The 55139-nt window shown below is 68.0% G+C and carries 60 protein-coding genes (1 of these 60 running past the window's edge); 38 read left to right on the forward strand and 22 right to left on the reverse strand.

Annotated features, from left to right (window positions below; all coding sequences use genetic code 11):
- Positions 1-99: 99 nt before the first annotated feature.
- The 8 genes from NS1_RS41865 (at position 100) to NS1_RS26515 (ending at position 7173) form a co-directional block, all read left to right on the forward strand.
- On the forward strand, positions 100-1389 hold the full coding sequence (locus NS1_RS41865) for an Rv0497 family membrane protein (protein ID WP_255284707.1): 1290 nt from the start codon (positions 100-102) through the stop codon (positions 1387-1389).
- Between the two features lie 16 nt (positions 1390-1405).
- The gene (locus NS1_RS26490) at positions 1406-2290 is read left to right on the forward strand and encodes a sugar phosphate isomerase/epimerase family protein (protein ID WP_235569394.1); all 885 of its coding nucleotides are present in this window, start codon (positions 1406-1408) and stop codon (positions 2288-2290) included.
- A gap of 168 nt (positions 2291-2458) precedes the next feature.
- Positions 2459-3325, forward strand: coding sequence for a thioesterase family protein (locus NS1_RS26495; RefSeq protein WP_062988960.1), 867 nt, complete (start codon positions 2459-2461; stop codon positions 3323-3325).
- Between the two features lie 28 nt (positions 3326-3353).
- Positions 3354-4172 carry a pyrroline-5-carboxylate reductase gene (gene proC / locus NS1_RS26500; RefSeq protein WP_062988780.1) on the forward strand — a complete coding sequence of 273 codons (819 nt, stop codon included), beginning with the start codon at positions 3354-3356 and terminating at the stop codon, positions 4170-4172.
- Between the two features lie 144 nt (positions 4173-4316).
- Complete coding sequence (locus NS1_RS26505) at positions 4317-4598, forward strand: helix-turn-helix domain-containing protein (protein WP_228537168.1); 282 nt, start codon at positions 4317-4319, stop codon at positions 4596-4598.
- Between the two features lie 188 nt (positions 4599-4786).
- The gene (locus tag NS1_RS39310; protein ID WP_003402602.1) at positions 4787-4888 is read left to right on the forward strand and encodes a 30S ribosomal protein bS22; all 102 of its coding nucleotides are present in this window, start codon (positions 4787-4789) and stop codon (positions 4886-4888) included.
- 237 nt (positions 4889-5125) lie between these two features.
- Positions 5126-6160, forward strand: a complete 1035-nt coding sequence (locus NS1_RS26510) for an NAD-dependent epimerase/dehydratase family protein (RefSeq protein ID WP_082843570.1) — start codon at positions 5126-5128, stop codon at positions 6158-6160.
- Positions 6157-7173, forward strand: coding sequence for a lysophospholipid acyltransferase family protein (locus NS1_RS26515; protein WP_062988782.1), 1017 nt, complete (start codon positions 6157-6159; stop codon positions 7171-7173). Before NS1_RS26510 ends, NS1_RS26515 begins: the two co-directional genes overlap by 4 nt.
- Here NS1_RS26515 and NS1_RS26520 read toward each other — a convergent pair.
- A complete protein-coding gene (locus NS1_RS26520) occupies positions 7170-8195 on the reverse strand; it encodes an HAD family hydrolase (protein ID WP_373864366.1) in 1026 nt (341 codons plus the stop codon). The two genes, NS1_RS26515 and NS1_RS26520, sit on opposite strands and share 4 nt — an antisense overlap.
- An 88-nt stretch (positions 8196-8283) precedes the next feature.
- On the opposite strand from NS1_RS26520, the gene NS1_RS26525 reads away from it, so the two are divergent.
- The 5 genes from NS1_RS26525 (at position 8284) to NS1_RS26545 (ending at position 13784) form a co-directional block, all read left to right on the forward strand.
- Positions 8284-8565, forward strand: coding sequence for a glutaredoxin family protein (locus NS1_RS26525; RefSeq protein ID WP_062988786.1), 282 nt, complete (start codon positions 8284-8286; stop codon positions 8563-8565).
- Between the two features lie 207 nt (positions 8566-8772).
- Complete coding sequence (locus tag NS1_RS26530; protein ID WP_056814479.1) at positions 8773-9636, forward strand: redox-sensing transcriptional repressor Rex; 864 nt, start codon at positions 8773-8775, stop codon at positions 9634-9636.
- A gap of 76 nt (positions 9637-9712) precedes the next feature.
- Positions 9713-11185 (forward strand): glutamyl-tRNA reductase, encoded by a 1473-nt coding sequence (locus NS1_RS26535; protein ID WP_174562682.1) that lies wholly within the window; start codon positions 9713-9715, stop codon positions 11183-11185.
- Positions 11182-12213 (forward strand): hydroxymethylbilane synthase, encoded by a 1032-nt coding sequence (gene hemC / locus NS1_RS26540; protein WP_056814475.1) that lies wholly within the window; start codon positions 11182-11184, stop codon positions 12211-12213. Before NS1_RS26535 ends, hemC begins: the two co-directional genes overlap by 4 nt.
- The gene (locus tag NS1_RS26545; protein WP_056814472.1) at positions 12210-13784 is read left to right on the forward strand and encodes a bifunctional uroporphyrinogen-III C-methyltransferase/uroporphyrinogen-III synthase; all 1575 of its coding nucleotides are present in this window, start codon (positions 12210-12212) and stop codon (positions 13782-13784) included. The genes hemC and NS1_RS26545 overlap by 4 nt, the downstream gene beginning before the upstream one ends.
- Positions 13785-13840: 56 nt before the next feature.
- Here NS1_RS26545 and NS1_RS26550 read toward each other — a convergent pair whose 3' ends face one another.
- A complete protein-coding gene (locus tag NS1_RS26550) occupies positions 13841-14119 on the reverse strand; it encodes a hypothetical protein (protein WP_062988789.1) in 279 nt (92 codons plus the stop codon).
- Between the two features lie 254 nt (positions 14120-14373).
- On the opposite strand from NS1_RS26550, the gene NS1_RS26555 reads away from it, so the two are divergent.
- The 5 genes from NS1_RS26555 to NS1_RS26575 all read left to right on the forward strand — a co-directional run bounded on the left by NS1_RS26555 (position 14374) and on the right by NS1_RS26575 (position 17858).
- Positions 14374-15552, forward strand: coding sequence for a serine hydrolase domain-containing protein (locus tag NS1_RS26555; protein ID WP_062988791.1), 1179 nt, complete (start codon positions 14374-14376; stop codon positions 15550-15552).
- 42 nt (positions 15553-15594) lie between these two features.
- Positions 15595-16572, forward strand: coding sequence for a porphobilinogen synthase (gene hemB, locus NS1_RS26560; protein ID WP_062988793.1), 978 nt, complete (start codon positions 15595-15597; stop codon positions 16570-16572).
- Entirely contained in the window at positions 16569-17081 is a 513-nt protein-coding gene (locus NS1_RS26565; RefSeq protein ID WP_062988796.1) for a hypothetical protein, read from the forward strand. Before hemB ends, NS1_RS26565 begins: the two co-directional genes overlap by 4 nt.
- A gap of 212 nt (positions 17082-17293) precedes the next feature.
- Complete coding sequence (locus NS1_RS26570; RefSeq protein WP_062988798.1) at positions 17294-17557, forward strand: hypothetical protein; 264 nt, start codon at positions 17294-17296, stop codon at positions 17555-17557.
- A 76-nt stretch (positions 17558-17633) separates the two neighbouring features.
- On the forward strand, positions 17634-17858 hold the full coding sequence (locus tag NS1_RS26575) for a hypothetical protein (RefSeq protein WP_131816986.1): 225 nt from the start codon (positions 17634-17636) through the stop codon (positions 17856-17858).
- On the opposite strand, the gene NS1_RS26580 is transcribed toward NS1_RS26575, so the two are convergent.
- Complete coding sequence (locus NS1_RS26580) at positions 17859-18245, reverse strand: hypothetical protein (RefSeq protein WP_062988802.1); 387 nt, start codon at positions 18243-18245, stop codon at positions 17859-17861.
- Between the two features lie 207 nt (positions 18246-18452).
- On the opposite strand from NS1_RS26580, the gene hemL reads away from it, so the two are divergent.
- The 7 genes from hemL to ccsB all read left to right on the forward strand — a co-directional run bounded on the left by hemL (position 18453) and on the right by ccsB (position 24808).
- Entirely contained in the window at positions 18453-19772 is a 1320-nt protein-coding gene (gene hemL / locus NS1_RS26585) for a glutamate-1-semialdehyde 2,1-aminomutase (protein ID WP_084504461.1), read from the forward strand.
- Between the two features lie 119 nt (positions 19773-19891).
- Positions 19892-20509, forward strand: coding sequence for a histidine phosphatase family protein (locus NS1_RS26590; RefSeq protein WP_062988962.1), 618 nt, complete (start codon positions 19892-19894; stop codon positions 20507-20509).
- Complete coding sequence (locus NS1_RS26595; RefSeq protein ID WP_062988805.1) at positions 20506-21147, forward strand: TlpA disulfide reductase family protein; 642 nt, start codon at positions 20506-20508, stop codon at positions 21145-21147. Before NS1_RS26590 ends, NS1_RS26595 begins: the two co-directional genes overlap by 4 nt.
- Positions 21144-21380: a hypothetical protein gene (locus tag NS1_RS40265; RefSeq protein WP_157125390.1), complete on the forward strand. Its 237-nt coding sequence runs from the start codon at positions 21144-21146 to the stop codon at positions 21378-21380. The genes NS1_RS26595 and NS1_RS40265 overlap by 4 nt, the downstream gene beginning before the upstream one ends.
- The gene (locus NS1_RS26600) at positions 21377-22192 is read left to right on the forward strand and encodes a cytochrome c biogenesis CcdA family protein (protein ID WP_131816567.1); all 816 of its coding nucleotides are present in this window, start codon (positions 21377-21379) and stop codon (positions 22190-22192) included. The genes NS1_RS40265 and NS1_RS26600 overlap by 4 nt, the downstream gene beginning before the upstream one ends.
- The gene (gene resB, locus NS1_RS26605; RefSeq protein WP_062988807.1) at positions 22192-23820 is read left to right on the forward strand and encodes a cytochrome c biogenesis protein ResB; all 1629 of its coding nucleotides are present in this window, start codon (positions 22192-22194) and stop codon (positions 23818-23820) included. The genes NS1_RS26600 and resB overlap by 1 nt, the downstream gene beginning before the upstream one ends.
- Before the next feature lie 31 nt (positions 23821-23851).
- Positions 23852-24808, forward strand: a complete 957-nt coding sequence (gene ccsB / locus NS1_RS26610) for a c-type cytochrome biogenesis protein CcsB (RefSeq protein ID WP_062988809.1) — start codon at positions 23852-23854, stop codon at positions 24806-24808.
- 79 nt (positions 24809-24887) lie between these two features.
- Here ccsB and NS1_RS26615 read toward each other — a convergent pair whose 3' ends face one another.
- The 3 genes from NS1_RS26615 to NS1_RS26620 all read right to left on the reverse strand — a co-directional run bounded on the left by NS1_RS26615 (position 24888) and on the right by NS1_RS26620 (position 26133).
- Positions 24888-25538, reverse strand: a complete 651-nt coding sequence (locus NS1_RS26615; RefSeq protein ID WP_056814444.1) for a hypothetical protein — start codon at positions 25536-25538, stop codon at positions 24888-24890.
- A gap of 79 nt (positions 25539-25617) precedes the next feature.
- On the reverse strand, positions 25618-25809 hold the full coding sequence (locus tag NS1_RS39315; protein WP_063054496.1) for a hypothetical protein: 192 nt from the start codon (positions 25807-25809) through the stop codon (positions 25618-25620).
- A gap of 114 nt (positions 25810-25923) precedes the next feature.
- Entirely contained in the window at positions 25924-26133 is a 210-nt protein-coding gene (locus NS1_RS26620) for a BldC family transcriptional regulator (protein WP_056814442.1), read from the reverse strand.
- 215 nt (positions 26134-26348) lie between these two features.
- On the opposite strand from NS1_RS26620, the gene NS1_RS26625 reads away from it, so the two are divergent.
- The 5 genes from NS1_RS26625 (at position 26349) to NS1_RS26645 (ending at position 29103) form a co-directional block, all read left to right on the forward strand.
- Positions 26349-26675 (forward strand): DUF4229 domain-containing protein, encoded by a 327-nt coding sequence (locus NS1_RS26625; RefSeq protein ID WP_062988812.1) that lies wholly within the window; start codon positions 26349-26351, stop codon positions 26673-26675.
- The gene (gene cds1 / locus NS1_RS26630) at positions 26672-27757 is read left to right on the forward strand and encodes an L-cysteine desulfhydrase Cds1 (RefSeq protein ID WP_062988814.1); all 1086 of its coding nucleotides are present in this window, start codon (positions 26672-26674) and stop codon (positions 27755-27757) included. Before NS1_RS26625 ends, cds1 begins: the two co-directional genes overlap by 4 nt.
- A gap of 90 nt (positions 27758-27847) precedes the next feature.
- Entirely contained in the window at positions 27848-28069 is a 222-nt protein-coding gene (locus NS1_RS26635; RefSeq protein ID WP_019049431.1) for a hypothetical protein, read from the forward strand.
- Entirely contained in the window at positions 28069-28644 is a 576-nt protein-coding gene (locus tag NS1_RS26640) for a Clp protease N-terminal domain-containing protein (RefSeq protein ID WP_062988816.1), read from the forward strand. Before NS1_RS26635 ends, NS1_RS26640 begins: the two co-directional genes overlap by 1 nt.
- 63 nt (positions 28645-28707) lie before the next feature.
- Positions 28708-29103, forward strand: coding sequence for a phage holin family protein (locus NS1_RS26645; RefSeq protein ID WP_056814429.1), 396 nt, complete (start codon positions 28708-28710; stop codon positions 29101-29103).
- On the opposite strand, the gene NS1_RS26650 is transcribed toward NS1_RS26645, so the two are convergent.
- Both NS1_RS26650 and NS1_RS26655 read right to left on the reverse strand, forming a co-directional pair.
- Positions 29100-29972 carry a 1,4-dihydroxy-2-naphthoate polyprenyltransferase gene (locus tag NS1_RS26650; protein ID WP_062988818.1) on the reverse strand — a complete coding sequence of 291 codons (873 nt, stop codon included), beginning with the start codon at positions 29970-29972 and terminating at the stop codon, positions 29100-29102. The two genes, NS1_RS26645 and NS1_RS26650, sit on opposite strands and share 4 nt — an antisense overlap.
- Before the next feature lie 56 nt (positions 29973-30028).
- On the reverse strand, positions 30029-30493 hold the full coding sequence (locus tag NS1_RS26655) for an SRPBCC family protein (RefSeq protein ID WP_062988831.1): 465 nt from the start codon (positions 30491-30493) through the stop codon (positions 30029-30031).
- A gap of 112 nt (positions 30494-30605) precedes the next feature.
- Between NS1_RS26655 and NS1_RS26660 the strand changes: the two genes are divergently transcribed.
- Positions 30606-34226, forward strand: coding sequence for an AfsR/SARP family transcriptional regulator (locus NS1_RS26660; protein ID WP_157125391.1), 3621 nt, complete (start codon positions 30606-30608; stop codon positions 34224-34226).
- A 54-nt stretch (positions 34227-34280) separates the two neighbouring features.
- Here NS1_RS26660 and NS1_RS26665 read toward each other — a convergent pair whose 3' ends face one another.
- The 5 genes from NS1_RS26665 to NS1_RS26685 all read right to left on the reverse strand — a co-directional run bounded on the left by NS1_RS26665 (position 34281) and on the right by NS1_RS26685 (position 38852).
- Positions 34281-35105, reverse strand: a complete 825-nt coding sequence (locus NS1_RS26665; protein WP_056814416.1) for an ABC transporter permease — start codon at positions 35103-35105, stop codon at positions 34281-34283.
- Entirely contained in the window at positions 35102-36088 is a 987-nt protein-coding gene (locus NS1_RS26670) for an ATP-binding cassette domain-containing protein (protein ID WP_062988835.1), read from the reverse strand. The genes NS1_RS26665 and NS1_RS26670 overlap by 4 nt, the downstream gene beginning before the upstream one ends.
- 59 nt (positions 36089-36147) lie before the next feature.
- Positions 36148-37272 carry an o-succinylbenzoate--CoA ligase gene (gene menE, locus NS1_RS26675; protein WP_062988837.1) on the reverse strand — a complete coding sequence of 375 codons (1125 nt, stop codon included), beginning with the start codon at positions 37270-37272 and terminating at the stop codon, positions 36148-36150.
- A 280-nt stretch (positions 37273-37552) separates the two neighbouring features.
- Complete coding sequence (locus tag NS1_RS26680) at positions 37553-37945, reverse strand: VOC family protein (RefSeq protein WP_062988839.1); 393 nt, start codon at positions 37943-37945, stop codon at positions 37553-37555.
- A gap of 13 nt (positions 37946-37958) precedes the next feature.
- Complete coding sequence (locus NS1_RS26685; protein WP_056816187.1) at positions 37959-38852, reverse strand: 1,4-dihydroxy-2-naphthoyl-CoA synthase; 894 nt, start codon at positions 38850-38852, stop codon at positions 37959-37961.
- 141 nt (positions 38853-38993) lie between these two features.
- On the opposite strand from NS1_RS26685, the gene NS1_RS26690 reads away from it, so the two are divergent.
- The 3 genes from NS1_RS26690 (at position 38994) to menD (ending at position 41966) form a co-directional block, all read left to right on the forward strand.
- A complete protein-coding gene (locus NS1_RS26690; protein ID WP_056814402.1) occupies positions 38994-39440 on the forward strand; it encodes a DUF6918 family protein in 447 nt (148 codons plus the stop codon).
- A 364-nt stretch (positions 39441-39804) separates the two neighbouring features.
- Entirely contained in the window at positions 39805-40065 is a 261-nt protein-coding gene (locus tag NS1_RS26695; RefSeq protein WP_056814399.1) for a hypothetical protein, read from the forward strand.
- Between the two features lie 269 nt (positions 40066-40334).
- Entirely contained in the window at positions 40335-41966 is a 1632-nt protein-coding gene (gene menD / locus NS1_RS26700) for a 2-succinyl-5-enolpyruvyl-6-hydroxy-3-cyclohexene-1-carboxylic-acid synthase (RefSeq protein WP_062988966.1), read from the forward strand.
- Here menD and NS1_RS26705 read toward each other — a convergent pair.
- Complete coding sequence (locus tag NS1_RS26705; protein ID WP_062988841.1) at positions 41963-42193, reverse strand: Rv3202a family protein; 231 nt, start codon at positions 42191-42193, stop codon at positions 41963-41965. The two genes, menD and NS1_RS26705, sit on opposite strands and share 4 nt — an antisense overlap.
- A gap of 181 nt (positions 42194-42374) precedes the next feature.
- On the opposite strand from NS1_RS26705, the gene NS1_RS26710 reads away from it, so the two are divergent.
- Positions 42375-42965: a TIGR03086 family metal-binding protein gene (locus NS1_RS26710; RefSeq protein ID WP_062988842.1), complete on the forward strand. Its 591-nt coding sequence runs from the start codon at positions 42375-42377 to the stop codon at positions 42963-42965.
- A 57-nt stretch (positions 42966-43022) separates the two neighbouring features.
- Here NS1_RS26710 and NS1_RS26715 read toward each other — a convergent pair whose 3' ends face one another.
- Complete coding sequence (locus NS1_RS26715; RefSeq protein ID WP_062988843.1) at positions 43023-43655, reverse strand: TetR/AcrR family transcriptional regulator; 633 nt, start codon at positions 43653-43655, stop codon at positions 43023-43025.
- Positions 43656-43737: 82 nt separating this feature from the next.
- Here NS1_RS26715 and NS1_RS26720 point away from each other — a divergent pair, with 82 nt between their 5' ends.
- Positions 43738-44781, forward strand: coding sequence for an aldo/keto reductase (locus tag NS1_RS26720; RefSeq protein ID WP_062988844.1), 1044 nt, complete (start codon positions 43738-43740; stop codon positions 44779-44781).
- A 9-nt stretch (positions 44782-44790) separates the two neighbouring features.
- Here the strand turns inward: NS1_RS26720 and NS1_RS26725 are convergent, their stop codons facing one another.
- The 4 genes from NS1_RS26725 to NS1_RS26740 all read right to left on the reverse strand — a co-directional run bounded on the left by NS1_RS26725 (position 44791) and on the right by NS1_RS26740 (position 51672).
- Positions 44791-49053: a bifunctional nitrate reductase/sulfite reductase flavoprotein subunit alpha gene (locus NS1_RS26725; protein ID WP_062988846.1), complete on the reverse strand. Its 4263-nt coding sequence runs from the start codon at positions 49051-49053 to the stop codon at positions 44791-44793.
- Positions 49054-49251: 198 nt separating this feature from the next.
- Positions 49252-49965, reverse strand: a complete 714-nt coding sequence (locus NS1_RS26730) for a demethylmenaquinone methyltransferase (RefSeq protein ID WP_056814380.1) — start codon at positions 49963-49965, stop codon at positions 49252-49254.
- 51 nt (positions 49966-50016) lie between these two features.
- Positions 50017-51159 carry a glycosyltransferase family 4 protein gene (locus tag NS1_RS26735; RefSeq protein WP_062988848.1) on the reverse strand — a complete coding sequence of 381 codons (1143 nt, stop codon included), beginning with the start codon at positions 51157-51159 and terminating at the stop codon, positions 50017-50019.
- Between the two features lie 72 nt (positions 51160-51231).
- On the reverse strand, positions 51232-51672 hold the full coding sequence (locus NS1_RS26740; RefSeq protein WP_056814374.1) for a DUF3592 domain-containing protein: 441 nt from the start codon (positions 51670-51672) through the stop codon (positions 51232-51234).
- A 113-nt stretch (positions 51673-51785) separates the two neighbouring features.
- On the opposite strand from NS1_RS26740, the gene NS1_RS26745 reads away from it, so the two are divergent.
- Positions 51786-52283 carry a DUF2505 domain-containing protein gene (locus NS1_RS26745; RefSeq protein WP_062988850.1) on the forward strand — a complete coding sequence of 166 codons (498 nt, stop codon included), beginning with the start codon at positions 51786-51788 and terminating at the stop codon, positions 52281-52283.
- Positions 52284-52325: 42 nt separating this feature from the next.
- Here NS1_RS26745 and NS1_RS26750 read toward each other — a convergent pair whose 3' ends face one another.
- Genes NS1_RS26750 through NS1_RS26760 form a run of 3 tightly spaced genes read right to left on the reverse strand, consistent with a single transcriptional unit; the run spans position 52326 to position 54501 of the window.
- A complete protein-coding gene (locus tag NS1_RS26750; RefSeq protein ID WP_062988852.1) occupies positions 52326-52742 on the reverse strand; it encodes a VOC family protein in 417 nt (138 codons plus the stop codon).
- 9 nt (positions 52743-52751) lie between these two features.
- Complete coding sequence (locus NS1_RS26755; protein ID WP_255284701.1) at positions 52752-53213, reverse strand: helix-turn-helix transcriptional regulator; 462 nt, start codon at positions 53211-53213, stop codon at positions 52752-52754.
- Positions 53214-53235: 22 nt separating this feature from the next.
- On the reverse strand, positions 53236-54501 hold the full coding sequence (locus NS1_RS26760) for a geranylgeranyl reductase family protein (RefSeq protein WP_056814360.1): 1266 nt from the start codon (positions 54499-54501) through the stop codon (positions 53236-53238).
- Between the two features lie 145 nt (positions 54502-54646).
- Between NS1_RS26760 and NS1_RS26765 the strand changes: the two genes are divergently transcribed.
- Positions 54647-55139 carry the 5' end (the start) of a polyprenyl synthetase family protein gene (locus NS1_RS26765; RefSeq protein ID WP_056814356.1) on the forward strand. The gene runs 530 nt beyond the window's last position, so only the first 493 of its 1023 coding nucleotides appear in the window; it begins with the start codon at positions 54647-54649; the stop codon falls past the right edge of the window.

Consider the following 55139-nt stretch of genomic DNA (forward strand, 5'->3'; position numbering starts at 1 on the left):
GCCGAAGCCGCGGAGGAGGCCAACGAGCCGAGCCCGGCCCCTCGCCCGTCGTTCGACGCGCCGCTGTACGAGGCGGGCATCGACGCGCCGCAGGCATTCATGGGTCGTCCGGGGCAGTCCCGCGGACTGGACGATCTCGCCGATCTCGGCCCGGGTTTCGACAGCCGCTCCGGATCGGGCTTCGACGAGCGTCGGGGCGCCGGATCCTTCGACGGCCGACCCGCGTCGGGGTTCAACGGCCGACCGGGCGAGTCGTTCGACGGCCGACCCGCGTCCGGGTTCAACGGTCGACCGGGCGAGTCGTTCGATCCGCAGCCTGGCGCCGATAGCTGGCCGGGTCCTGAGCCCGCCAGAGGTTTCAACGGGCCGGGCCGCAACGACCCGACGCCGGGTTTCAACGGGCAGCCCCCGGTACCCGGGTTCAACGGGTTTCCGCCGCCGAATGCCGAGGCCACGCAGGCTTACAACCTGGCGCCGGGCGTCGAGGCCCCCCCGGCACGCGGTGCGGATCAGCGCCCGTCGCTGGATCGCAGGCGGGGGGAGCCGAAGTCCGGTGGGCTGCCGTCGTGGTCGGCGCGCAGGCATCGTCCGGACAAGGCGGCGCCCGCCCCGGAGAGCGGTGGTTTCCCGACGGCCGCGTGGTCGCCGGTCAGCCAGGAGCAGCCGCTGGTGTCCGGGCAGTCGGTGGCCGGTGACCTGCTGCGGCAGCGGGCCGATCGTGGCGACGCCGACGCGCACACCGAGATCGTGTATCGGGTCGGCGCGGACCAGGCCGACGACGAGGACACCGACGACTACGCCGAGTCCGATTACGTCGATCGCGACTACGTCGACAACGACTATTCCGAATCCGATTACGACGACGCGCCTTTCGACGATGACGACGACTACGACGACGACTACGAACCGAAGCCGACCAGGGCGAGCAGGCGCGCCGCGACCAAAGCGGCCGCGGCGAAGGTGGCAGACCGGGCCAGGTCGAAGGTCGCGAGCCGAGCCAAATCGAAGACCACGGGCCGCGCCGACTCGCGGACCGCGAGCCGGATGGCGGGCAATCGCGCCGGCGGTGCGGTAGCCAGCCGAGCCGCCCGCGTCTCGGCGATGGCGCGCGGCAACGGCGACGACACCAACCGTCGCCAGTGGATGATCCTCGGCGCGCAGAGCGCGGGCGCGGCGGTCGCCGGAATGTTGCTGTTCAAGGGTTTCGAGACGATGTGGGAAACGCTGCCGTGGGTGGCGCTGGCCCTGGCGATGGTGGTGATCCTCGGTCTCGTGGCGCTGGTTCGTGTCCTGCGTCGCACCGACGACATCTTCAGCACGGTGATCGCCGTTGTCGTAGGCGTCTTCGTGACGCTGGGACCGCTAGCCTTTCTCCTCAGTACCAGCTGAATACAGGGAGTGGGCTGTGGGGAACGCACGAGCGGACATCGCGATCGGCCTGTCGACGGCCTCGGTATATCCGGAGAACACGCAGGCGGCGTTCCGTTATGCCGCCGAATTGGGTTACGACGGTGTGGAATTGATGGTGTGGGCCGAGCCGGCCAGCCAGGACATCGCTACCGTGCAGTCCTACGCCAAGCGCTACGGCGTGCCGGTGCTCGCCGTGCACGCGCCGTGTCTGCTGATCTCCCAACGGGTGTGGGGCGCCGACCCGGTCGCCAAGCTGGAACGCAGCGTGCGCACCGCGGAAGCGCTCGGCGCCGACACCGTGGTGGTGCACCCGCCGTTTCGCTGGCAGCGTCGCTACGCCAGGGGATTCGCCGATCAGGTCGGTGAGCTGGAGGCGCATCACCCGGTCAAGGTCGCGGTGGAGAACATGTTCCCGATGCGGGCCGACACCCTGTTCCGCGACGGCGCGGTGCGCAGGCTGGAACGGCGGGCGGGCCCCGGACGCGCGGTGAGCGCGTTCAGCCCCTCCTACGATCCGACCGATACCGGCTTCGACCACTACACCCTCGACCTCTCGCATACCGCCACCGCGGGCGCGGACGCGCTCGAGCTGGCGCGCCGGATGGGCGACGGCCTGATCCACCTGCACCTGGCCGACGGGCGCGGCGCCGCGCACGACGAACACCTGGTGCCCGGCGACGGCACCCAGCCGTGCGCGCAACTGTGTGAACACCTGATACACACCGGTTTCCGTGGTCACGCGGTCGCCGAGATCAACACCCAGAACGCGCGAACCACCGCCGAACGCTCCGTGCAACTGGCGCGCACTCTCGAGTTCGCCCGCCGTCACCTCACCGGCGCGACGCCGGACCCCCAGCCGCGCCACGCCGACCTGCCGTGATCGTGGTGCGGCGGGGACAACGTCTCACCGCCTGGACGCGGCCGTGATCGCGCGGAGCGGCCCGCCTGTACCGACATCGCCGTGTCCGCGTATGCAGCGCGGAATAGTTGCGGGCGCCGCGTGCTTGTACGCTGTACGAATTGTAGTGCCCCCCGACCAGGAGTGACGATGACGCGAGAACTCGCGACCGACGCGCCGTTCAGCCAGGTTCTCGACCTGACCGAGCTCACCACCACCGATGCCGAGACCGGTCGCTACGCCGGCGTCATCGCACCCACCTGGACCATCGGCCCCAAGGTGCACGGCGGCACCATGGTCGCGGCAACCGCCGCCGCGGCGACCCGTTGGCTGACCGAAGCCGACGAATCACTGGCCCAGATGGCGCCCATCGCGGGCAGCACCGACTTCCTCGGCGCCCCCGATCCCGGCGAGGTCGAATACGCGGTACACATCCGGAAGAAGGGCCGCCAGATCTGCCTGGCCGACGTCGACCTGAGCCAGAACGGCCGCACCCTCGTCCGGACCGCGTTCACCTTCGGCCACCTCGACTCCGCGCAGACTCGCTGGACGGGTCCCGACACCGACATGCCCGCCGAGCCGGGCGATCAGGCCTTCCAGTACACCCCCGATTCGCCGATGGGCAAGATCGTGCACGTGAGCCAGGGCGCCCACATGGTGATCGATCCGACCTGGGGCGAATTCCTGCGCGGCGAGACCGGCCCGCCTCGGTTGCGGCTGTGGATCCGTCCGTTCGACGGCGACGAAGCCGATCCGCGGGCGCGCGCCGCCTTCGCGATGATGGCCGCCGACATCAGCCCGCCCGTCCCGATGAACCTGGGCCACTTCGGCTGGTCGCCGACCGTCCAGATGACCACCTATCTGCGCCGCGTCCCCGCACCCGGTTGGCTGCGCGTCGTCGCGACCGCCCGTGAGGTCGGTGAGCGGATGTTCGACGAGGACCACCTGGTCATCGACTCCACCGGTGCCGTTGTCGCCCAGAGTCGTCAGCTGGCCCTGATCCCGGCGGCACGCTGAGGCCACCGGGCCAACTAACCTTGTTCTCATGACGAGAATTGCGGTGGTCGGTGGCGGTCGGATCGGTGAGGCGCTGGTGGCCGGATTGTTGGAATCCGGCAGGGCGATCAAGGATCTGGTCGTTGTCGAGCCGGTCGCCGCGCGCGCCGCGCAGCTGGCCGAGCGGTTCAAGGTGCGGGTGAGCGGTTCGGTCGCCGACGCCGTCGAGGGCGCCGACATCGTGGTCATCGCGGTGAAGCCCGGCGTGGTCGACTCGGTGCTCACCGACCTGTCCAAGGCCGATCTCGAAAACGGTCGCGATCAGGTGCTCGTCTCGCTGGCCGCCGGTATCTCCACCGCCCGGCTCGAGTCGAAACTGCCCGCCGGTTTCCCGGTGGTGCGGGTGATGTCGAACACCCCGATGCTGGTCGGGCAGGGGATGAGTGTGCAATCGCCCGGTCGCTACGCCAAGCCCGAGCAGCTCGAGCAGGTCGGCGAGATGCTCGAAGCCGTCGGCAAAGTGGTGACGGTGCCCGAGGCGCAGATGGACGCGGTCACCGCGGTATCCGGTTCGGGACCGGCGTATTTCTTCCTCGTCGTCGAGGCGATGATCGATGCCGGGGTCGGCCTCGGTCTCACCCGCGAGGTGTCCAGCGAACTGGTCGTGCAGACCATGATCGGCGCGGCGGCGCTGCTGGACGAAACCGGGCAGAGCGCGGCCGAACTGCGGGCCGCGGTCACCTCACCCGGTGGCACCACCGCCGCGGCGCTGCGCGAGCTGGAGCGTGGTGCCCTGCGCTCGACCTTCACCGAAGCACTGGACGCGGCCAAGCGGCGGTCGGCCGAACAGGGCGCAACGAACGAGTGACGATCGGGTACCCGGTTCGAGAACCGATTTCTCACACCCGTCGCAGTAATCCCACTGGTCCCGCTAAGCTCGTAGAAGCACGTGCGTGTCTGTTCCGCTGGTGGGGAAGCCGGCGGCGCGGGCGTGCCGGAGGTCAATGGTGCCATGATGTCTGCGAACAGAATGTCAAGTAATCCATCGGCGTCGGGCGGTGGTTCGGGTTCGCCCGCTCCACGGGTCGGCGCCACCCCGCAAACGGTGATCGGCGGTGGCACTCAGTTTCTCACCGTCGCCGAAGTCGCCGATCTCATGCGGGTGTCGAAAATGACGGTGTACCGGCTCGTGCACTCGGGTGAACTGCCCGCGGTGCGTGTCGGGCGCTCGTTCCGAGTGCACGCGAAGGCGGTGCACGACTACCTGGAGACGTCGTACTTCGACGCCGGATGACGTAGTTCGGCCAGGTACAAGGGCGGTTTCGTTGCTGCTCGGGTGCCCCGGTAGCATGGACAACTGGTTCGTGTCCGCCTGCCGGTGGCACCGTTCGTGGTGTCCGGTTGCCCCGGCGGCGCGGACGCCAAACGACGCACGTGAACACCGCGTGTGTATGCCGAGTAGAGAGAACGCGAGGAAACCCTATGGGTTCTGTGATCAAGAAGCGCCGCAAGCGTATGTCGAAGAAGAAGCACCGCAAGCTGCTTCGCCGCACGCGTGTTCAGCGGCGCAAACTCGGCAAGTAAGCCTGCGTGCCTGCGACGAGCCCGTCACCCTTCGAAGGTGGCGGGCTCTCGCTGTGAAAAGCCCGGGTTTGTGAATCTCGCTATGCGGGGACGGGTCGTCCTCGTTAAATGCTTGTAGATCGTGACGGTGAGTGGCGCGAATGCGGCTACTCTGGTACGCGAAACACGATGAGCAGGGGGCTTTGAGTGGGGTCAGGTACGAGTTCCGATACACGGGAACGACACGCGCCGAGAGTTGTGCTGGTCACTGGTGCCAGCCGCTTCTTCGGTGGCAATGTCGCGGCACGCCTAGCTGCCGAACCCGGCGTCGAACGTGTCATCGCCGTGGATACCGTCACTCCCAGCCGTGAGCTTCGTCGAAAAATGGGTAGTGCCGAGTTCGTGCGCGCCGATATCAGGAATCCGCTTATTCGCAAGGTCGTCGAGGGCAACGACGTCGACACTGTCGTGCACGCGGCCGTGCTCACTCGTCCGCCCGCCGGTGGCGGTCGCGCGGTGATGAAGGATCTCAATGTCCTCGGCGCGATGCAATTGCTCGCCGTGTGTCAAAAAGCGCCGTCGGTGCGGCGCGTGGTCGTGCGATCGTCCTCGGCGGTATATGGATGCAGTGCCAAGGATCCGGCGAAATTCACCGAGGAAATGGGCGCGCGCACTCCGCCAGCGGGGTGGTTCGCGCGCGACATGATCGATATCGAGGCGCTGGTGCGTGGAATGGCGCGGCGCAGGCCCGATATTTCCGCATCGATTCTGCGTTTCGCGCCGATCGTCGGGCCGCGCCTGGCCGATCGAGGCGTGCAATATCTGCGTTCGCCGATCACGCCGACTGTTCTCGGTCGCGAAGCCCGGCTGCAATTGCTGCACGAGGAAGACGCGGTCGCGGTGCTCGTGCACGCGGCGCAGCGTGCCCACGGTGGCACGGTCAATATCGCCGGTGACGGCGCGTTGGCCATGTCGCAGGCGATCCGGCGGGCCGGGCGCATTGTCGCGCCGGTGCCGTTCTTCGTCTTCCGCACGGTCGGTCGCTCGTTGATGGGCCCGATCATGCGCGGATTCAGTGGCGAACAACCCGACTATTTCTATTTCGGCTGCGGGCTCGACACCACCCGTATGCGAACCGAGCTCGGCTTCACCCCACGCTGGACCACGGTCCAGGCGTTCGATGACTTCATCGCGGGCGCAGCGTTGCGGCCAGTCTTCGATCCGGCATGGATCGACGCCGCGGAACACAAACTGCTCGGCCTCATCGGGGCCGGATCAGGAGCGCATAAATGAACGAGGGAGCGAAAGTCATTCGTCTCGACGTGAATGTCGAGGCCCGACAGCGACCGCAGACCCGGCGATGGCCGGATCAACCGATGCAGGCGATGCCGGTCACCTCTCTCAGCGAGCGTCGGCCGGGAATGCCCGCGCTGCCGCCGAAATCGCTCACCGACATCGTGCGCGATGCCGTCGGCGAGCAGATCGAACGGACCGCGGAATTCGCGCGCCGCAGGCTCACCGGGGACTACCAGGTGGACGAGTTCGGCTACGACAGGCACCTACTCGAATCGGTCATCCTGCCCACACTGCGACCGTTGTCGGAGTACTGGTTCCGCGCCGAGGTCACGGGCATCGAGAACGTTCCCGCCGTCGGTGGCGCGCTGCTGGTCGCCAATCACGCGGGCACTGTGCCGCTCGACGGTCTGATGCTGCAGCTGGCCGTGCACGACAAGCACCCGAATCAGCGGGCGCTGCGGCTGCTGGCCGCCGACCTCATCTTCGAGATGCCGCTGTTGGGTGCGCTCGCGCGCAAGGCCGGGCACACGATGGCCTGCCACCCCGATGCCGAGCGGCTGCTGCGCTCCGGGCACATCGCGGGAGTGTTCCCCGAAGGATTCAAGGGCGTCGGCAAGAAGTACGCCGACCGGTACAAGCTGCAGCGGTTCGGGCGCGGTGGTTTCGTGTCGGCGGCGGTGCGGGCCGGGGTGCCGATCATCCCCGTGTCGATCGTCGGCTCCGAGGAGATCTACCCGAAGCTCGCCGATATCAAGCCGCTGGCCCGCCTGCTCGGGCTGCCGTACTTCCCGGTGACGCCGCTGTTCCCGCATCTGGGGCTGCTCGGCGCGGTGCCGATGCCGTCGAAGTGGTACATCGAGTTCGGTGAGCCGATCGCGACCACGGCGTTCGAGCCGGAAGAGGCCGATGACCCGATGACGATGTTCGAGGTCACCGACCAGGTCCGCGAGACCATCCAGCAGACCCTCTACAAGCTGCTGGCCAAGCGCCGGAACGTGGTGCTGGGTTAGTTGTCGCGGTGGCGGGCTACGACAGCCGCTACCGCTCCGCCCGCCGCGCCGAGTGCCAGCGCGGTGGGCACACCGATCTTCGCCGCCTTGCGGCCGGTGCGGAAGTCGCGGATTTCCCAGCCGCGGTTCTTCGCGACCTCGCGCAGGTCGGAATCGGGGTTGATGGCCACCGCGGTACCGACCAGCGACAGCATGGGGACGTCGTTGTGGCTGTCGGAATAGGCGGTGCAGCGCTTGAGATTGAGACCTTCGCGAATCGCGAGGGTGCGCACCGCGTGTGCCTTGCCGAGGCCGTGCAGGATATCGCCCACCAGGCGGCCCGTGAATTTGCCGTCGACGCTTTCGGCGACCGTGCCGAGGGCGCCGGTCAGGCCGAGGCGTTTGGCGATCACATTCGCCAGCTCCACCGGGGTGGCCGTGACCAGCCAGACCTGCTGGCCGGCGTCGAGGTGCATCTGGGCGAGCGCGCGGGTGCCGGGCCAGATCTTGTCGGCGATGATCTCGTCGTAGATCTCCTCGCCGAGCGCCGCGAGCTCGGCGGTGGGGCGGCCCGCGATGAAGCTGAGCGCCTTCTCCCGGCCCGAGACCATGTCGGAGGAGTTCTCCTTGCCGGTGACCCGGAACTTCACCTGTTTCCAGGCGACGTCGACCAGGTCGGAGGTCTTGAAGTACTTGCGCGCGGCCAACCCTCGGGCGAAGTGGACGATCGAGGCACCCTGGACCAGGGTGTTGTCGACGTCGAAGAACGCCGCGGCGGTGAGGTCGCGAGGGACCTCGGGGCCCGCGTCGTCGCCCTGTTCGGCGAGATCGGCAACGTGTAGCTCGAGCGCCGCGTCGGCGCTTGCCTCACCGGCGAGGTTGGCGCGTAGCTCTTCCTCGCTCGGCCCGAACGGGCTGCGTGGCAGCCGTGCGAACTGTTCCTGTAGCTCCTGACCGAGGCGGCTGGGCTGCCACCGCGCAGGGAACTCCCCGAATCGCCCTGCGACGAATCCGGCCCTAGTCACCTTCGAACGTTCCGGCACCAGTACCCTCCGCTAGTCGCGCGAACCATGTCCACAGTAACCGGCTGCACCGACAACTCGCTGAGGGCTCGAGGATTAAATAGGGCTCATGACTAATCCCACACCGACGGTGACCCTGTTGACCCGCGCTGGTTGCGGCTTGTGCGGCACCGCGCTGGCGCAATTGCAGACGATCTGTGGTGATTTCGGTCTCCCGGTAGCCACCTTGGACGTCGACGAAGCCGCGGTCAAGGATCCGGAGCTGCGTGCTGAATACGGAGATCGCCTGCCAGTGGTCCTGTTGAACGGCCGTGAACACAGCTATTTCGACGTGGACGAGCCCCGTTTGCGGGCCGACCTGAGCCGGATCGCTGGTCGCGACGGAAAATGAGGCCGAATTCACCGACTTTGTGAACGCCTGCACAAGCGGTTACGGTGGTGACACGCAATCCGCACCGCCCCTGGCACGCAGCGGCGGTGGCCGGGTTTGTACCGCCCCTATGGCACCGGTCGCGCTCTCGTAATCGCAGCGACCCACACCGGTGAACGAAACAGAGGAACCGGACCGCGATCAGGCCCGGAACGAGGAGCCGACGACGTGACAGAGCAGCACGAGACGCCGAGTGGCGTCTCCGGCAAGGCTCTTGTGCGGGACATTCCGCAGGCCACGGTGACTCGTCTCGCTACCTATCTCCGGGTTCTCGCTGGGTTGGCCGACGAGGGTGTAGTCATCGTATCGAGTGAGGAACTCGCTGTCGCGGCGGGTGTCAATTCGGCGAAGCTGCGCAAGGATCTTTCCTTCCTCGGACCCAACGGTGTGCGGGGTGTCGGCTATGACGTAGCCAAGTTGCGCACCAGGATCGAAGATGTGCTCGGACTGTCACAGGGACATCGGGTAGTGCTGATCGGCGCGGGCAATCTGGGCCGCGCGCTGGTCGGTTACGGCGGATTCGGGGTACGAGGCTTCACCGTGGTCGGGATCTTCGACAACCACCCTTCGGTGATCGGCCAGTCGTACGCCGGTCTCGTCGTGCGCGATGTCGAGCAGCTGACCGCCCAGATTCCGGCGCTGACGCCGACGATCGCCGTGGTGGCCGTGCCCGACGAGGCCGCCCAGGACGTGTGTGACCGGCTCGTCGCCGCCGGACTGCCGTCGATATTGAGCTTCGCGCCGCTGGAACTGCGCGCGCCCGCCCATGTTCAGGTCCGCCGCGTCGACCTGGCGATGGAACTGCAGATGCTGTCCTTCGATGCCGCGCGCAACGACGCGCCCGCGCTGCCCGAGATCGCCGAGGTCGGCTCCAGCCGCGTCGCGCGCCGGGTAGCGCCGCCGAACCACCTCACACATGCCGCGCCGGTCGAACCGGCTCGCGGCAGGCCGTCGCGTCGCACCGCGCCGCGTTCGGTTACGCCCCACTCGGCAACGGAGCCAAGCACCAAGGGATCGGTGATCACGCCATGAGCGAGCGCCAGCGAGCTAAACAGCGACACGGCGTGGGGACGCGCATGACACGACACAGCGTCGGCGAGGTGCGGTCATGAGTGTTCTGCTGGTCGGGATTTCGCATCGGAGCGCCCCGGTATCGGTGCTGGAGAAAGTCGCCATCAGCGAGTCCGAACGGCCGAAACTGGTGGATCGGCTGCTCTCCTCGAGCCATGTGTCCGAGGCCATGATCGTCTCCACCTGCAACCGGGTCGAGGTCTACGCGGTCGTCGACGCCTTCCACGGCGGGCTCGGTGAGGTGAGTGAGCTGCTCACCAAGCATTCCGGACTGCCGCTGGGCGATCTCACCAAGCACGCCTATGTGCGCTACAGCGAGGCCGCGGCCGAGCATCTGTTCGCGGTCGCCAGCGGCCTCGACTCGATGGTCGTCGGCGAGCAGCAGGTGCTCAGCCAGATTCGCAGCGCCTACGCCAGCGCCGACGGTCAGCAGGCGGTCGGACGCACACTGCACGAGTTGGCCCAGCACGGGTTGCGGGTCGGCAAGCGCGTGCATTCGGAGACCGGGATCGACCGGGCCGGCGCCTCGGTGGTGTCGGTGGCGCTGGATCGGGCACGTGGTGTCGTCGGCGATCTCGCCGGGCGCACCGCGGTGGTGGTCGGTGCGGGCGCGATGGGCGGGCTGGCCGTGGCGCATCTGTCGCGGGCCGGGATAGGGCGCATCATCGTCGTCAACCGGACCCTCGAACGCGCACAGCGTCTCGCCGAGACCGGGCGCACCATGCACGGTGTCGATGCCGAGGCGGTCGAGATGTCACGACTCACCGAGGCCATGGCCGGCGCCGATGTCGTGATCACCTGTACCGGCGCGGTCGGGTCCGTGGTCACCCTGGCCGACACCCACCGCGCACTCGCAGGCCGGGCCCGCACCGACGTCGCCGAGCGGCCGCTGGTCTTCTGCGATCTCGGTCTGCCCCGCGATGTGGAGCACGCGGTGGCCGGCCTGCCCGGCGTCGGCGTCATCGACATCGAATCGCTGCAGCGCGATCCGGCCGCGGGCGCCGCGGCCGACGACACCGCCGCCGCGCGCCTCATCGTCGCCGACGAACTCGCCAAGTACCTTGCCGGGCAACGCATGGCGGAGGTCACCCCCACGGTGGCCGCACTCCGCCAGCGTGCCGCCGATGTGGTGGAGGCCGAACTGCTCCGCCTCGATTCGCGGCTGCCCGACCTGGCCGACCCGGCCCGCGACGAGGTGGCGCGCACGGTGCGCCGCGTCGTCGACAAGCTGCTGCACGCGCCGACCGTGCGGGTGAAGCAGTTGGCATCGACGCCGGGCGGCGACAGCTACGCCGAAGCGTTGCGTGAGCTGTTCGAACTGAAACCCGGTGCGGTACAAGCGGTTGCCGCGCCGATGGAGGTCGCCGCGGGCGAGTCCGCGCTGGCCGACGACTTCACCGCAGGCCACCTCGGCGATGGGCCGTCACGCTTGACCGAGTCAAGACCCGACACAGGCAGCATGCGAAACCACGCAGCGCCGCTCGGGCATGCGCAGGAGGAAACCGCATGACCACGACAGTGCAGGAAGAGGACACCGTGACCGCAGGCAGCGCCAGTGCGCCGTGGCGGATCGGCACGCGCGGCAGCCTGCTCGCGCTGACACAGGCGGGCACCATCCGTGATGCGCTGATCGCGGCGGGGCAGCCCGCCGAACTGGTGGTCATCAAGACGCCGGGCGATCTGTCGTCGGATCCGGTGCAGAAGATCGGTGTCGGGGTGTTCACCTCCGCGCTGCGCGACGAGCTCGCCGCGGGCGGCATCGACATCGCGGTGCATTCCTATAAAGACCTCCCCACCGCGCAGGACCCGCGCTTCACCATCGCCGCGATCCCGCCCCGCGAGGACCCGCGCGACGCGCTGGTGGCTCGCGACGGCATGGTTCTCGGCGAATTGCCCGCCGGTGCCCGCGTGGGGACCTCGGCCCCGCGCCGTGCCGCGCAGCTGCGCGCCCTGGGGCTCGGCCTCGATATCCTCCCGCTGCGCGGCAATATCGACTCCCGCCTGCGCAAGGTGAGCGAGGGTGAGCTCGATGCCATCGTCATCGCCCGCGCCGGCCTGTGCCGGATCGGGCGCACCGACGAGATCACCGAATCGCTCGAACCGGTGCAGATGTTGCCCGCCCCCTCGCAGGGCGCCCTCGCGGTCGAATGCCGCAGTGACGACCCGCAATTGATCGAGGTACTCGCCGGTCTGGACGATGCTGCGACCAGAGCCGCGGTGCTCGCCGAGCGTTCGCTGCTCGGTGAGCTCGAAGCAGGCTGCACCGCACCGATCGGAGCACTCGCCGAGATCGTCGAGTCGATCGACGAGGACGGCCGGATCTTCGACGAACTCTCGCTGCGCGCCTGTGCCGCCGCGATCGACGGCTCCGACGTCTTGCGCGCCTCGATCGTCGGCGCGCCGAAAGACGCGGCCGAACTCGGTCGCACGTTGGCGCGCGAACTGCTGGACCTGGGTGCTCGCGCATTGCTGAGCGTCACAGACGAACCGGCGCCCACCGACTTCACTAATTCCAGCCCGATGGAGAACAACCGATGAGCAGCAGCCGAGCTACCAAGAAGCAACCAGGGCGGATCCTTTTCGTCGGATCCGGCCCCGGCGACCCGGCCCTGCTGACCGTGCGCGCCCGTGAGGTGCTCGAGCGGGCGATGCTGGCGTTCACCGACCCCGATGTCGACAAGGGCGTACTCGCCCTGATCGGCATCGCGCACGAGGTGGGCGAAAACGGCGAGAGCCCGGTCGACGTGCGGCCCGCTCTCGGCGAACCCGCCGAGGTGGCCAAAACGCTGATCGCCGAGGCGCGCAACGGTCACGACGTGGTCCGCATCGTCACCGGCGACCCGCTGACCACCGATTCGGTGATCAACGAGGTCAACGCCGTCACCCGTTCGCACATGGTGTTCGAGGTGCTGCCCGGCCTGCCCAACGGCTCGGCCGTACCCAGCTACGCGGGCATCGCGCTGGGCTCCGGGCACACCGAGGCCGATGTGCGCGGCGAGGTCGACTGGTCGGCGCTGGCCGCCGCCCCCGGCCCGCTGGTCCTGCACGCCACCTCCGGGCACCTGGCCGAGACCGCGAGCGCGCTGGTGGAACACGGTCTGGCGCCGCAGACTCCGGTCGCGGTGACCGTGCGTGGCACCACCCGTCAGCAGCGCACGATCGAGGCCACGCTGGCCTCGCTGAACAACGCCGCTTCCGAGCTGGTCGGCCCGCTGGTCGTGACGGTCGGCAAGGAAGTCGACAAGCGCGCCAAGATGTCGTGGTGGGAATCGCGTGCCCTCTACGGCTGGACCGTGCTGGTGCCGCGCACCAAGGATCAGGCGGGGGAGATGAGCGAGCGGCTCGTCACCCACGGCGCGATCCCGATCGAGGTGCCGACCATCGCGGTGGAGCCGCCGCGTAGCCCCGCCCAGATGGAACGGGCGGTCAAGGGTTTGGTCGATGGGCGCTACCAGTGGGTGGTGTTCACCTCCACCAACGCCGTGCGCGCGGTGTGGGAGAAGTTCGCCGAGTTCGGTCTCGACGCTCGTGCGTTCTCCGGGGTGAAGATCGCCTGCGTCGGTGAGGCCACCGCGGAGAAGGTGCGCTCCTTCGGTATCAACCCCGAACTGGTGCCCAGTGGCGAACAGTCCTCCGAGGGCCTGCTCGCCGACTTCCCGCCCTACGACGACGTGTTCGATCCGGTGAACCGGGTGCTGCTGCCCCGCGCCGACATCGCCACCGAGACCCTGGCCGAGGGCCTGCGTGAGCGCGGCTGGGAGATCGACGACGTCACCGCCTACCGCACGGTGCGCGCCTCGCCGCCGCCCGCGGAGACCCGCGAGATGATCAAGACCGGTGGTTTCGACGCGGTGCTGTTCACCTCGTCCTCCACGGTCCGCAACCTGGTCGGTATCGCGGGCAAGCCGCACGCGCGCACCATCGTGGCGTGCATCGGCCCGAAGACCGCCGAGACCGCGATCGAGTTCGGTCTGCGCGTGGACGTGCAGCCCGAGTCGGCACAGGTCGGCCCACTGGTGGAGGCGCTGGCCGAGCACGCGTCGCGCCTGCGCGCCGAGGGCTTGCTGCCCCCGCCGCGTAAGAAGAGTCGCCGCAGCAGCAGCCGCTGAACTCGGTAGATACGCCGAAAGCCCGCCCGCGACGGCGGGCTTTCGGCGTATCAGGATCATCGGCTGTAGCGCAGCAGCGTGCGCACGAGCCGGCAGGTGGCATCCGACGGCGGGCGGATGTCGATCTTCTCGGCGGTGCGTCGGATGGTCTCGTTGGTGGCCTGATTGGGTAGGTACACACCGGAATCCAGCAGTGCGATCGTCAACCGCATGGCCTTGAGCCGACGATTGTGCGCCACGTACCAGCGGCGCGGACGGCCCGCGGGCAGTCGCTTCTTCTCGAGCGGCACGTACGGCGCGGTGATGAAAGTGGTCTGAGCGGCAATGGCGTTCATTCGGCGTCCTCCCGTTGCGTTTGGGTCCCGCCCCCGATTGTCGGAACCCTCGAACACGCTTTCGATTATAGCGAGGGGCACCGACAGGTTTCGTCGATCTCGCGCGGAAGCCATTGAGCTCCAGTGTCTTTCGATGTTATCCACAGGTTCGCCGGGACAGGTCGGCGACCTCGGCGAAGCACTGCGGGTGGCGATTCGCCGGTAGCTGTCGGACCGCTGTGGTCTAGTAGCGCAACGCAACCCGAGGAGAGGCGATGACGGTGGACGAGATCGACAAGCGGCTCGGCGCGCACGTCGCGGCCGACGAGCTGCTCGGCCTGGCCTGGCTCGTCGCGGTCGGCGACGACGTAACAACCGGCGCCATCGGCCATCTCGACGCCGCGCGCAACGCACCGGTGCGCACCGACACGATCTTCCGGATCTCTTCGATGACCAAACCGCTCACCGCGGTCGCGGCCTCGATCCTGATCGACGACGGTGTCCTCGACCCGACCGAACCGGTCGATCGACTGCTACCCGAACTCGCCGACCTCCGGGTGCTCGCGAACCCCGCCGCCGAACTCGCCGACACGGTCGCGGCGAACCGCCCGATCACCGTCGAGGACCTCCTCACCTTCCGCCTCGGCTGGGGAATGGATTTCGCCGACTTCTCACCCAAACCACTCGACACCGCCTGGAGCGAACTGGGCCTCGGCTGGGGTCCGCCGACGCCCGCGCAGATGTTGCCGCCGGACACCTGGATGCGGCGACTCGGCACCTTGCCGCTGCAATATCAGCCCGGCGAACGCTGGCTCTATCACGTCGGCGCACCCGTCCTCGGCATCCTGATCGCCAGGGCAGCGGACGCGCCGTTCTCGGAATTCCTGGCCGACCGCGTCCTGCGTCCGCTCGGCATGACCGACACCGGCTTCTCCGTCTCGCCGGACGAGCTGGCCCGACTCGGCCCGCACTACGCGGACATCGACGGCGTCCGTACCGTCTTCGACCCTGCCCTCGGCCAATGGAGCACCCCACCCGCCTTCGAAGGCGGCGGCGACGGCCTGGTCTCCACCCTCGCCGACTACCACCGCTTCGCCCGCATGCTGCGCGACGGCGGCGAATTCGACGGCATCCGCATCCTGTCCGAACGAGCCGTCACCGCCATGACCACCAACCACCTCACCGCCGAGCAACTCGACCGTGGCGGGCCCGCCCCCGACGGCAGCGCGGGCTGGGGATACGGCGTCGGCATCCAGCTGCTCGACCAGCCCGACGGTCCCCGCGCAGGTGCCTACGGGTGGGACGGCGGCCTGGGATCCACCTGGTCCAACGACGGTGCGGTGACGGCGATCCTGCTCACCAACCAAGCCTGGAGTTCGGCGGGCCCCTCGCCGGTCTTCGCAACCTTCGAGCAGATTCTGGGCGAACTGGCCCGCGGTTCCGGCCCGCTGTAGGCGCTGCCACGACCGACCGGCGAGAGGCGTATTCTGCGGGCTATGACCGCTTTCGACCGCCCGCGGCGGTTGCGTAGGACACCCGCATTACGTCGACTCGTCGCCGAAACCACGCTGCAGCCGCGTCAGCTGGTGCTGCCGATGTTCGTCGCCGATGGTCTCGACGAGCCGCGGGCGATCAGCTCGATGCCCGGGGTGTACCAGCATTCGCTGGACTCCCTGCGCAAAGCCGCGGCGGAGTCGGTGGCCGCCGGGGTCGGCGGGCTGATGCTGTTCGGTGTGCCGCTGTCCGAGGACAAGGACGCGACCGGTTCACAGGCCAGTGATCCGAACGGAATCCTCAATCGTGGTCTGCGCGCGCTGGCCGAGGAAGTCGGGGACGCGACGGTCATCATGGCCGATACCTGCCTCGACGAATTCACCGATCACGGCCACTGCGGTGTGATCGGCACCGACGGCGCGGTCGACAACGACGCGACCCTGCACCGCTACGTGGAGATGGCGCTGTCGCAGGCCGAAGCCGGCGCCGATCTGCTCGGAACCAGCGGGATGATGGACGGCCAGGTCGGTGCGATCCGGCGCGGACTCGACGCGGTCGGCCGGACCGACACCGCCATCCTGGCCTACGCGGCCAAGTACGCCTCGGCCTTCTACGGCCCGTTCCGTGAGGCCGTCGGCTCGTCGCTGGAAGGCGATCGCCGCACCTACCAGCAGGATCCGGCCAACCGTCGCGAATCGCTGCGCGAACTCGATCTCGACCTCGCCGAGGGCGCCGACATCGTGATGGTGAAGCCCGCGATGTCCTACCTCGATATCCTGCGCGACGTCGCCGACCGCTCGACGGTCCCCGTTGCGGCCTATCAGATCTCCGGTGAGTACGCGATGATCACCGCCGCCGCCGAGCGTGGCTGGATCGACCGAAGGGCCTCGATCTTGGAATCGCTGATCGGCATCCGGCGGGCGGGCGCGGACATCGTGCTCACCTACTGGGCGACCGAGGCAGCACGCTGGCTGTCGTGATCGTTCCGCCGAACAAACCCGAAACCCTTCCCATACCGGAAGACGTCGGCACCGCCCGTCAATTGTGGTGGGCGATCGCCGGCCTCGGTGTGATCTACACCTTCGCCAGCGTCATCACCATGACCGGGGAGCGCGACGAGCTCAGCAAGCAGTTCCTCGACGAGATGCACAAGTCGGATCCGAACTTCCCGGCATCTACCGTCGACGCGATGGTGCTGGTGGCTTTCGCGCTGACCGCGCTGGTCGGCGTGCTGCTGGCCGGGGTCACCGTGGCCATCGCGCATCAGCTCGGCCGCGGCAAGTCCTGGGCGCGCACGGTGCTCACGGTCGTCGCGATCTGGCTCGGACTCGGCGCCGTCGCGACCATGTTCACCTTCTCCGCCGTCGCCAATGCGGCGACGATCGTGGCGGGTGGCTCGGCGATCGTGCAGGGCGTGCTGGCCGCGGGAGCGGCATTCCTCAGCTACCGGCCGGAGTCGACGAAGTACTTCCAGTCCCACCGGAAGTAACACTGCACAGTGTAGGGTGAGGATTATCACACCGGCGTGGCGCCGGGGGAGCGGAGGCAATGATGCGCGTGGTGATCGAGCAACCACACAGCCTGCGGCGCGACCTGTTGGTCATCGGGTTGATGGTTGTCCTCACCTTGGCCGTCATCGCGCTGTTGCTGGTACCGAGCCTGGTCAGCTGATTCGATCTCGCCCCTGGCAGGATCGCAGGAATGAGACGCTGGATCGCGCTGTTCGAACTCGGCTTCGCCGTGCTCTTCCTGGCCTGCGCGGTCGTCAGCTGGCAGGCGGCGCGGCGCACCACCGAGTTCGTTGGCACCGATGAACATCCCGGCTTCGTGGCCGTGCGCTACGTGCCGCCGTTGCTGTTGCTCGCTTGCGCGCTGGTGACGGTGGGTGGGCTGTTGGTGATCGACGGCCTCGCCAGGATCTACGCCAGATCTGTAGCACGTCGCGACGTCGAACCGATGATCTAGGGGAAGCCGAATTCCGATGTGCGCGTGGGTGTTCGGGACACGAGCCCGCACAGCGGGCTCCCTCGAGGAGGAATCGATGACCAGACTGACCGCAGGAATCTGTACCGTCGCCGCCGCTGTGGCGACGATCGCGCTGGCCGCCGCGCCCGCCCAGGCTGCCCCCGGCCTGCCGCTGACCCCGTTGACCGCCGAGCCGGCCGCCGATGGTTTCGCCCCGGAGACCGGCTCGAGCGGGATCTACAACGGCATCATGTGCCAGCTGCACACGATCTCCGCCGAAGTGCCCTGCATGTACACGTAATCAGTCGGTCCACTGCTGGAAGACGTCGACAACGCGCCCGCCCCGTGTGCCGGGCGCGTTCAGGAATACGGAGACGGTGCCGTCGGGATGGGCCGCCGCCTCCGTCACCACCTGGCGCAAGGTGGCACGGATGCCGCCGTCGGCGTCACGGTACAGATCGGTATCGGTGTGGAGACCCGCCCCGATCCGATTGGGGGGTACGAGCATCGCGGTGATCGCTGGAATCGGCCCCGCCCCGAGCGCCACGGTCTCCTCGTGGCTGAGTTGGGCGCCGATCCGATCGGGCTGGACCTGCGGTGCGAAGGCGGTGGCCGAACCCGCGCCCAGAAGCACTCCCGCCGCGACGAACCCTGTGCCAAGGGCAGTGCTGGTGACGCCGAAACGCATGAAATACCCTCTCGCTGATAGCTGATTTCTCTGCGGCTCAGGTGCTGAGCCGCACGGAGCGTAGTCGCAGGCCAATGGGCCTAGATCGAATTCTTTCGCCGATAGGGGCGGCGTGTCGGGCGTGTCGTCGGTGGGTCGCTGCGGTCTGGGTCACTGTGCTGCACCCTGTCGTCCGGCGTGCCGAGGCGAGCTGAGAGACTGGAATCCGTGAGTCCTACGCAGGTACCGGTTTCCGCCCAGCTCTTCGAGCGGGCAGCCTCGGTGATCCCGGGTGGCGTCAATTCCCCGGTTCGTGCGTTCAATTCGGTGGGCGGTACGCCGCGGTTCATCACCTCCGCGAGCGGCTACACGCTCATCGACGCCGACGGCAACGACTACGTCGATCTGGTGTGCTCGTGGGGTCCGATGATTCTCGGGCACGCCCACCCCGCCGTCGTCGAGGCCGTGCAGAAGGCCGCGACCAGCGGACTGTCGTTCGGTGCGCCGACCGAGGCCGAGATCGAGCTCGCCGAGGCCATCGCCGCGCGCGTCGACCCCGTCGAGCGGGTCCGCCTGGTGAACTCCGGGACCGAGGCCACGATGAGCGCGGTCCGCCTGGCCCGCGGCTTCACCGGCCGATCCAAGATCATCAAATTCTCCGGCTGCTACCACGGCCACGTCGACGCGCTGCTGGCCGACGCGGGCTCGGGCGTCGCGACGCTCGGCCTGCCGACCTCGCCCGGCGTCACCGGCGCGCAAGCCGCCGACACCATCGTGCTGCCCTACAACGACCTGGCCGCCGTCGCCGCTGCCTTCGCAGCGCACCCCGGCCTGATCGCCTGCGTCATCACGGAGGCCGCCGCGGGCAATATGGGCGCGGTCGCGCCGCTGCCCGGCTTCAACGAAGGCCTGCGTGCGCTGGCACATGACAACGGCGCGCTGCTGATCATGGACGAGGTGATGACCGGTTTCCGGGTCAGCGCGTCGGGTTGGTACGGGCGCGAAGGCGTCGCCGGTGACCTCTACACCTTCGGCAAGGTGATGAGCGGTGGCCTGCCCGCCGCCGCGTTCGGCGGCCGCGCCGAGATCATGAACAACCTCGCTCCGCTCGGCCCGGTCTATCAGGCGGGCACCCTGTCCGGTAACCCCGTCGCCGTCGCGGCGGGCCTGGCGACGCTGCGCGCGGCCGACGCCGAGGTGTACGCGGCGCTGGACCGCAATGCCGATCGTCTCGGCTCGCTGTTCGCGAAAGCCCTGACAGAGGCCGGTGTCGAGCATCAAGTCCAGTTCGCAGGCAATATGGTGAGCGTGTTCTTCGCCGAGCGCCCGGTGACCGACTACGCCGCCGCCAAAGCGAGCCAGACCTGGCGTTACCCTGCCTTCTTCCACGCCCTGCTCGACGCGGGCGTGTACGCGCCGCCCAGCGCGTTCGAGGCATGGTTCGTCTCCGCGGCACTCGACGAGGACGCGTTCGACCGTATCGCCGCCGCTCTGCCCGCCGCCGCCCTCGCGGCCGCGGCCGCAACCCCCGAAGGATCCCCAGCGTGAGCTCCGACCAGCCCGACGCAGAATTCGCCCCAGTCCCGGCGGATAGCGACGAGGCGCCTCATCCTGTCCCCGCCGCCGCGCCGCCCGCGCTCGACGACGACCCGTCGACCGTCGAAACCATCGTGCATGTGCTGCGCCACGGCGAGGTGCACAACCCGAACGGCATCCTCTACGGCCGCCTGCCCGGCTTCAGCCTCTCGGTGGCCGGTCGCTCGCAGGCCGGTGCCGTCGCGCGCTCGCTAACCGATCACGACATCGCGATGGTGATCGCCTCCCCGCTGCAGCGCGCCCAGGAGACCGCGGCGCCGATCGCGGCCGCCCACGACCTGATCGTGCGCGCCGACGAGAACCTGATCGAAGCGGGCAACACCTTCGAGGGCCTGCGCGTCTCCGTCGGCGACGGCGCCCTGCGCAAGCCGAGGCACTGGTGGAAGCTGCGCGACCCGTTCACTCCGTCCTGGGGCGAGCCGTACCTGCAGATCGCTCATCGCATGCTCGCCGCGGTGAACAAGGCCCGCGTCGAGGCCGCCGGTCACGAGGTGGTGCTGGTCTCGCATCAGCTGCCCGTGTGGACGCTGCGTCGCTTCCTGCAGGGCCAGCGGTTGTGGCATGACCCTCGCAACCGGCAGTGCTCGCTCGCGTCGCTGACCTCGCTGGTCTACCAGGGCGATACGCTCGTCGACATCGTCTATTCCGAGCCTGCAGGCGCGTCGGACCCGTCGGTACACGGCGCATGACACGCTGGTCCTCATCGGGATCCGCCCGTGGCCGTCGGCCGCGGGCGCTGACCGCCGTTCTGTCCGCCCTGCTGGTGATCATCACCGCGGCGGGCTGCTCGACGGGTACCGATGCGGTAGCCACCGGTGGTGGGACCTTCGAATTCGTCTCACCCGGTGGTAGAACGGATATCTACTACGATCCGCCCGCGACGCGCGGGACGATCGGCACGCTCTCGGGGCCCGATCTGATGAACGAGGGAAAGACCGTTTCGGTCGACGATTTCCCGAACCAGATCGTGGTCGTGAATCTGTGGGGACAGTGGTGTGGCCCGTGCCGCGCAGAGTCGCCCGCTCTCGAAAAAGTCTTCGCGGCGACCAGAGATCAAGGCGTCGCGTTCCTGGGGATCAACGTCCGTGATTATCAGCGCGACAAAGCCCAGGACTTCGTAGTGGACAACAAGATCGAATACCCGTCCATCTACGACCCGTCGATGCGGACCTTGCTCGCTCTCGGCGGAAACTTTCCCACCAGTGTTATTCCGACCACGTTGATCCTGGATCGTCAGCACCGGGTCGCCGCGGTCTTCCTTCGCTCGCTACTGGCCGAAGACCTTCAGCCCGTGGTCGAGCGCATCGCCGCCGAGGAGAAGCAGTGACCAGCCGTCGTCGTCCAGGAAATCTGACCGCGTGTCGTCCCCGTCAGGGCGCCCGCCGAATGGGTGCGGGCTGGACGGTCGACGACCGTTGGGCCGGCATCGCGACCGTGCCGCGCAGTGTCGCCGGTGCCGGTCTGTTCGATTTCGGCCCCGCTGAACCGGCCGAGACCGAGCGCACCCTGTCGTTGCCGCGCGACGAGCAGCAGGACATGGATACGGACACCGACGAGTGATACCGCTCGCCGCAGTCGGGGATTCCTTCCAGCAGACGGCGGCATCGGGTCCGCTTCTGCTGGCGCTGGGAGCCTGTCTGCTCGCGGGCCTGGTGTCGTTCGCTTCACCGTGTGTCGTGCCGCTCGTCCCCGGCTATCTGTCGTATCTGGCCGGGTTGGTCGGTGCCGAGGCGCCGCCTGCCACCAACGCGCAGGCGAGCACGCTCACCGCGCAGCGCCGTAGCGCGAAGATGCGGGTGGCCGGTGCCGCCGGGCTGTTCGTCGCCGGGTTCACAGTGGTGTTCGTGCTGGCCACGGCCACTGTTTTCGGCGTGATCCAGACCCTCAATGTGAATCGGGAACTGCTGCAGCGCATCGGCGGTGTGGTGACGATCCTGATGGGTCTGGTGTTCATCGGCTTGGTCCCCGCCCTGCAACGCGACACGCGGATGGAGCCGCGCAGGCTCACCAGCATCCTCGGCGCGCCGCTGCTCGGCGGGGTGTTCGCGCTCGGCTGGACGCCGTGTCTCGGGCCGACGCTGTCGGGTGTGATGGCGGTGTCCGCGGGTACCGAGGGCACCACCGCGGTACGCGGAGTGACGTTGATCGTCGCCTACTGCCTCGGCCTCGGACTGCCGTTCGTGGTGCTGGCCTTCGGGTCGGCCGGTGCATTGCGCGGGGTCGGCTGGCTGCGGCGCAATTCGCGCACCATTCAGGTAATCGGGGGTTTTCTGCTCGTCGCCGTCGGCGTCGCGCTGGTCACGGGGGCATGGGATCAGTTCGTCAGCTGGGTTCGTGACGGGTTCGTCTCCGAGGTGACTCTTCCGATCTGATGACTGACACGCTGACTACTCCGACCACCCCCATCCCGCCCGTCCGGCAATCGCTGCTGGGCCGGGCCTGGGCCCTGGTCCGCAATTCGTGGCGCGGCCTGACGAGCATGCGCACCGCGCTGGTGCTGCTGTTCCTGCTCGCGCTGGCCGCCATCCCCGGCGCACTGCTGCCACAACGCAGTCTCAACGCGCAAAAGGTCGACAAGTACATCGCCGACCGTCCGACGCTGGGTCCGTGGATGGACCGGTTCGAGCTGTTCGACGTGTTCGGCAGCTTCTGGTTCACCGCCATCTACGTGCTGCTGTTCATCTCGCTGGTCGGCTGCATCCTGCCGCGCTGCTGGGACCACTATCGGGCGTTGCGCACCCCGCCGGTGCCCGCGCCGCGCAACCTCAGCCGGTTGCCGCACCACTCCAGTGAGACCGACGACCGGACTCCCGACGAGGTGATCGAGGCCGCCAAGGCTTCCTTGCGCGGGTGGCGGACCGAGGTTCGCCCCGGTCAGCGCGACGGTGAGGTGACGCTGTCCGCGGAGAAGGGCTATCTGCGCGAGTTCGGCAACCTGGTGTTCCACCTGTCGCTGGTGGGGCTGCTCGTCGCGATCGCGCTGGGCAAGCTGCTCGGCTACGAGGGCAATGTCATCGTGATCGCCAACGACGGTCCCGGCTTCTGCACCACCTCGCCCGCGGTCTTCGACTCGTTCCGGGCGGGCAACACCAATGACGGCACCGGCATGACGCCGCTGTGTATCAAGGTGAAGGACTTCAAGGCCGACTACCTGCCCACCGGCCAGGCCGAGATGTTCCACTCGAACATCGAATATCAGGCGGGTGCCGACCTCAGCACCGACACCTGGCGCAGCACCGAGCTCCAGGTGAACCATCCGTTGCGCGTCGCCGGTGATCGGGTCTACCTGCAGGGACACGGCTTCGCGCCGACGTTCACCGTCACCTTCCCCAACGGGCAGACCCGCACCGAGACCATCCAGTGGCGGCCCGACGACGCTCAGACCTTCCTCTCCAGCGGTGTGCTGCGCATCGACCCGCCCGGCGGCATGTACGCCACCGACGAGGAACGCAGGCAGAACCAGATCGCCATCGAGGGCCTGTTCGCGCCGACCGCGATGTTCCACGGCAGCCTGCTCACCTCGTCGTTCCCCCGGATGGATGACCCGGCGGTCGCGGTCGACGTCTATCGCGGCAATACCGGTCTCGACACCGGTCGCTCGCAGTCGTTGTTCTCGCTGGACCCGGAGATGATCAAGCAGGGTCGGTTGACCAAGGAAGCGCGGGTCAACCTGCGTCCCGGCGAGTCGACCACGTTGCCGAGCGGAGCGAAGGTCACCTTCGACGGCGCCGAGGAATTCGTCAACCTGCAGGTCTCGCACGACCCGGCCCAGCAGTGGGTGCTGGTGAGTGCGCTGACGATGATGGCCGGTCTGCTGGTGTCGCTGTTGCTGAAACGGCGACGGATCTGGATCCGGGCGTACCCAGTCGAGGCCGCGGCGGGTACCGTGGGTCAACGACGCGCCGTAGTAGAAATGGGCGGCCTGGCCAGAAGCGATCAAGCGGGCTGGGGCGCCGAGTTCGATCGACTGCGGACACGGCTGCTGGGAGCGGAGAAGTGATCCGCGCACTCGACATGGAGACGGAATCCTGATGCAGATCGACGAAACGCTGGCACGGTACAGCGACTTCGCGTTCATGTCGGCCATGGCCATCTACGCCCTGGCCACGGTCCTGCTGATCGTGCAGTACGCCTCGGCGCGCGCCAAGCAGGTCGCCGCGCGCGAACTCGTCCCCGCGGGCGACCCGGGGTTGCCCGGCCGCATCGAGACCCCGGAGGCCAAACCGCTCGCCGAACGGCTGGGCAACATGGCCTTCTCGGTGCTGGTGGTCGGCGCGGTGCTGCACATCGGTTCGATCGTGCTGCGCGGCTTCGCGACCCACCGCTTCCCCCTGGGCAACATGTACGAGTTCACCACCATGGCCACCGCGGCCGCCGTGGTGATCGGCCTGATCTTCCTGCGCGACCAGCGCTACCGCGCCATGTGGGCGTTCCTGCTGGTCCCCGTGCTGATCCTGATGTTCCTGGCGGGCACGGTCCTCTACGCCGACGCCGCACCCGTGGTCCCCGCTCTTCGCTCGTTCTGGCTGCCGATCCACGTCACCATCGTCAGCATCGGCAGCGGCGTCTTCCTGGTCTCCGGCGTAGCCAGCCTGCTCTACCTGTTCCGCATGCGTCAGCCCGCGGGCGAGGAATCCACCGGCATCCTCGGCACCATCGCCCGCCGCCTCCCCGACGCCCGCACCCTCGACCAGCTCGCCTACAAAACCACCATCATCGGCTTCCCCCTCTTCGGCGCGGGCGTCATCCTCGGCGCCATCTGGGCCGAAGCCGCCTGGGGCCGCTTCTGGGGCTGGGACCCCAAGGAGACCTGTTCCTTCATCGCGTGGGTCCTCTACGCGGCCTACCTGCACGCCCGAGCCACCTCCGGCTGGCGAGACACCAAGGCTGCCTGGATCAACATCGCCGGCTTCGTCGCGATGCTGTTCAACCTCTTCATCATCAACATGGTGATCAGCGGCCTGCACAGCTACGCCGGACTGAACTAGCCGTTCTGTCGCGCCCTATTGCGCACATACATAAGGCCCAGAGGCTCGGAAGAGCTTCTGGGCCTTTGTTGTTCGCGGATCAGCAGTAGTAGCAGATCTTGTTCGCCGGGAGTTCTACGTGGCAGTTCAGGCAGACCGGTTTGCGGACCGGTTCGGGCTTGGGGATGGCTGCTGTGCTGCGGCGGGCGGCGGAGGGGCGTTTGACGGCTGCCTCGGCTGCTTCGGCGGTGGCCAGGTCCGCGGAGGTGGACTGGCGGATGGCGGCCACCTTCGGGGGGAGGGTGGGCAGGCCGCCGTCGGCGGGGAGGTCGGTGGCGAAATGCTGGTAGCACTGCCAGCGGGCCGCGGCGGCGTGCATTTCGAGGTCGTCGGGGATGGGCAGGCCCGCGAGTTCGAGGATGTAGCGGTAGCCGGTGCCTACGGTCTGGTTCTTGCGCACGCACAGCGCGCTCAGCGGCGGCTCGTTGTTCTGGTGACAGTGCTCGGCGACCTTGTCCAGCACGACGGGCAGCCAGTGCTGCCACTTCACGGCGGTGCGGATGCCGGACTCTTCCTGGACCAGCTCGGCCAGCTCGGTGTTGACGATGAAGTTGTTGAACCGGGTGGCGGTATCGGCCAGCACTTCATGTGCGGCGCGAGTCCACTCCAACCGGGCCTCGGTGAACGTCACGGCGCTGCCGTCGGCCGCGCGCCAAGTGGTCGGGACAGAACCTTGCTGCACATCAATCACCGGAATACGTTATCTACCCAGCTCTTTCGACGCGCAACGGGGGTATGTGCGACAGCTCACGGCGACGCACATCGCGAGGTCACTCGGTAGGGCCGGAGTCGTCGCGTGGTTGTTTGCCGAGGCGCCAGAGGAATTCTGGATCGTCGTCAGGACCGAGAACCGGTCTGCGCGGGGGTGGGCCGGAATTAGGGCGCGGCAATTCGGGGCCGAACGCCTTCCAGCACAACACTGCGATGGCAACGATCGCGATGAGTGCCAATAGGAACGTCACGTCGCTCACCTCCTGCTATCGAGGGTAGCCGTGTCCGCGCCGTGTGCACATCCGCAACGGGAGGGAAATTTTTGGCAAACGCGAGCCCGCGGTGGGCTCGCGTCGGCCGGCGAGTCAGCGCGGTGCTGCCTCGGTGGTGAGCGATCTGAGCAACTGCAAGACCTCGGACTCGCGGAAACGGCGATGTCCGCCCGGTGTGCGCAGCGAGCCGAGCCTGCCGGCATGAGCCCACCGGGTGACGGTCTTGGGGTCCACATGGAACATGGCGGCCACTTGGCCTGGTGTCAGCAGAGTGTCCTGAAGGCCGACGGTGATCGCAGTCATAGCTAACCTCTCCGTTTCGACAGTTCCCTCATCAGTGGCGTCATCGTCGCACTGCGACCCCCATGTAGTCGAACCACCTACTGTTGGTAAAGGGGAAGTAATAGACAAAAGCCGCGAACGGGCCGTATCGAAGCGATCCTCGCCGGGGCTATGCGCACCTCCGGCGGTGCGCGGCTGATGAACGGTGCCGCGTCGGCGCCCATTAGGCTGTAGTCGTGAGTGAAGCAACAGGTCAGCAGGGTTCTGGCGCCGGGAAGCGGCTGGTACGCAATCTCGCGCTCTACACGCTGGCTCGTCTCGGGCTGGTGGTGGTGATCGCCGCGCTGATCGTAGGCGTCGCCAAGCTGATCGGCGTCGACGTGCCGGTCATCGTCGCGGCGCTGTTCGCGTTGATCGTCGCGATGCCGCTGTCGCTGACGCTGTTCAAGAAGCTGCGGGTGAAGGTGAACGAGGACATCGCCGTCGTCGACGCGCGCCGCCGCCAGGACAAGGCGCAGCTGCGGGCCCGCTTGCGGGGTGACGACGACGGTACGTCGGCGTGAAGTACCTCGACCGCAGCGCCCCGCGTGACTGGGTCGACAACGCCGTCCGGCTGATCGACGCCGACACCCAGCGCTCCGCCGACACCCACCTGCTGCGGTATCCGCTGCCCGCCGACTGGCCGGTGCAGCTCTACCTCAAGGACGAATCGACCCATATCACCGGCAGTCTCAAGCACCGGCTGGCGCGGTCGCTGTTCCTGTACGCGATCTGCAACGGCTGGGTGACCGAGGGAACGACCGTGGTCGAGGCGTCGTCGGGTTCCACGGCGGTGAGCGAGGCGTATTTCGCCAAGCTGCTCGGTCTCGACTTCGTCGCGGTGATGCCGGCGAGCACCTCGCCGCAGAAGGTCGCGCTCATCGAAGCGCACGGTGGCCGATGTCATTTCGTCGATCGACCGCCGGATATGTACACCGAGGCCAAGCGTCTCGCCGCCGAATCAGGCGGGCACTTCATGGATCAGTTCACCCACGCCGAGCGGGCCACCGACTGGCGCGGCAACAACAACATCGCCGAATCCATCTACGAGCAGCTGGCGCTGGAGAACCACCCGGTGCCGGAGTGGATCGTGGTCGGCGCCGGGACCGGCGGCACCAGCGCGACGATCGGTCGCTACATCCGTTATCGCAGGCACGCGACGCGGCTGGCCGTGGTCGACCCGGAGCACTCGGCGTTCTACGGCGGCTACGAGACCGGCGACGCGGGCTATGAAACCGGAATGCCTTCGCGCATCGAGGGAATCGGCCGTCCCCGCGTGGAACCGTCGTTCGTCGGCCAGGTGGTCGACCGCATGATCGTGGTGCCCGACGCGGCCTCGATCGCCACCGCCCGCCACGCGAGCACCGCGCTCGGCCGTCGCGTCGGCGGTTCGACCGGCACGAACCTGTGGGGCGCCTTCCATCTCGTCGCCGAGCTGGTCGCGGCGGGCCGTAGCGGCAGCGTGGTCACCCTGCTGTGCGACGGTGGCGACCGGTATGCGGGCACCTACTTCAACGACGACTGGGTGGCAGCCCAGCACCTCGATCTGACCGGTCCAGCGGACATCCTCGCCGAGTTCGTGGCCACTGGTCGCTGGAACGGCTGACGCCTCCCGCACCTCTCCTCAGGGCTCTTCTGCGGCCAGTGGTGTCAATTTTGATTGACAAAGTCGGCATCGTCAATCAAAATTGACGCCATGACCGATGCAACAACCCTCGCCTCAGCGGCAGGCAATCCCGACCCGGCGGTCGGGCTGCGCGCCGTGCTTGCACTGCGCAGATTGGCCGACCGCCTCGAAACGATCCAGGTGGCCAACGCCAGAGCCAACGGATGGTCGTGGCAGGCCATCGCGGAGGCACTAGAGGTGAGCAAGCAAGCGGTCCATCAGAAACACAATCGGAAAGGTGGAACCCGCTGATGTTCGAAAAATTCAGTCGCGAGGCCCGAATCGCGGTGGTCAGCGCCCAGGACGACGCCAAAGAGCTGGGCGCGAAGCGGATCGGGCCGGAGCACGTCCTGCTCGGCACCCTGTCGAACGCCGAACCCGGACTCCGGGCGGTGCTCGACGCGCGCGGCATCACCGCCGACGGGGTACGCACCGCTCTCGCCGCCCGCACGGACGAGTCGCCGCTCGGCGCCGATGACGCCCAGGCCCTGCGCTCGATCGGCATCGACCTGGACGCGGTGCAGGCCAGCATCGCCGAGAACTTCGGGCCGCAGGCCTGGGACCGGGCCGAACCGGAGGCCGAACGTGGCATGCTCGGGCGACTGCTCGGCTCCGGGCACATCCCGTTCACCGGCCCGGCCAAGAAGACGCTGGAACTCGCGCTGCGGGAGGCGATCCACCGCGAGGATCGCGAGATCACCTCGGTCTACCTGCTGCTCGGGATTCTGCGCGGGGCGGACCAGACCACTGTCGATCTGCTCGGCGGGCGCGACGCGGTGTCGGGTGTGCGCGCAGATCTCTACGCGATGCTGGACCGCGCCGCGTGAATTCCACGTCGGGTGTGTGTCAGACCCGCCGCAATGTCCGTTTCCCGGCCTAGCATTGCGTGTATGCAACTAGCAATCCGGTTGGTCATCAACGCCATAGCCATCTGGGCTGCGGCCGCGTGGATCGACAAAATCGATATCTACGTGCCGCCCGAGTGGTCAGCGGAGTGGGGCAACTGGGGCAAGGCCCTGGTCCTGCTCATCGTCGCGCTCGTGTTCACGGCGGTCAACGCCGTGATCAAGCCGATCGTGCAACTCCTGTCGCTGCCGTTCGTGATCCTCACGCTCGGCCTGTTCCTGCTGGTGGTCAACGCGGGGATGCTGTGGCTCACCGCCAAGATCACCGAGATCACCGACTACGGCCTTCGCGTCGACGGCTTCTGGGCGGCGCTGTGGGGTGGCTTGATCATCACGTTGGTCAACTGGGTGCTCGGCATTCTGGTACCCGACGGCGACTAGCCGGCGAGCCCGACGGCCAGCGCGCTCAGCGCCGACCACGCCAGCAGGGCCAGCCCTGAATCGCGGAGGGCCGGAATCAGTTCCAGCCCACCCTTGCCGGTCCGCACGGGGGCGTTGGCCCGGATCGCCAGCGGCGACGCGAGCAATCCGACCAGCGCCCACGGCGTGCTCGCGATCAGCGCCAGGCTGATCACGAACGGCGCCGTGAGCAGCACCACGTGCAGGGTGCGGGTGCGCGCGTCGCCGAGTTTCACCGCGAGGGTGACCTTGCCTGCCTCGGTGTCGGTCGGGATGTCACGCAGGTTGTTGGCCACCAGCACCGCGCTGGAGAACGCGCCGACACCGATCGCGAGCAGCAGGCCGACCCAGTCGACCCGCAGCGCCTGCACGTATTGGGTACCGAGCACCGCGATCAACCCGAAGAACACGAACACCGCGATCTCGCCGAAACCGCTGTAGCCGTAGGGCTTGCTGCCGCCGGTGTAGAACCAGGCACCCGCCAGGCACACCGCTCCGATCAGTACCAACCACCATGCGGTGGTGACGGCCAGCACGAGCCCGGCGACCGCGCCGATCGCCAGGCTGAGCACCGCGGCGGTGCGAACGGCCTTCGGGGATGCCAGCTTCGAGCCGACCAGCCGCAGCGGTCCGACTCGCACGTCGTCGGTGCCACGAATGCCATCGGAGTAGTCGTTGGCGTAATTCACCCCGACGATCAGCGCCAGCGAAACCAGCAGCGCCAGAATCGCTTTCCACCAGACGGCCCCGTCGACTGACGCGGCCGCGCCGGTGCCCGCGAGTACCGGCGCGATCGCGTTGGGCAACGTCCGCGGCCGGGCGCCCTCGATCCATTCCGCTGCTGTAGCCATGGATCGAAGCCTAATCCGACATCGGTGGGAGGGCGCGGGTGCGCCTGGTCACGGTGTCAGGCGGGGGTGGATTCGGCGATCGTCTTGAGCCGGGCCAGACCCTTGTCGAAGTCCTTGCCGATGAGGTTGTCGATCGGGAAGACCTTACCGAGCACGCCCATCATGCCGGAGCGGGTGCCGGTCATCTTCCAGGTCACCTCGGTACCACCGGCCACCGGAGCGAGCGTGAAGGTGACGAAATTGGTGGCTTTGAACGGCTTCTCGAAGGTGAGCTCCACCCCGATCTCGCGTTCGGCGTCGGCCTTGATCTCCATCGTGCCCGCACCGGCTTTGCGGTTGCCACGCCACGCGTAGCGGGCGCCGACGCCGGATTCCGGGCCGGTGTAGGTGCGGGCGAGCTGCGGATCGGCGTCCTCCCACGGCGACCACAGCCGCCACTGGTGGAAGTTGTCGATCAGTGCGTGAATCCGTGCTGGTTCGGCGGCGATGGCGGTGCGCCGCGACACCTCGAAGTTGCCCATGCGCGTGAGCCTAAGGCGAGGCGGGGACAAATCGCGGGACACATCGACCTCGGGTGTCGCGGCGAGTGCGAATCGGGAACCCGACGCCGCGCTCGCCTACGATGGCATCGGCATGTCTGTACAGCATCGCGGCCCCGAGGGGTCGCTCTCCGAGGCTCTCTCCCGCGTTGTCGTGGGGGTGCTCGGCGTGATCGCGATCCGCCGCGACGAGGCCATGATCGCGCTACCCGGCGCCCGCGCCAGGCTGCTGCTGGCCGCCCTCGCCGTGCACCCTGGCCGGGCTCGCAGCGCCCAGGCGTTGATCGACGAGGTCTGGGGCGAACAACCACCCCGGGCGCCGATGAACGCGCTGCACACCCAGGTCTCACGACTGCGGGCGATGCTGCCCGACGGCGCGCTCGAGATCGGCCCCGCGGGCTACCGGCTGACCTTGCCCGCCGACAGCGTCGACCTCACCGCGGTCGCCGCGCTGGCCCGGCGAGCCGACGAACACCTGGCCGCGGGCAACACTGCCGACAGCCTCGCCGCGATCGCACTGGCCCGCACCCTATGGCGCGGCGAACCGGGCGCCGATCTTCCTGATTCCACCCCCGCCGACGACCTACGCGCGGCCGCCGTCGACCTGCGCCGCCACCTCGATCACACCGAACTCGCCGCCCACACCGCCCGGCGCGATTTCGCTGCCGCCCTCCCGCTGGCCCGCGCCGCCGCCGCGACCAACCCCTTGGACGAATCCGCCCACACGACCCTGATCCGCCTGCTCGCCGCCGCGGGCCGAACCAACGAAGCCCTCGAAGTCTTCGCCACGTACCGCCTGCGACTGATCGAGGAACTCGGCGCCGATCCGGGCCCCACCCTGCTCGCCCTCAACACCGCCATCCTGCGCGGCGAACCGATCGAGCTCCCTGGAACCCGCACGGCGCGGCGCAACCGAGAAGCCGAGCCGAGTGTCTCGACGTCCGCACACCGATCCGCCGACTCGTCGGCACTCGGTGTGGACAACGGCGCCGGTAGACCGGGCATCGACACCGGACCAGGCCCCACCGACGCGCGCTATTCGGCTGCTGCCGCCCGGTACGAGGGTGCCGAGACAGATCTGGTCGACTCGACCAGCGACGGCGGCTCGCGGCGGACCGGCCCGTCACCTGTGGAGCTGGACGAGCGGGAGCAAACGAGCACATTGCCCGCCGAAGCGGCGAACGGCAGCGCACCTGACCGGTCGAACCGCGCCCCGATGCCACGCACGGCGCTCGGCCTGCGCGCCGCACCCAATGAATTGCTCGGTCGCACCGCCGATCTCGACGCGATCACCGATCTGGCGCACCGCTCCAGGGTGACCACCGTCCTCGGACCCGGTGGCACCGGCAAGACCAGGGTCGCCAACGCGGTGGGTGAACGGCTGGCTCGTTCGGTGCCGGTGGTACTCGTCGAATTGGCCTCGGTGCAGCCCGAATCGGAGGTGGGCGCCGACTCGCGCACCGGTATCGAGATCGTGATCGGGCAGGTGATGGGCCTGGGTGAGGTGATCCGTGACCCCGGCGCCATCCGGCAGGGCAGGCAGATCGATGCGCGCACCCGCCTGCGTGAGGCGCTCGCGGCGCGGCCGATGGTGCTGATTCTGGACAATTGCGAGCACGTGATCGGCGCCGCGGCCGAGGTGGTCGCCGATCTCGTCGGCAGTTGCGCCCAGCTGACGGTGCTCACCACCAGCCGCTCACCGCTGGCGATCACCGCCGAATCCGTCTATCCGCTCGCTCCTTTGGCGATCGACGCGGCAGGTTCACCCGCCACGGAACTGTTCTCGGCACGTGCACGGGCGGTGCGTCCCGATGTGCGCCTCGACCCCGACACCGTGGCCAGGTTGTGTCGCACCCTCGACGGTCTCCCGTTGGCGATCGAACTCGCCGCCGCACGGGTGCGCACGATGAGCGTTGCCGAGATCGAGACCAGGCTCGAACACCGTTTCGCCCTGTTGCGCAGTGGTGATCGGTCCGCGCCGCATCGGCATCGCACGCTGCACGCGGTGATCGCGTGGAGCTGGAACCTCCTCGATCCCGATCAGCAGGTGACCCTGCGCAGGCTGAGCCGGTTCGCGGCCGGATTCACCCTGTCCGCGGCCGAGATCGTCGCCGCGGGCCCGGATGTGGCCGCCGCGGTGGACGGGCTGGTCGGCCAGTCCCTGCTCACCGTCTTGGACGACCCCGACGGCGCGGGCATCCGCTATCGCATGCTCGAAACGGTTCGTGAGTTCGGCGCCGAACAGATCGCCGCCGTCGACGCGGCGACTGACGGCGCCGAATCCGCGCTGGTGCTCGACAGAATGTTTTGCTGGGCGAGGGAATTCGCGCTGGCGTCGTTTCGCGGCTATCGCGGCGGCCATCAGGTGCGGGCGGTGCTCGCGGTGACCGCCGACCTGGACAACCTCGTCGCGGTACTGCGCATTGCCGTCGATCGCGCCGACGCGCACACCGCCTACTCGGTGTTCCCCGTGGTCGCGATTGCCTGGGTGATGCGCGGCGCACACCTGGAATTCACCGGGTGGGCCATGCGATTGGTCGCTCTCGTACCGCCGCCACCGGCCTCGGGCGACGCCGCCGACCTACAGATGATCGCGCATCTGCTGACCTGCCTGCACATGCTGTTCCTCAAGGACGGTGGCGTCCGCGCGACGGCGATCGTGCGCATGCGCGCGCGGCGGTTGGTGACGAACCCCGATCTCGACCCGGCCTTGTCCTTCCTCGGTACGGTGATCACCGTTCGGCCCGAGAAGTTCCGGTTGGGCAGACTGTTCGCCCGTGGCGCGCGTTCACACCATCGGCAAGTTCGGGTTGCCGCGCTGATCGCACGCGCCAACCTCTGGGAGAACGCGGGCAACGTCGCGGGCTCGACCCGCGACTCCTTACGCACGCTCGACGACATGGACCCGGCGGAAGTGTGGGGCATGGCGACGGTGAGCCAGCACCTGGCCCAGCTGTCCGGTCAGTCGGCGCACTACGCCGACGCGGTGAACTATTACCGCCGCGCGCTGGAGTTGATGGGCAAGCTCCGTGTGCACGAAGAGATCATGGAGAGCCGCTGCTACCTGGCGGCTTCCCTGGTCGGCTGCGGTCGACTCGAGCAGGCCCGCGCCGAACTCGACTTCGCCCTACGCCCGGACGATTCCGGCGTGAGCCCGGTCGACGACCCCAGCGTTCGCCGCAATCACCGGCTGGCGAACGCGGCCACCGCCCTCGCCGAACTCGAACTCGCCGAGGGCGATATCGACGCCGGACTGCGCCATTTCCGCCGCGGGCTGGAGCTGCTCGGGTGGCCCGATTTCGAACCGACGCCCGGCCCAGGTTCACTGATGATCGCGGCGGGCACCGTGAGCGCCCATGTGCTGCACGGCCGGGCGTCGGTGGCCGGCCCCCTGGTGGCCGAGATGATCGAGACCGCCGATCAACGGTTGGCGCAGTACATCGACCTGCCGCAGATCGGCGCGGTGGCGTGCGCACTCGGTTCCTACCTGCTCACCACCGAGAACGGGCGTACCGACGGTCTCGAACTGCTCACGCTGGCAGGGACATCGATGGCCAGACAGGACAGCCCGTCGATGGAACTGGCCGCGCACATCGCCTTGCATCGGAGCGTGGTCGGCGATGCCGCGATGGACGCCGCGCTGCATCGGGCGGCGGGTACGCGTCGTCTCGATGCCGCGATGCGCGTCATCGAGATCATCGCCGGACTGCACTGACACGACAACGGCACCCGACCCCATGGATCGGATGCCGTTGCGGGACAGCGGTGTTCAGGCGCGGCGCATGTAGGCCCGGACCGCGAGCGGCGCGAAAATCGCGATCACCACGAGCGAACCGACCAGCGACCAGACGAGGTCGGTGCCGTAACTGTTGGAGTTCATCAGTTCCCGGCAGGTGTTGACCATGTAGTACACCGGGTTGGCGTGGTTGAGTCCCTGCATCCAGCCCGGCATGGTGCTCACCGGGGCGAAGGCGCCGGACATGAACGTCAGTGGGAACATCACCATCATCGAGATGCCCTGCACCGACGCGGCGCTCTTGCCGGTGACGCCGACCAGCGCCCAGATCCAGCTGACCGCGAACGAGCACACCACGACCACCAAGCAGGCCGCGACCACGCCGACCAGACCGCCACCAGGCCGGTAGCCCAGGCACAATCCGACCAGCACGGTCAGCGTCGAGGCGATGGCGTAGCGCACCATATCGGCCAGCAGCGCGCCCGCCAGCGCCGAAACCCGGGCGATGGGTAGGGATTTGAAGCGGTCGAACACGCCCTTGTCCATGTCCTCGCGCAGCTGCGTGCCGGTGACCACCGAGGTCAGTACCACGGTTTGGACGAGGATGCCCGGGATGAGCACCGGCAGATAGCCGGACACGCTGCCTGAGATCGCGCCGCCGAAGATGTAGGTGAACAGCGCGGTGAACAGGATCGGCTGCACCGTCACGTCGAAGAGCTGTTCGGGATTGTGTTTGATCTTGAGCAGGCCGCGATAGGCCATGGTGAACGAGGTGGCGATCGTCTCGCGCAGGGCGATCCGGTCGCTGGCCTCGGGGAGTTTGTCGATGGATTCGGGAGCGGTGAGTACTGCGGTCATGCCGCGCTCCGTTCGGTGTCGTCGGATTCGTCGGCCGGATGGCCGGTGATGGTGAGGAAGACTTCGTCCAGCGTCGGTTTGCTGACGGTGATCTCGTCGACCCCGATCTCCCAGTCGCGCAACCGGATCAGCAGGTCGGCGGTGAGATTGGGGTCGGGTAGTGGCGCGGTGAGCCTGCCCGCTTCGGGGCTGATCTGCACGCTCACGTCGAGGAAGTCGCCGATGATGCGCCGGGCTTCGTCGAGCTGCTCGGAATCGACCAGTGTCAGGTGGACCGAGGCACCGCCGATGGAGGCTTTGAGCTGGTCGGCGGTGCCGTCGGCGATCACCTTGCCGCGGTCGATCACCGCGATCCGGTCGGCCAGTTGATCGGCCTCGTCGAGGTATTGGGTGGTGAGCAGCACCGTCGCGCCTTCGCGAACCAGCCTGCGGATGGTTTCCCACATCTGCGCGCGAGTGCGTGGGTCGAGGCCGGTGGTCGGTTCGTCGAGGAACAGCAGCGGCGGGGTGGAGATGAGGCTGGCGGCGAGATCGAGACGCCTGCGCATGCCGCCGGAGAAGTTCTTCAGCGGCTTGGAGGCGGCCTCGGCGAGGTCGAACTCCTCGAGTAGCTCGACAGCCTTACGCCGGGCATCGGACCTGCTCAGGCCGAGGAGGCGGGCGAAGATGATCAGGTTCTCGGTGGCGGTGAGCTCCTCGTCGACCGAGGCGTACTGGCCGGTGACACCGATCAGCGAGCGCACCGCGTTCGGTTCGGCCACGACGTCGCGGTCGAAGATCCGGGCACTACCGCCGTCGGGGCGGAGCAGAGTCGCCAGCATCTTGATGGTCGTGGTCTTGCCCGCGCCGTTCGGTCCGAGCACGCCGTATACGGCGCCACGTGGCACCGTCAGGCTCACCCCGTCGACCGCGCGCTGCTTGCCGAACACCTTGACCAGCCCGTCCGCCTCGACGGCGAGGGATGAAGTGGGTGTGTAAGTCATGAGCACTACCGTGCCCACCTCGACTTGCACGCCCCTTGCGTCGCGCTGTCGTCAGGCCGCTATTCAGCTTGTAGAAGCTTGCGCAGCGCTGCGCGGTCGGGCTTTCCGGGGCCGCGTAGCGGGATCTCCGACAGCACGGCCAGTTCACGCGGTGCGGCGATCGAGTCGAGCTCGGCCACCACGTGGGCGCGCAGTTCGTCCAGCGTCGGCGCGGCACCCGCTGTCGGCACGATCGCGACCGCCACCCGCTGACCCAGTCGTTCGTCGGGCAGGCCGAGCACGATGCATTCGCTGATGCCGGGGTGGTTGGACAGCACAGCCTCCACCACCTGCGGAATCACCAGCAGCCCACCGGTCATGATGGCCTCGTCGAGGCGCCCCGTGATCGAGAGCACACCGTCTTCGAAGGAGCCCGCGTCTTCGGTCCGGAACCAACCGGGCTCGGCGAAGGCCGGATGGTCGGGCAGATTGCGGTAACCGCGCGCGATCATCGCACCGCCGAGGATGACGCGACCGTCCTCGATGCGCAGTTCGGTGCCGTCGAGCGGCACGCCCTCGTAGACGCACCCACCGCAGGTCTCACTCATCCCGTACGTCCGCACCACGGTGATACCGAGGTCACGCGCCCGGTCGAGGACGGGCGCGGGCGTGGCCGCACCGCCGACCAGGACACCGTCGAGTTCGGCCAGCGCCTTGGCCGCCACCGGCGAATCCAGCGACTTGATCAGCTGCGTGGGTACCAGCGCGGTATAGCGCCGCGGTCCGCGCATCGCGCCGACGGCCCCGGCCAGCGCCTCGGGCAGGAACCCGCCCGACACGTCGAGCACCGTCGGCTCGGTGCCGGCGAGGATGCTGCGCAGCAACACCTGGATACCGGCGATGTGATGGGTCGGCAGCGCCAGCAGCCAGCTACCCGGACCGCCGAGACGGTCGTGCGTGGCGTTGCCGCTGGCACGCAGGGCTTCGGCGCCGAGCAGCGCGCCCTTGGGGATACCGGTGGTGCCCGAGGTCGTCACGACCAGCGCGACATCGTCGTCGATCGGATCGCCGGGCTTGAGCGCGTCGGAAAGCCTGCGCGCCTCCCGACGATCGGTGGTCGGAATCGGTAACCACGCCGGGCCGCTGCCGTCGAGGGCTTGGCGCAGGTGGGGCATCACTTCGCTGACCCCGGAACCGGTCGGCATCTGCAGCGTCCGCAGGGTTCGACTCACCCCACCACCTCCGGAAACAGCTTGCCGCGCGCCCTCACGGCTTCGATCGTGTCATGCGACCGACAAGACCCGGCCAACGGGTCGGTTTGTCGGGAAACGGGTCGGCAAAGCCAGACATAGCGACTGCGATTCAGTAGATGGACAACACCACTCGCACTGCGGTCCGGACGACGTCGGTCGGGCGCTTGCTCGCAGCTATCGTGCGCGGCCGAGCCGTCATCGGCAACTCGGCTCGGCCGCGGGCACGGCCCTCTCACTCCGGCGACCAGCGCTGATCCCGCCGGATCGGATGTTCGGCGGGAACCTGCACCAGCACGATGGCGACGCCGTCCGGATCGCGCACCCACATCTCCCACAGACCCCAGTGTTCGAGCACCGGTGCGCGCTCGATCTCGATTCCCTTCAGCGCCAACTCCGCCGCCGCGTCGTCGACATCGCGCACCTGCAACCAGATCGCACCGTCGAAGCTGCCCGACTGCCCGCTGCCACCGTGCGCGGCGACCTCGAGCAGCGACTGCCCGGCGAAGAACACTGTGCCGCCGGGGTACTCCCGTGCGATCGCCAAGCCGAGGCCGTCGCGGTAGAAAGCCAGCGTGCGACCGTAATCGCTGGGGCGAACGATGATCCGGCTGTTGAGAATCTCCATGGGGTGTCCGTTCTCAGAAGTACCAGGGGTAGGGCGTCCAATCGGGCTTGCGCTTCTCCAGGAACGAGTCTCGGCCCTCGACCGCTTCGTCGGTCATGTACGCCAGGCGAGTCGCCTCACCGGCGAACAGTTGCTGACCGACCAGACCATCGTCGAGCAGGTTGAACGCGTACTTCAGCATGCGCTGCGCCTGCGGCGATTTGCCGTTGATGTCGGCGGTCCACTCCAGCGCGACGTTTTCCAGCTCGTCGTGGTCGACGACCTTGTTCACCGCGCCCATCTGGTGCATCTCCTCGGCCGTGTACGGCCTGCCGAGGAAGAAGATCTCGCGGGCGAACTTCTGGCCGACCATCTTCGCCAGATACGCGCTGCCGTACCCGCCGTCGAACGAGCCGACGTCGGCATCGGTCTGCTTGAACCGCGCGTGCTCGCGTGAGGCGAGCGTCAGATCGCAGACCACGTGCAGGCTGTGCCCACCACCGGCGGCCCAGCCGTTGACGAGCGCGATCACCACCTTGGGCATGAAACGGATCAGGCGCTGCACCTCGAGGATGTGCAGTCGGCCCGCGCGCGCCGCGTCGACCGTGTCGGCGGTCTCGCCGTCGGCGTACTGGTAGCCGTTGCGGCCGCGGATGCGCTGGTCGCCACCGGAACAGAACGCCCAGCCACCGTCCTTCTCGCTCGGACCGTTGCCGGTGAGCAGCACCGCGCCCACGTCAGGGCTCATCCGCGCATGGTCGAGCGCGCGGTACAGCTCGTCGACGGTGTGCGGGCGGAACGCGTTGCGCACCTCGGGCCGGTCGAATGCGACCCGCACCGTGCCCTGCTCGATATGGCGGTGATAGGTGATGTCGGTCAGGTCCTCGAACCCGGGGACGGGCTGCCACAGCTTCGGATCGAAAGTCACGAACACGATTATTGCCCTACCTTCCGACGCCGCGGGACGAGGTCGTAACACCGCAGCTCGAGCGGTCGCCGCATACTCTGAGCACCTGGTGCGTATAGTTGCGCCTGCTCGTACATCGAACCGATCCGGAGGAACCTGAAAGTGGTTGCAGCACTGTCTGAATCCCTGCTCGACGACGCCAAGCGTCCGGCTTTCCTTGCTGACGCCGTCGAGGTGCTCGACGCCGAGGTCTCGGACAAAGGTGGTGCGTCCGGCCTGGCCGTGAAGGGTGGCTACGCGGCGGTCAAGAAGATCAGCCCGACCATCGTTCCCGACGGCCTCGCGTCGCTGGCGCCGAAACTGCTCGATCAGCTCCAGCCGTACTGGGCGGAATTCACCACCTCCGGCACCGGCACCTTCGCCGATCTGCTGGCCGCGAAGTCTGATGAGGTTGCCGAGTCGCTGCTGGCCGTCACCGACGCCCGTGCCGAGTCGTCCACCCGGCCCGCGCTGAAGAAGGTGTACTCGTCGATGCGTGGTTCGGCCAAGAAGCACGTCATCGAGGCACTGCCGCGCGTCGGCGATCTGGTGCAGAAGCACGCAGGCTGAGCGGTATAGCGGGGTAGCCCCCGCTGTGATCGTGAACGAGGCCGGTGCGAGTTCGGGTAACCGAACCGCACCGGCCTTTTCGCGTTCGTGGGTGACCACCCTCACGTAACGGGGGCGTGCGGTGGCCTCGGACACATCGATTCCCGGTCGGCGGTAAATTCCGTGACAGCCGGTGTGAGGAAAATTACCGCCACGGTAAACGTCAGGATAATTGCGGGTTGCCGCTAATTCGACGAGAGCGCGCCAGTCATCGGCGCGATTGACAACCACCCTGCCTTATCGGATACGTTGCCAATCAAGCGATCCGGAAATCGAATTGCTTTTAGATGACTGCATTGCAAAGGTCGAAAGGAAGTTTGCTCACATGATCTCTCGTAAGACCCTCGCCGCCACCGGTGCTGCCGCTGCTGCCGCTGTCATGTTCTTCGGTCCCGCCGTCGCGAGTGCCGACGCCACCGGATCCGCCGAGGCCGCAACGGGCTCGGCTGACGTGCTGACCGGCTCGTCCGCTGGTTCGGGTGTGCTGGAGTCGGGCAGCGCCGCGGTCGACAGCGCTACCTCGGCCGTCCTCAACATCATCGAGTCCGTCACGGGCATCCAGGATCTCACCGCACCCGCGGAGTGAGCTGAATATTCGTTCGACCAACCTTTTGTCGGGTTGGCGGAAATTCCGGCGGCGGGCAGACAGCCCGTCGCCGGATTTCTTTCTTCTGTTGTTCTATTTGCGATTTCATGAATGTCGGTTGCCCCGGTATATGAATTTCGGTTCATCGCGCCCCCGGTATCCCGGCAATCGCTCACCTAGTCGAATACTGGTGCGCTGGTCGCACTCGGTGACGCAGGCAACGCGGGCCGGGGGCAGACGGGTGCGCGCCGGTCTGACAGGCTGTGATTGTGAATCCGTCTACTGCGCAGGCACGAGTGGTCGTCGACGAGCTCGTCCGCGGCGGCGTCGGTGAAGTGGTGCTGTGCCCCGGATCGCGCAACGCGCCACTGGCCTTCGCGCTGCAGGCCGCGGACGCGGCCGGGGAGCTTCGGTTGCATATGCGCGTAGACGAGCGCACCGCGGGCTTTCTGGCGATCGGTCTCGCGGTGTCGTCCGGGCGGCCGGTTCCGGTCGTGATGACCTCCGGCACCGCGGTGGCGAACCTGGGTCCGGCCGTACTCGAGGCCAACTACGCGCGGGTGCCGCTGATCGTCGTCAGCGCGAACCGGCCCTACGAGATGCTCGGTACCGGCGCCAATCAGACGGTGGAGCAGCTCGGCTTGTTCGGGTCGCAGGTGCGCGCCACGATCAGCCTCGGGCTGGCCGAGGCCGAGGTGGGGGAGTCGGCCTACCCGCGACAGAACAGCGTGTGGCGCTCGTCGGTGTGCCGGGTGCTCGCCGCCGCGCGCGGAACCCGTTCCGGTAACGCGGGTCCGGTGCAGTTCGACATCCCGCTGCGTGAACCGCTGGTCCCCGAGCTGTCCGACGATCCGCTCCCCGTGGGTCGCGAGGGGGAACGGCCATGGACGGCAACCCAATACGCCACCCTCGACGTGCCGCTCGACATCGACCTGACGCCCGACACCGTCGTCATCTCCGGCCACGGCGCGCGGTTGCTGCCCGAGCTCGCCGCGCTGCCGACGGTGGCCGAGCCGACCGCGCCGATGCACGGTCCCGCCCTGCACCCGCTCGCGCTGTCGCTGCTGAAGCCGACCCAGGCGATCATCACCGGACGTCCGACCCTGCATCGGCAGGTCTCGCGGGTGCTGGCCGATCCGGACGTCACCGTGTTCGCACTCACCACCGGTCCGCGCTGGCCCGATGTCTCCGGCAATGTCGTCGGCACCGGGACGCGCGCGGTGACCACCGGCACACCCGATCCCGCCTGGTTGGCGCGTTGCTCGGAACTGAACCAGCAGGCCGAGTCGGCGGTGCGGGCCGAGTTGGCCGCGCATCCGAAAGCGACCGGTCTGCACGTGGCGGCTGTGGTCATGGACGGCTTGCGAGAAGGCGATCAACTGCTGCTCGGCGCGTCGAACCCGGTGCGCGACGCCGCCCTGGTGTCGTATCCGCGCCCGGGCATCCGGGTGCTGTCCAACCGCGGTGTCGCCGGTATCGACGGTACGGTCTCCGGCGCCGTGGGTGCTGCCCTGGCGCATCCCGGCCGCACGGTGGCGCTGATGGGTGACCTCACTTTCCTCCACGATGCGTCCGGCCTGCTGATCGGGCGCGGCGAACCGCGCCCGGACAATCTCACGATCGTCGTCGCCAATGACGACGGCGGCGGCATCTTCGAGCTGCTCGAACAGGGCGATCCGCAGTACGCGGGGGTGTTCGAGCGGGTATTCGGCACGCCCCACGGCATGGATCTGGCCGCCCTGTGCGCCGCCTACCGCATCCCGCACCGTCAGGTCGATCCCGCCGAATTGGCTGTGGAACTGGCCGCCGACGCGCACGGCCTGCGGGTGCTCGAGGTCGCGACCGAGCGTTCCAGCCTGCGTGAACTGCACGCGGGTCTGCGGGCCAAGATCGCCGGTTAGGCGCCGGTTAACCCCTCGTCGGCCTCGTCGAAGGGGACGGGGATGGTCTGTTCGATCACGTCCGCCGGATTCGCGGTGTCGGCCTCGCGGGCGATATCGGCCGCCATCTCGGCGTCGGAGTAGGCCGGATCGTCGGGGTCGTCATCGCGGAAGGCGGACTGTTCCTGCTCGATGCGATCGGCCTCGGGGACCTCGTCCAGTGGGCGAGCGGGTTCATCATCGATCATCGGTGCTCCTCGTTCGTCGGCCTGCTCGATCGGTTGAGCCTCGGACGTGATGTGCGCTGATCGGGTCCTGCGCTGTCCAGGGTGCGCCGATCCGGCGCGCACGGCAAGCCGCACCGATGACTTCGGGGCGATGGGTTCGTCTGCATGAGTGCAACCGCGAAGTCATCGACGAGGAGTACTCATGGAACCGCAGTTCGATTTCGAACCCGCCGCTCGATCGCTCGCCGCGGTCGTCGACGGCATCACCGACGACCAGCTCGCCGACCCGACGCCATGTGCCGAGTCGACGGTGCGCGACCTGCTCGCCCACGTGGTCGGGCTCACCGAGGCGTTCCGACAGGCTGCGACCAAGGAATCGGTCGGCCGGTCCGTGCCGCCGCCCGCCGGTTCCGACAGCCCGCTGCCCGATGACTGGCGCACCCGCATCGCCGCGCAGCTCGAGACGCTGACGGCGGTGTGGCGGGTGGCGCAGGCATGGGACGGCGATACCGAAGCCGGTGGGGTCGAGCTGCCTGCCTCGGTGATGGCGATCGTCGCGCTCGACGAGATCACCATCCACGCGTGGGATCTCGCCGTCGCGACAGGGCAGGAGTTGACCGTTGACCCCGTGGATCTGGCGATCCTGCACGAGTTCCTGCGCGAAACCGACCCCGAGGGCACACCCGGCTTGTTCGGCCCGATCGTCGAGATCCCGGCCGACGCACCGGCATTCGATCGACTGCTCGGCCTCACCGGCCGTGATCCCGCGTGGCGCTCCGCCGTCGCATCGTGAAACGAACCCCGATATCTTGCGGCGCTGAACGTGGCCCGTGGGCGAACTTGTCGGGAGTCAGGCGCTGACGTCGTCGGGCGTGATGACGAACGTTCCCGCGGCGGTGGCGATGGTAGCGGCCTTGGCCGACCGGTCGGCGATGTCGTCGTCGATGGGATCGCCACTGGCCAGTAATCGGTAGTAGAGCGGCGCGGAGACGGCGGAAAGCACGGCGCGCGGGTCGGTGCCGACGGGCGCCTCGCCGCGGAGGACGGCGGCTTCGACACACGGCGCCCACTCGTTGAGGCGGGTGTCGTAGAAGGTGTGCAGCGCGGCGGCGGTGGCATCGTCGCAGGTGGCGGCCGCGATTACGGCGCGGAAGAGGTTGCTCTGGCGGCCGTCGGCGAGGGTTTTCGCGACCAGTCGAGCGTTGGCCGTCAGGTCGTCGAGCAGTGAGCCGGTATCGGCGCGAGGCAACGACTGCTCTGCCATCTCGACGAGCAGGTCGGCGACCAAGCCGGCAGGGGTGCGCCAGCGGCGGTAGACGGTGGTTTTGCCGACCCCGGCGCCGGTGGCGACCTCGGTCAGATCGAGATGGGCGAATCCGCGGTCCGCGAGCAGATCGCCGGCCACTTCCAGGACGGACTCGCGCACGCGAGCAGTGCGTCCACCAGGCCGAACAGAGCCCGGCCAAGCGATGTCGTGATCCATAACGGAACTCCTGTTTCATTTAGCGCGCAACGGGTGTACTGTCGGTTCTGTTAACGAAACAATAGACCCTTTAGGAGCTCTCATGGAATACCGGCGGCTCGGCGCATCTGGTCTTCTCGTTCCGGCGCTCGGCTTCGGCGCAGGCACCTTCGGCGGTCGCGGTGCGCTGTTCAGCGCGTGGGGCGATACCGATGCCGCGCAGGCCAGGCGCTTGATCGACATCAGCCTGGAGGCCGGTGTCACCCTGTTCGACACGGCCGATGTGTATTCCGACGGCGCGTCGGAGGAAGTACTCGGTGCGGCGATCAAGGGCAGGCGCGAGCAGGTGCTGCTGTCGACGAAGTCGGCGCTGCCCACCGGTCCCGGTCCACACGAGGCGGGCTCGAGCCGCGCCAGGCTGATCCGTGCCGTCGACGCCTCGCTGCGCCGCCTCGGCACCGATTACCTCGATCTGTTCCAGCTGCACGCCTTCGATGCGGGCACCCCGCTGGCGGAAACCCTCACGGCCCTCAACGATCTCGTGCGCGCGGGCAAGATCCGCTACCTCGGCGTCTCCAACTTCGCCGGCTGGGAGTTGATGAAAACGCTCGCCACCGCGGAGGCGCTCGGCCTGGAAAAGCCGGCGGCGCACCAGGTCTACTACTCGCTGGTGGGTCGCGACTACGAATGGGAACTGATGCCGCTCGGCGCCGACCAGGGCGTCGGCTCCATCATCTGGAGCCCGCTCGGCTGGGGCAGGCTCACCGGCAAAGTCCGTCGTGGACAACCGCTTCCGGCAGGCAGCCGACTGCACGAGACGGCCCAAGCGGGCCCGCCCGTCGACGATGAACGACTCTACGATGTCGTCGATGTGCTCGATCGCATCGCCGCTGAAACAGGTCGCAGCGTCCCGCAGATCTCCCTGAACTGGCTGCTCACCCGGCCCACCGTCGCCTCCGTGTTGATCGGCGCCCGCAACGAGGAACAGTTACGTCAGAACCTCGGTGCGGTCGGCTGGCAGCTCGATCCCGAACACCTGGCCGCCCTCGACGCCGCGAGCGCGACCACGCCGCCGTACCCCTACTACCCGTACCACCGGCTGCCCGACTTCGCCCGGCTCAACCCGCCCGCGATCCGCGCGGCCTGATCGCGCCGCTCAGTACACGTCGCGCACGTACCGCTTCTCGGCCACGAGCTGCTTCTTGAAGGCCAGCGCACCCGCCTCGTCCAACTTTCCGTGGATCTGCGCGATCCGCAGCAGGGTGTCGTCGACATCCTTGGCCATCCGGGCGGCGTCACCGCAGACGTAGAAGTGGCCGCCGTCGCGCAGCCACGACCACAACTCGGCGCCGTGCTCGATCATCCGATGCTGGACATAGACCCGCTCGCGCTGATCGCGAGAGAAGGCCAAGTCGAGGCGGGTGAGGAAGCCGGAGCGGAACATGTCTTCGAGCTCGGCGCGGTAGTAGAAGTTCTGGGCGGCGTGCTGGTCGCCGAAGAACAACCAGTTGCGGCCGGTCGCGCCGATGGCCCGCCGCTCGTGCAGGAATCCGCGGAAAGGAGCGATGCCGGTACCCGGCCCCACCATGATCATCGGGGCATTCGGATCCAGCGGCGGACGGAAATGCGGTGCCCGCTGCAGAAAGATCGGGACCTCCGTGGTGCCCCGGTCGGCCAGGAACGTCGAGCACACCCCACCACGCCGCGCCGAGGTGCCCACCGGATCGCCATAGCGGACCACGCCCACTGTCAGCTGCACCTCGTCTGGGGTGGTCAACGGGCTCGAGGAGATCGAATACTGCCGGGGTTGCAGCTTTTTCAGTGCTCCCAGCCAGTCGACGAGATCGGTCCGCACCGGGAAGTCGCGCAGCACATCGACGGCCTGGCGGTCCCACAGGTAAGAGGCGAGCTCATTGCGGTTGTCGCGGCGCAGCAGCTTGGCCAGCTGCGGGTGTGGGTTGCGCTCGCCGATGAAGCCGAGCAGATCCTGGCTCACCTTGGTGATGTCGTAGTGCGTGCGCAGGGCATCGGTGAGCGTGAGTTCGCGGTCGTCGACTTCGATCGTGCGCCGACCGTCGAGCCCGGTGCAGGCGAGCCATTCGTCGACGAGGTCGGGGCAGTTGGCGGGCAGCACGCCCAGCGAATCGCCTACTTCGTACCCGGCATCGAGGTCGTGGAGGTCGAAACCGAAGCGCCGCACCTCTTTCGGCGAACCGGGCGCGCTCAGGATCTCGTTGCGCATCAGGGTGGCGCGGACCGGGGACTGGCGGGTGAACGGAGCGGCGGTGAGGCGCTGCGTCCGGGAGGGGGCCGGCGCGAGCTGCCGGTCGAGCACGGTCGTGCCACCGCGCCCGGCCGGTGACGGCATCATGTGGGACGAGTTCACTTGCAGGGCAACACCATTGGTGCCGAGCGGGTCTCCGCCATTCGTTGCGCCAACGAGCGAACCCTCGCGCCCTCGTGCGGCGCCGCCTGCCGGACCGCCGCCGTCGGGTGATCCGCTGATGACCGCGACCAGAGCATCATCGAGCCACTGATCGGCGACATCGGCGAAATCGGGTTCGCTGTCGACCCTCGGCAGCAGTCGCTTAGCGCCGCGTTCGGCGAACAGTGTGTCGAGTTTGCGGCCATGGCCACAGAAATCGTCGTAGGAGGAGTCGCCGAGCGCGAATACCGCGTAGCGAACGCCGTTGAGGCGAATGATGCTGTCTTCGAGCCTGGTCCAGAAGTCGGCACCGTTGTCCGGCGGCCCACCGTCACCGAACGTGCTGGTGATGATGAGGACGTCACCGGTGATCGAGGTCAGCTCGCACGAATCCATATCGAGCAACGACGGCGTGAGGCCGGCTTCCGAGAGCCGGGCCGCGACGGTGGCGGCCAGTTCTTCGGCATTGCCGGTCTGGGAGGCCCACAGCACGGTGACCGGGTGGGGCGCTGGGCTGTCGGTCGCTTCGGCGGCGATGGCGCCGACAGTGCGGGAGTACATGCCGGCCAGCAGACCGTCGACCCACAGGCGTGACTGTGTCGACAACGGTGCGCTCACCGGCAGCACCGGTTGCCCGGTCACCGGCAGCGACTGCAGGGCGGCGAGATAACCGCCGAGGTAGATGCGCTCGGTCTCGCTGAGCGTGGGCGAGGTCCCGGCATCGAGGCCGAGAATTCCGGCCAGTGGATGCGCGGCCGGTTGGGCGGGCAGCTGTGCGGGCTGGGCGGGCGCGTGCTCGGGAGTGGCGGCGGGGCCGACCCGGCGCAGTGCCACCGCGCACGCCTTGAACTCCGGCTGCAACGAGGCCGGATCCACCGCGTCATTGGTCACCGCGTTGATCGTCAGATATTCGCCCTGTTCGTCATTCCAGTGGAAGGGAGCAAAACAATCACCAGGTCGCACCCGGTCGCTGATGCGCACCGGCAGCACAGCCCGGCCCCGGCGCGACGCGATCTCGAGCTGATCGCCCGGCTTCAGATCGAGTCGTTCGGCATCGGTGGGATGCACTTCGACGAACGGTTCCCCGGTCAGCTTGGTCAGCTTGGTCACCTTGCCCGTCTTGGTCATGGTGTGCCACTGATGTTGCAGCCGACCGGTATTCAGCAGGAAGGGGTAGTCGTCGTCGGGCAGTTCGGCGGCGGGCAGATGGGGACGAGGAAAGAACACCGCGCGCCTGCTCGGGGTGGCGAACGCGAGCCGCGGGGTGGTGCCGTCATCCGCCACATGCAACGGCTGGTGGGTGCCGTCGTTGACATAGCGGATCGGGTTGCGCGGTGTGTCGGCGTCCTTGCACGGCCACTGCATCGGGCCTTGTGCCAGTCGCTCGTAGCTCATACCGCTGAGGTCGTAGCCGGTGGCCGGATTGGTGAACTGCCGCACCTCGTCGAACACCTCGGCGCTGGAGGTGAAGTCGAAGCCGGGGAAACCCATGGCCGTGGCGACCTGGGCGATCAGCAGCCAGTCCGGTCGCGCGTCGCCGATCGGGTCGACCGACTGTTGCAGCAGGGTGACGTTGCGCTCCGAATTCACCATCACCGCATCGGCTTCGGCCCACAGCGCGGCAGGCAGCAACAGATCGGCGTAGGCATTGGTCGCGGTCTCGGCGTAGGCATCCTGCACGACGACCAACTCGGCCGCTTCGAGACCCGCGATCACGGTTTTGCGATTGGCCACGGTGGCAACGGGATTGGTGCAGATGATCCACGCGGCCTTGATCTCGCCGTCGGCCAGGCCGCGGAACATGTCGATGGTGCCGGGGCCCGACTCGGAGCGCAGGGTGCCCTCGGGCAGGTCCCACGCGGTTTCGACGAAGGTGCGGTCGGCGGGGGAGAGCAGGCTGCGCTGGCCGGGCAGGCCGGGGCCCATATAGCCCATCTCGCGGCCACCCATGGCGTTGGGCTGGCCGGTGAGCGAGAAGGGCCCACTGCCCGGCCTGCAGATGGTGCCGGTCGCCAGGTGCAGGTTGACCAGAGCGTTGGTGTTCCAGGTGCCGTGCGTGGACTGGTTGAGCCCCATCGTCCACAGCGACATCCACTCGCCCGCCTCGGCGATCATCGTGGCCGCGGTGCGGATATCGGCCTCGGCCAGGCCGGTCAACTCGGCGACGCGGGCCGGGGGATAGTCGGCGAGGAACTCGGGCATCGCTTCCCAGCCCTCGGTGTGCTCGGCGATGAACGCGGTGTCGATCGCGCCGTCGGCGACCAGCAGGTGCAGCAGTCCGTTGAGCAGGGCGAGGTCGGTACCCGGTGCGATCTGCAGGAACAGATCGGCGCGGGCGGCGGTATCGGTGCGGCGTGGGTCGACCACGATCAGCTTGGCGCCTGCCTTGAGCCGGTCGGCCATGCGCAGATACAGGATCGGGTGGCAGTCGGCCATGTTCGCGCCGCTGACCAGGAACAGGTCGGCGTGTTCGAAATCGTCGTAGGAACCGGGCGGACCGTCCGCGCCGAGCGACTGCTTGTAGCCGGTGCCCGCGCTGGCCATGCACAGGCGCGAGTTGGCTTCGATGTGCTTGGTCCGCAGGTAGCCCTTGGCCAGTTTGGTGGCCAGGTATTGGGCTTCCAGCGACATCTGTCCGGAGACGTAGAGGGCGATCGCGTCGGGGCCGTGCTCGTCGAGGATCGCGCGCAGGCGGGTGGCCGTTTCGTGCACGGCCTCGTCGACCGGCAGCGGGACCGGGACCTGGCCGCGTTCGGGGCGCCGGTAGGCGGTGTCCATTCGGCCGGGTGCGGCCATCATCTCCGCGTGGGTGGCGCCCTTGGTGCACAGTCTGCCCGCGTTCGCCGGATGCAACTTGTCGCCGCTGACCTTGGCGATCAATCGCGCGCCAGACTGATCGGTCTTTGTCTGGACGTCTATGCCGCAGCCGACGCCGCAATACGAGCACTGTGTACGCACAGTGTCCGTGCCGCGGCCATCCGCTTCGCCTGTCATGACTCGATCATCCGCATCGGTCGTTGCGCTCGATTTACCGAACGTTATGTCCAGGTGACAATCGACCTCACAAGTCGAAATCCCGACTGTGAGGAACCGGCCCGGATATCGCCCCTGATCAGGGCGCATTCCGAGCGGCGGGCAGGTAACCGCGGACGAACCGGGGTGACGGGACTCACCCCGGCTGTCGAGGGCGTTTCAGCTCAATTTGTAGCCACGGTGCAGTGCCACCACGCCACCGGTGAGGTCACGCCACTGCACCGAGTCCCAGCCGGCGTCCGCGATCCGGCGGGCCAGCCTGCGCTGGTTCGGCCACGCGCGGATCGACTCGGCCAGGTATACGTACGCGTCGGGGTTGGAACTCACCGCGCGCGCAACCCGGGGCAGGGCCCTCATCAGGTACTCCATGTACACGGTGCGGAACGGCCCGAACACCGGCGTGGAGAACTCGCAAACCACCACCCGTCCGCCCGGTTTGGTCACCCGCAGCATCTCGCGCAGTGCCACATCGATGTCGGCGACATTGCGCAGCCCGAACGAGATGGTCACCGCGTCGAACGAATCGTCGGCGAACGGCAGGGCCATCGCATCACCCGCCACCATCGGTACCTGCCGGAACCGGCCCGCCGAGAGCATGCCCTGGGAGAAGTCGGCGGCCACGCACCAGGCGCCGGACTTGCCGAGCTCCACCGTCGAGACGCCCGTGCCCGCGGCCAGGTCGAGGACCCGCTCGCCGGGCCGCAGCCCGAGGGCACGTCGCGTCGCCCACCGCCAGTACCGATCCTGGCCACCGGAGATGACCGTGTTGGTGAGGTCGTAGCGCTTCGCCACACCGTCGAACATCGACGCGACCTCGTGGGGTTGCTTGTCCAGCGAAGCCCGAATCGGTTCTCGCTGCTCTGTTGTCGCCACGAACCGAGCTTAGAGTTTTTTCGGCGCGATAGCGCGGGTGGGTTTCACCACTCAGGCCGACCGTGGCAATCGCGCGCGCATCCCGGTGACATCGGCGTAGTGGCCCATCAGCTCGGTGCAGACTGCGGGCCAGGTGCGGTGCAGCACCGACTTGCGTGCCGCCGCCGCGAACAACCCGCGCTGCCCGGCATCACGCAGGGCCGACACCGCGCTCGGCAGCAATTCCGTGAACCGGTCGACCGGCAGCAGGTACCCGTTGCGGCAATGGGAGACGAGGTCCCGTGGCCCACCGGCGTCGGGCCCGATCACCGGCACGCCAGAGGACAGCGCTTCCTGCACGCCCTGGCAGAACGTCTCGTGCTCGCCGGGATGCACCATCACGTCCAGGCTGGCGTAGTGCGTGGCCAACTCGCTTCCACCCAGCTCGCCGGTGAACACCGCGTCCGGCATCAACCTGCGCAGTCGTGCCCGTTCCGGTCCGTCGCCCACCACGACGAGCTGGATCGACGGGTCACCGGCCAGCGCGGCCAGCCGCTCCACGTGCTTTTCCGGCGCGAGCCTGCCCACGAACCCCACGACTAGTCGCTCACTCGACCCCAGCCAGCTCGCCCGCAACTCGGCACTGCGCGCGGCCGGGTTGAACCGGGCGATATCCACGCCACGGCCCCACCGATGCACTCGCGGGATGCCGTGCTCGGCGAGGTCGTGCGCGGCCGCCGACGACGGCGCCAGCGTGCGGGTAGCGCCCTCGTGAATCCGGCGCGTCCATGCCCACGCGGCCCGCGCGGCCAACCCGAGCCCGTAGCTCTTGGCGAACCCCGCCACATCGGTCTGATACACCGCGACGGTCGGCAGATCCAACCGCGTCGCCGCGGCGAGCCCGCCGGCGCCGAGCAGAAACGGCGAGGCCAGGTGCACCACATCGGGATCGAAATCGGCGATGGCCGCGGTGATTCCCGGTTGCGGCAGACCCACCGGCAGCGAACTCACCTTCGGCACCATCATCGCGGGCACGCGGTGCACCGGGAAGCGGCCGTGAAAACGTGGTGCCGGTGGGGCGCCGCGCAGGGTATCGGGCGCCACGATCATCGCGTCGTGCCCGTGCTGGTCCAGGTGGTCCAACACCCGAAGCACGGAGTTGACGACGCCGTTCATGTTCGGCAGGAAAGACTCCGAGACGATGGCTACGCGCACTCTCTCAGGGTGACCGCCACACCGCGCGCCACACCCACACCGACGTGAAGCCGGGACGAACAGCAAGCGAAGTTACAACTCGCGCTGCTTGCGGCGCACGATCCACAGCACCGGCAGAGCCATCGCCCACGCCACGAAGATCACCGACGCCGCCGGGATGATCGCCACCCGCGCATCGCGCCCGGCCACCCGGACCAGGTCGGGATCGCGCGTGCTGTACTCCACGTTGATCCGTTGACCAGCGGTCAGGTTCGTCGGGTACAGGATGCCGACCTTCGGATTATGGGTCACGCTGTCGGGCGTCACGTAGGTCACCGCCGAGCGCAACCGGCCCGCGGAAAGCACTTCGCCGGAGGTCACGCCGCGATGGCGCTCGATCTCGAAATCGTTGCGCCAAGCCGCGAGTACCAGCAGCACCATCAGCACGCTGACCACGGCAGCCGCACCGACCACCCACACCCGAACCCGTCGCAGGCGCTTGTTCCGCCGCTCTGACAGGCTGGTTTCCGACACCCGCCACACAGTACCGGCTGTTATCCCGGCGGCTGGTGCCGCTCCGGAACGAGGCGACCGAGAACAACGGACTGCCGCAGCCTGGCACAGCGAATACGCCTAGCATTTTCGGCATGTCCCGCAAATTCAGCTTCACCGTGCCCTATACCGTCCCGGTCGAAGAGCTTCACCGGGCACTTGTCGACGATGCTGTCTGGCAGGCGCGTTTCGCCGCCGCCGAGACCGCGACCATCGAACTCTCCCATCCCGACGGCCCCGACTCGATCACCATCCATATGACCGAAACGCCAGGTAAAGACAAGGTTCCCGCCCTCGTGCGCAAGGTGCTCAAGAGCGATCTCGTGCTGGTGCGCACCGACAACTGGCAGCCGCTGCAGGGCGAGACCGCCAAGGGCAGTTTCACTGGCAACACCAGCGGCATCACCACCGAGATGTCGGGCACCTACGAACTGCGCCCCACCGCCGAGGGCAGCGAAATCGAGGTCGTCGGCACCGTAAAGGTCAAGGTTCCCCTGGTCGGCGGCGCCATCGAGCCCTTGGCCGAGCAGCTGCATCAGCGCGTCCTGCACAGTGAACGCAAGTTCATCGAGAACTGGTTCGCCAAGCTCTGAGCCGGTGCGACGGGTGCCGCTCCGGCGAGCGGCACCCTCGCCTCAGCCGCGATTCTCGACCAGAACCAGCCAGTTGCCCGAGTTGTCGCGGATGATCGCCTCGGTGCCGTACGGGCGTTCGGACGGTGGCTGAATGAACTCGACCCCCTTGGCCGTGAGTTCTTCGTAGGTCTTCTGGCAGTCGGCGGTGCGCAGCCCGAGGGCGCCGTGGGTGCCGTCGGCCAGTGCCCGCCGGATCGCGTCGGCGAGGTCGTCGGTGAGCGGTGGCCCCGGCACCATCAGCGTCACCTCGAGCTCGCGATGATCGGGGTGGGCGATGGTGACCCAGCGGAACCCGTTGTCGCCCATGCTCACATCCGCGGATTCGACGAAGCCGAGCTTGTCGATGTACCACTGCTTGGCGGCATCCTGATCGGTGACGTACACGGTGACCAGGGAAACGTTCGTGATCGGTGTCATGGTTGCAGGCTATGGCCGCGCGGTGCCGTCCGGCTTCTCCGAAATTGCGGTGTCGCGGCGGACGCGGTCGGAGAGCCCGTGCATGAAGACGTAGCAGCCCGGAATGTGCGGGGCCCCGTCGGCGAATTTCGCCTGATATTCGCTCGGCGAGACCCCGACGAGCTGACGGAACTTGGCGCTGAACGAGCCGAGGCTCGAATAGCCGACCATCATGCACACCTCGGTGACGGTCAGGTTGGTCGACCGCAACAGATCCTGCGCCCGCTCGATCCGCCGTTCGGCCAGATACACCGCCGGTGTGCGCCCGTACACAGCGGCGAACGCGCGCAGGAAGTGATACTTGGAAACACCTGCGGCGCGGGCGAGTTCGTCCAGGTCGAGCGGTTCGGCGTACTGCCGGTCGACTAGGTCGCGAGCCTTGCGCAGGTGCGGCAGCAGGGCGAGCACCGGACGACGCCCCGCCCCGCTCACGACGCTCGCCCGCGCTCGGTCATCAGCTGAACGGCGGGAGTTCGTCGGCGCGGAGCGAGGCTCGTCCCGCGGCACGCCAGGCGCGGGCGGTGAGGTCGAGGTCCTCGTCGGTCACCAGATTGCCCATCACACGAACCGCCGTGCGCTGCAGATACTTCGAGCGCATCACCGGCGGCCCACCGAGCGGGACCATCCTCGGCTGGGTGGCCAGACCGGCGAGCCTGCGCGCCACCGAGAAGGTGCGTCCGTAGTGGTCGCGCAGCAGCTGCGGCCACGCCTGGCTCAGATCGGGCTCGTCGAGCAGGTCGGCGAGCATGTGCCCGCCCTCCAGGCCGTAGTCGATGCCTTCGCCGTTGAGGGGGTTCACGCAGCCGGCGGCGTCACCGACCAGCACCCAGTTCGGGCCCGCCACGTTCGAGACCGCACCACCCATCGGCAGCAGTGCCGAGGCCACCGCGCGCAGTTCGCCCTCGAGTTCCCACTCCTCGCGGCGTAGCCGGGTGTAGTGCTCGAGCAGCGGCTTGAGCGCGACGTGCGAGGGCCGCGCCTCGGTGGCCAGCGAGCCGACGCCGATATTCACCTCGCCGTTGCCGAGCGGGAAGATCCAGCCGTAGCCGGGCACCAGTTCGTCGGCGGCGTTGCGCAGTTCCAGGTGCGAGGAAATCCACTGGTCGTCGCTACGGCCGGACTTGATGTAGGCGCGGGCCGCCGTGCCGTAGGCGTAGCGGCGATGCCAGGTGCGGCCCAACTGCTTTCCGACGGGGGAGCGCACGCCGTCGGCCACCACCAGCACCCGGCAGCGCACCGTGTGGGTGTTCTCGCCGATACGCACCGACACGCCGGTGACCTGTTCGCCTTCGCGCAGGACCTCGGTGACCTTCGCGCCGTCGACCATCCGCGCACCGGATTTGATCGCGGTCTCGCGCAGCTTGTCGTCGAGTTCGGTTCGTGGAACGGCACTTCCGTAGGTGGGGAACGACCCGCCCGGCCACGGCAGCAGCGATTCCTTGCCGAAACCCGCCATCCGCAGGCCGTGGTTCACCGTGTGCGCGCGCAACCATTCGCCCAGACCCAGATGCTCCAGTTCGGCGGTGGCGCGCGGCGTCAGCCCGTCGCCGCAGGTCTTGTCGCGCGGGAAAACCGCCGAATCGAGCAGCAACACATCGCGTCCGGCGCGCGCGGCCCAAGCCGCCGACGCGGAACCGGCGGGCCCTGCCCCGACCACCAGTACCTCGACGGTGGCAGGCAGGGGAGCGCGGTCGGCAGGGGTGAGATCCGGTGAACCCATGGCTCAATACTGGCACTGTCGGCCGCTGTGCGAGAGTGTCGGGTACACCGGGAATTGTCACTGTGTGACGGGGTTCATCGGCCATAGTGCCGGAACACGCTAGGTTGCTACCCGTCGGGGTCGGACGCATCGCTGGGAGAAGATAATGAGCACATCGGCTGTGAGCGACGAGAGCACCGTGGTTGCCGGGGTAGATCTTGTCGATCCCGAACTCGCTGTCATCGTGCGCGACGGACTGGCCGCGGTCGAGAAACTGCTCGTCGACGAACTCTCCGACGGCGCGGAATTCCTGCAGGAAGCCGCGCTGCACCTGGCCAGGGCAGGCGGCAAGCGGTTCCGGCCGCTGTTCACCGTGCTCACCGGCCAGCTCGGCCCCAATCCCACCGATCCGGCGCTGGTCACCGCAGGCACGGTCGTGGAACTGGTGCACCTCGCGACGCTCTATCACGACGACGTCATGGACGAGGCGTCCCAGCGCCGCGGTGCGGAGAGCGTCAACTCGCGGTGGGGCAACAGCATCGCGATCCTGGCGGGCGACTACCTGTTCGCCCACGCCTCGCGCCTGACCTCCACCCTCGGCCCCGACGCGGTGCGCATCATCGCCGAGACCTTCGCCGAGCTGGTCACCGGCCAGATGC

This window comes from Nocardia salmonicida NBRC 13393, assembly GCF_001613085.1.
Taxonomy (GTDB): domain Bacteria; phylum Actinomycetota; class Actinomycetes; order Mycobacteriales; family Mycobacteriaceae; genus Nocardia; species Nocardia salmonicida.

What these genes read in the sequence shown, in the direction of transcription:
- NS1_RS41865 (WP_255284707.1), top strand. Translation starts at nt 100, where the DNA reads ATGGGTCGTCCGGGGCAGTCCCGCGGACTGGACGATCTCGCCGATCTC.
- NS1_RS26495 (WP_062988960.1), top strand. Translation starts at nt 2,459, where the DNA reads ATGACGCGAGAACTCGCGACCGACGCGCCGTTCAGCCAGGTTCTCGAC.
- proC (WP_062988780.1), top strand. Translation starts at nt 3,354, where the DNA reads ATGACGAGAATTGCGGTGGTCGGTGGCGGTCGGATCGGTGAGGCGCTG.
- NS1_RS26505 (WP_228537168.1), top strand. Translation starts at nt 4,317, where the DNA reads ATGATGTCTGCGAACAGAATGTCAAGTAATCCATCGGCGTCGGGCGGT.
- NS1_RS39310 (WP_003402602.1), top strand. Translation starts at nt 4,787, where the DNA reads ATGGGTTCTGTGATCAAGAAGCGCCGCAAGCGTATGTCGAAGAAGAAG.
- NS1_RS26515 (WP_062988782.1), top strand. Translation starts at nt 6,157, where the DNA reads ATGAACGAGGGAGCGAAAGTCATTCGTCTCGACGTGAATGTCGAGGCC.
- NS1_RS26525 (WP_062988786.1), top strand. Translation starts at nt 8,284, where the DNA reads ATGACTAATCCCACACCGACGGTGACCCTGTTGACCCGCGCTGGTTGC.
- NS1_RS26535 (WP_174562682.1), top strand. Translation starts at nt 9,713, where the DNA reads ATGAGTGTTCTGCTGGTCGGGATTTCGCATCGGAGCGCCCCGGTATCG.
- hemC (WP_056814475.1), top strand. Translation starts at nt 11,182, where the DNA reads ATGACCACGACAGTGCAGGAAGAGGACACCGTGACCGCAGGCAGCGCC.
- NS1_RS26545 (WP_056814472.1), top strand. Translation starts at nt 12,210, where the DNA reads ATGAGCAGCAGCCGAGCTACCAAGAAGCAACCAGGGCGGATCCTTTTC.
- NS1_RS26550 (WP_062988789.1), bottom strand. Translation starts at nt 14,119, where the DNA reads ATGAACGCCATTGCCGCTCAGACCACTTTCATCACCGCGCCGTACGTG.
- NS1_RS26555 (WP_062988791.1), top strand. Translation starts at nt 14,374, where the DNA reads ATGACGGTGGACGAGATCGACAAGCGGCTCGGCGCGCACGTCGCGGCC.
- hemB (WP_062988793.1), top strand. Translation starts at nt 15,595, where the DNA reads ATGACCGCTTTCGACCGCCCGCGGCGGTTGCGTAGGACACCCGCATTA.
- NS1_RS26570 (WP_062988798.1), top strand. Translation starts at nt 17,294, where the DNA reads ATGAGACGCTGGATCGCGCTGTTCGAACTCGGCTTCGCCGTGCTCTTC.
- NS1_RS26575 (WP_131816986.1), top strand. Translation starts at nt 17,634, where the DNA reads ATGACCAGACTGACCGCAGGAATCTGTACCGTCGCCGCCGCTGTGGCG.
- NS1_RS26580 (WP_062988802.1), bottom strand. Translation starts at nt 18,245, where the DNA reads ATGCGTTTCGGCGTCACCAGCACTGCCCTTGGCACAGGGTTCGTCGCG.
- NS1_RS26595 (WP_062988805.1), top strand. Translation starts at nt 20,506, where the DNA reads ATGACACGCTGGTCCTCATCGGGATCCGCCCGTGGCCGTCGGCCGCGG.
- resB (WP_062988807.1), top strand. Translation starts at nt 22,192, where the DNA reads ATGACTGACACGCTGACTACTCCGACCACCCCCATCCCGCCCGTCCGG.
- ccsB (WP_062988809.1), top strand. Translation starts at nt 23,852, where the DNA reads ATGCAGATCGACGAAACGCTGGCACGGTACAGCGACTTCGCGTTCATG.
- NS1_RS26620 (WP_056814442.1), bottom strand. Translation starts at nt 26,133, where the DNA reads ATGACTGCGATCACCGTCGGCCTTCAGGACACTCTGCTGACACCAGGC.
- NS1_RS26635 (WP_019049431.1), top strand. Translation starts at nt 27,848, where the DNA reads ATGACCGATGCAACAACCCTCGCCTCAGCGGCAGGCAATCCCGACCCG.
- NS1_RS26640 (WP_062988816.1), top strand. Translation starts at nt 28,069, where the DNA reads ATGTTCGAAAAATTCAGTCGCGAGGCCCGAATCGCGGTGGTCAGCGCC.
- NS1_RS26645 (WP_056814429.1), top strand. Translation starts at nt 28,708, where the DNA reads ATGCAACTAGCAATCCGGTTGGTCATCAACGCCATAGCCATCTGGGCT.
- NS1_RS26650 (WP_062988818.1), bottom strand. Translation starts at nt 29,972, where the DNA reads ATGGCTACAGCAGCGGAATGGATCGAGGGCGCCCGGCCGCGGACGTTG.
- NS1_RS26655 (WP_062988831.1), bottom strand. Translation starts at nt 30,493, where the DNA reads ATGGGCAACTTCGAGGTGTCGCGGCGCACCGCCATCGCCGCCGAACCA.
- NS1_RS26660 (WP_157125391.1), top strand. Translation starts at nt 30,606, where the DNA reads ATGTCTGTACAGCATCGCGGCCCCGAGGGGTCGCTCTCCGAGGCTCTC.
- NS1_RS26665 (WP_056814416.1), bottom strand. Translation starts at nt 35,105, where the DNA reads ATGACCGCAGTACTCACCGCTCCCGAATCCATCGACAAACTCCCCGAG.
- NS1_RS26670 (WP_062988835.1), bottom strand. Translation starts at nt 36,088, where the DNA reads ATGACTTACACACCCACTTCATCCCTCGCCGTCGAGGCGGACGGGCTG.
- menE (WP_062988837.1), bottom strand. Translation starts at nt 37,272, where the DNA reads ATGCCGACCGGTTCCGGGGTCAGCGAAGTGATGCCCCACCTGCGCCAA.
- NS1_RS26680 (WP_062988839.1), bottom strand. Translation starts at nt 37,945, where the DNA reads ATGGAGATTCTCAACAGCCGGATCATCGTTCGCCCCAGCGATTACGGT.
- NS1_RS26695 (WP_056814399.1), top strand. Translation starts at nt 39,805, where the DNA reads ATGATCTCTCGTAAGACCCTCGCCGCCACCGGTGCTGCCGCTGCTGCC.
- NS1_RS26705 (WP_062988841.1), bottom strand. Translation starts at nt 42,193, where the DNA reads ATGATCGATGATGAACCCGCTCGCCCACTGGACGAGGTCCCCGAGGCC.
- NS1_RS26710 (WP_062988842.1), top strand. Translation starts at nt 42,375, where the DNA reads ATGGAACCGCAGTTCGATTTCGAACCCGCCGCTCGATCGCTCGCCGCG.
- NS1_RS26715 (WP_062988843.1), bottom strand. Translation starts at nt 43,655, where the DNA reads ATGGATCACGACATCGCTTGGCCGGGCTCTGTTCGGCCTGGTGGACGC.
- NS1_RS26720 (WP_062988844.1), top strand. Translation starts at nt 43,738, where the DNA reads ATGGAATACCGGCGGCTCGGCGCATCTGGTCTTCTCGTTCCGGCGCTC.
- NS1_RS26725 (WP_062988846.1), bottom strand. Translation starts at nt 49,053, where the DNA reads ATGACAGGCGAAGCGGATGGCCGCGGCACGGACACTGTGCGTACACAG.
- NS1_RS26745 (WP_062988850.1), top strand. Translation starts at nt 51,786, where the DNA reads ATGTCCCGCAAATTCAGCTTCACCGTGCCCTATACCGTCCCGGTCGAA.
- NS1_RS26750 (WP_062988852.1), bottom strand. Translation starts at nt 52,742, where the DNA reads ATGACACCGATCACGAACGTTTCCCTGGTCACCGTGTACGTCACCGAT.
- NS1_RS26760 (WP_056814360.1), bottom strand. Translation starts at nt 54,501, where the DNA reads ATGGGTTCACCGGATCTCACCCCTGCCGACCGCGCTCCCCTGCCTGCC.